The following is a 55290-nucleotide window of genomic DNA, read 5'->3' as shown; positions in this document are numbered from 1 at the left end:
TCAACATGCCGATCCTGTACAGCGGAAACTCACGCAAGACCGCCATTGAGCAGGAGCTGGGCGCGCAATTCCGCACGCTGGATCAGTTGCTGGCCGAGTCGGATTTCGTCTGCCTGGTCGTGCCGTTGAGCGAAAAGACCAAACACCTGATCAGCACCCGCGAACTGGGGCTGATGAAGAAGAGCGCGATTCTGGTGAACATCGCCCGTGGCCCGATCGTCGACGAACCGGCGCTGATCGAGGCGTTGCAAAACGGCACCATTCGCGGCGCGGGCCTGGACGTGTACGAAAAAGAGCCGCTGGCCGAGTCGCCGCTGTTCCAGCTGAGCAACGCCGTGACCCTGCCGCACATCGGCTCCGCGACCCACGAAACCCGTCAGGCCATGGCCGACCGTGCGTACCACAACCTGCGCGCTGCATTGTTGGGCGAGAAGCCGCAGGATCTGGTGAATCAGCAGGTGTGGAAGGGCTGAGATCTCTTCAAGTCAGTCCGGATTCAAACTGTGGGAGCGAATTCATTCACGATGACGTCGGTACATTCGCAGGTTCTCTAGCGTCTGTACCGGCCTCTCGCGGATAAATCCGCTCCCACAGTTTTTGCGTCACGCGAGTTTTGCACCCACCGGCGCCACCGCATTCGGCTTCCGGAACACCAGCACGTTGCCGATCATCACCAGCACCAGCCCCATCAATGCGGGCAGGGTCCACTGGTAGCCTTCGGCAAACGCCGAGACGTTCAGCGCCACCACCGGGAACAGCACCGTGCAATACGCGGCGCGCTCAGGGCCCATGCGGCCGACCAACGTCAGGTACGCGGTGAAGCCGATCACCGACCCCGGGATCACCAGGTACAACAGCGAGCCGACGTACCGCGCGTTCCACTCAAAGGCGAACGGCGTGCCGCTGATCACGCAATACGCGCAAAGCATCGCCGCGCCGTACAACATCCCGTAGGCGTTGGTGGTCAACGGGCGCAGACCCGCTTTCTGTTGCAGGCTCGACAGCATGTTGCCCGCCGAGAAGCACAGCGTGCCGAGCAAGGCCAGACCCAGACCGATCAGGGTTTCGCGGCTGGCGCTGTGGCCTGACAGCTCTGGCCAGAACAGGCAACCCAGCCCCACCAACCCCAGCGCGCCACCGGTCAGCACGTTGCGGGCGACTTTCTGCTTGAAGAAGATGCGAGCGTTGAGGGCGTTCCATAGCGTCGCCGTGGAGAACACCACCGCCACCAGCCCGGTGGGAACCCAGCGACTCGCCGTGTAGAAGCACATGAAGTTCACACAGAACAGGCAGACGCCTTGGGCCAGACAAATCAACTGCCCGCGACGATTGACCTTCTGCAAGGTGCGACTGGCCAGCAGCATGACGAACAGAATCAGCGCCGCGAGGCCGAAGCGATAGACGATCGACACCGGAATCGCCACCTCGCCCAGTTGCAGTTTCAGGGCAATCCAGGTCGTGCCCCAGATCAAAACGGTCAGCAGATACAGCGAGATGTTCATGACAGGCTCCTCAATGAGCCTTCAGTCTGGGCCAGCGCGGCTGACATGATTTGCAAAATCTTGCGCATTTGATCGCTGGCCCGGTGGCAGCACCGCGTCTACGGAGTAGGATGCGAGGCACAGAACATCAGCCTTGCGCCGAACCCATGTCGTCACTCGATCAAATCCAGGTGTTTCAATCGCTCAACAGCTCGCCCCACGCGCAGCTGGAGCAGAGCGCATCCCTGGGCGATGGCGTTGTGGCAGCTTTGTGGAACAACCGGCATGACGCTCAGGATTATCACGGGCCGAGTCATCACACATTGTCTTGCTACATCGGGGGTGGCACCGAAACCTACCGCCGCGACCGCCCCGACCTGAAAGGCGCACCGGACAAGATTTGCGTGCTCCCCGCCGGGCACCAGTCTTCGTGGGTGGTGAACGGCGACATTCGCCTGGCGCACCTCTACATCAGCCCTGAACAGTTCGCGCTCAACTGCCTGACCCTGCTGGACCGTGAGCCTCGGGAAATGGTGCTGCAAGAAAACACCTTCATCGACGATCCGCAGCAGGCGCAGCGGTTTCATCGCCTGATTCGCCTGAACTGGAACGAGCCCGGCGAGCGCTTGCAGACCAGCACCCTGGCCCACGAGCTGCTCGATCACATGATGTTGAATCAGGTGGGCTTGCGCGACGGCCTGCGCCTGAAAGGCGGGCTGGCGCCCCATGTGCGCCGGCGGCTGGTGGAGTTCATCGAGACGAACCTTGCTGAGCCCTTGAGTCTTGGGCAACTGGCGGCGATGTGTGCGCTGTCGGAATACCACTTCGCCCGCATGTTCCGCGAAAGCTTTGGCTTTCCACCCCATCAATACCTGCTGGCCCGCCGCATGAACCGCGCCCGTCAGCTCTTGCGCACGACACGCCTGCCCTTTGGCGACATTGCGCTGGATTGCGGTTTTGCCAGCGCCAGTCATTTCAGCAACACATTCAAACAGGCCATGGGCGCGACACCGCGGGCGTATCGATTGGCGTTTCAATCCTGAAATGGGCACGTACCGGCTCTGCCCGGCAACTCAAACCACCGGACACACCGCTTAGGCAGGATGTGCTGTCGCTCCGCAACAGATCGTAGGCGAGCCAACTCCCACGGCCTTCGGCCAGAATCAAAAGCATGACCCGCCCCTATCCGCGTCTGCCGAAGGCGTGGGAGCTGGCTTGCCTGCGATCTGTTGCGCAGCAACAGTAAAACCGGACACCTCGGTTGTATCAGGCGCATCGCATACTCAGGCCTTGACCAACGATCAAAACTCCAGCGTCGTCGCCATGATCACTTGCCGCGAATCACCCATCGACACGAAATACCGGCTCACCGCCGAGCTGTAATACGTGCGATCAAAGAGGTTTTTCACGTTGAGCTGAAACCTCACTTTCTGCCCGTCCAGCTTCGTTTCATAAGTGGCGAAGGCCTCGGCGACGGTGTAACCCGGCAGGTTGAAATCGTTGTCGGGATTGCCCGCGCGTTCGCCGACGTAATGGGCGCCCGCCCCCACTCTCAAACGGTCTCCTCCGATCAGACTGCCGACGTCGTACACCGCCGACAGCGAGCCGCTGTGCCTCGGCACGTTCTGCAACCGATTGCCCTTCAACGTCGGGTCTTCCACCACCCACGCGTCGGTGAACGCATAACCGCCGATCACGCTCCATCGCTCCGACAGTTGCCCGCTCAGGTCCAGCTCGGCCCCCCGCGAGCGCACTTCGCCTGCGGTGGAGTACACGGTATTGGTGGTCAGCGAATCGAAATTGGCCACCAGCACGTTGCGCTTGCGGATGTCGAACAATGCGAGCGTCCCGCTGATGCGATCGTCCACGTCCCATTTGGCGCCCAGTTCCCACGCCCTGGATTGCTCCGGCAAAGTCGCCGAATCCAGCACCGTGCCCCCTGCCAATGGGGCAATGCTGGCGTTGGGTTTGAACGATTCGGTGTAACTGCCGTAGAACGACAGCGCGTCGGTGTAGCGGTACACCAACCCGGCGCGGGGCACCCATTTTTCGCCGTTGAGGTCGGTGTTGCGGGTGAACAGCGTGCCCTTCCCGGCCTGCTGGTCGAACAGTTGATAGCGTGCCCCCGCAACGAGAATCCACTGATCGGTCAGGTGCACCGAATCCTGAGCGAACAGCGAGTCGCTGCGCAGGATGTCCACCTGATTACTGTCCGGGACGCTGACCTGCGTCCCTTCTGGCTCTTGCCCATACGCCGGATTCACATAGCTGAATGTCGTGCGGCTCTTTTGCCGGATCAGCTCGCCGCGATAAATCTTGCGGTACTCGTCGTCCGCGCCGAACAGCAGATCGTGCTGCAGGCCCGCGGTCTGGACGTCGCCGCTCAACGTCAGCGTCGTGAACCGATCTGTGCTCAACGCATCGCCGGTGCCATCCATCGAGCGGGTCAGCGTGCCGTTGTCCGGGTTCACGGCCGTCACCCGCACTTGGCTGGCGTCGTAGGTTTCCCGGTTGTAGCTGTAGCCGAGATGGCCCTTCCAGCTGTCGCCGAATTGATGATCGGCCTCGATGCGGTACAGGTCCGAGCGCCCTTCCATGCTGTTGAACGGCTCGTCCAGACGCCGCGTAGCGGGGATGTTCAGCGGGCGATTGGTGCGCGGATCGATGGCCGTGCCGCGGTCGAACGGCGAGAGAAATTCGCGATGCTCGTAGGCGGCCAGCAGTTGCGTGTTTTCGCCGTACCAGGCCAGCGAGGGCGCGACCAACGTTTCGCGATGCACACCGTAATTGCGCCAGTAATCCTCGTCTTCGTGATCGACGATCATGCGATAGGCCAGGCCCGGCTCACCGAGCGCCCCGGTGCTGTCCAGCGTGCCGCCGCTGCCATTCTTGCCTGCACCGAAGCTTGAACCGCGCGCAGTCAGTTCATGGTGCGACTGTAATTCCGGACGTTTACTGACCACGTTGATGACCCCGCCGGGGTCCTGAATCCCGTACAACAACGAGGCCGGTCCCTTCAGCACTTCGACCCGGTCGGCGGTGGCGTTGAGGCTGCGTCCCTGCACCACCGGCATGCCGTCGCGCAAAATCGAGCCGTCACGGTTGTCGCCGAAACCGCGTTTCATCAGGGTGTCCTGGGTGCTGCCGAGGGTGTTGCCCTGGGTCACGCCGCTGATGTTGGTCAATGCATCGTCGAGGTTGCGCGGGGCTTGGTCGCGCAGGACTTGAGTGGGCACGACGCTGATGGCTTGAGGGTTTTCCAGCTGCGGCGTCGAGGTGCGCGTCACCGATGGAATGGCGGGCGCTTGATAGCTTTCAGCGACATTGCGGCGCGAGTCGATCTGCGTCAGGCCCAGGGTGATTGCGCCGGAATGGGAGGCAGGTTCGAGGGTGAACGTGGTGTCGGTCGCACGGCGGAAATTCAGCCCGGAGTTGTTCAGCAACTGCCGCAATGCCTGTTCGGCGCTGAACGAGCCTTTCAGCGCCGGAGCTTCGATGCCGTAAGGCGTGTCCTGGGTGTAAATGACGCTTTGCCCGGTGACCCGACTGAAATCGCTGAGGGCCTGGGGCAAGGGTTTGGCAGGGATCGAAAAGTCATAGGCAGGCTCCGCCGCCTGAACGCATGAGGTCCAGACGGTGAGGATGGACAGGCCGAGCCAGACGTTCACCCCAATGTGCCTCCTGTTGATGTGCATGCTTTGTAGGGCACTGGCACTTTCTCCTGTGGGAGCGAATTCATTCGCGAAAAATAAGGCAGACCATAGAGATGGGTCGGCTGTACCACCGCATCGCGAATGAATTCGCTCCCACAGGGATACACCCCGGCTGCGGACTCACTCAACGAATCACGATCACCCGTCCAAACGCTTCGTATTGCTCGAACCCCACCACGGATTTCAATGCCGCCAATACCGCCACCGGGTCTTTGCTGGGGAAGCTGCCGCTGACCTTCCTTGTGCCAAGCGCGGCGTTCAGCACGACGATGCGGCCGGGGTAGTAGCGGCTCAGGTCGTTGATCACATCAGCAAGCGGGGTGCGGTAGTAATTGAGCCAGCCTTGTCGCCAGGCCAGCGGATTGTCGCTGTCGACAGTTCGAGGGTCGGTGGTGCGGGTCTGGTCGTAGCTGACTTGCTGCCCCGCCGTGAGAATCTGCTGCGGCAGGTCGGCGCCAGCCTTCACGCCCACGCGCCCGGACAACACCGTGACCTGCGCCCCATGAGGCTGCAAACGTACTTCAAACTGAGTGCCGAGCACGCGGGTTTCGCCGCGCCCGCCATCAACCACAAATGGCTCGCCGGTGTGCGTCACCTGAAAGAACGCCGCGCCGCGACGCAGCTGCACATGGCGTTCGCCCCTGACGAAATGCACGGCGATCGCGCTGTCAGCGTCCAGTGTCACCTGCGACTCATCGACCAGCGTCACAGTGCGGACCTGGCCTGGTGCCGACACGTAATCCGCGCCGACATCATCCAGCCAACGCTGCGGCTGCCACCCGAGCCCGACGCCGACCATCATCAGCAGACACGCCGCCATCGCCAGCCCGGCGCTCCATTGCGGCAACGAACGCCTGCGGGAAACCGGTGCGCCCATTGCCGCGAGCAAGGCTTGCAGGGCGACAGAGTCCTCTACGGCGAGCTTCGCCGCAGGCTCCTCGCTCATTTCCCACATCACTTGCGCCTGAGCGTACGCCTCGGCGTGAGCAGGATCGGCCTGCAACCACTGGCTGAAGCGCGCCTGATCCGCCGCACTCGGCGCGTCGTGCAGCAGGCTCAGCCAGCTCAACGCGGCATCGTGTTGTTCGGGGGTGATCATCAGAGTGGAATCCAGAGACGCTTTCATCGACGAGCGTCCTCGGACTTCGCACGCAGGGGAATGACCCGCGCACCGTCCTGATCCAGACTCGCTTTGCAGGCTTGCAAAGCGCGCATCATATGTTTTTCCACCGAGCTTTGCGAAAGCCCCACGGCCTTGGCGATCTCGCCGTATTTACGCCCGTGGATGCGGTTGAGCAGAAAGATCTGCCGCGTCTTCTCTGGCAGCCCGCGCAGAGCCGCTTCGATGTGACGCAGGTCGTTGCTGGCTTCCAGCGCCGCTTGAGGTTCGTCGGTGTGCAGCGTTGGCGCGTCAGGCATCAGCCCTTCATTGAGCCGTGCCCGGGCGCCTTCGTTGCGCAGATGATCAATGGCGATGTTGCCCGCGCAACGGAGCAAGTACGTGTTGAGTTCTTCGACCTGCACCAACGGCCGCCGCCAGAAGCGCAAAAACAAATCCTGCACCAGGTCCGCGGCCGTCGCCCGACAACCGACGCGTCGGTTCACCAGCGCCTCCATCTGTAGACGCTGGGACAGGAACACTTTAAGGAAATGCGCACGAGCGGCTTTGGGCGCGTCCGGATCACCATCGGGTGCGGACGCATCGGGCGTCGGTGGGATGAGGTCGATCATGTCGGGCTCAGGCCAGCAGTTGAAGGCAAGCGGCCACCGGAGCCAGCAACACTCCGATCCCCGCCAACGACAAGGCCAGCCTTGGCCAGTAAGACATCACGAAAATCAGTAAAAATGCGCTGCTCATCAACGCGGCGAACCATTGCACCAAGGCCTGGCCGATGCTGGTTGATACCAGCGCCACCCACAGCGACACCAGCAAAGCGCCCCAGCCGAACAGCTTCAATCCCTTGCTCCGGGTCTGAGACAGCACACCGCCGACGAGGTCCTCGTAATGACGGCTCATCGACAGGCACAGCGCCATGAAACCGAGGTAGCAGAGCAACGTCGCGAGAAGCATCAGTTGGCCTCCCGGACCGTGCGTGGTTCACGACCGGAAACCGCAGGGAGGGGCGTGTTCGCGATGACGGGTTTGGCGCCACGTCGGAATCTGTAGGCGCCCCACGCCAGAAAAATCCCCGCGACCAACGCCGTCAGGTCCAACGCGGCCAGGGTGATGTGTCCCTGTTTCAACGAGGCCAGCAGATAGCCGCCCGTTGTCGCCATGTCCAACAGCGGCAGGGCGCAATACAAGGCCGCCCCCAGTATCAGTTGCTCACGCCACGCACTGCGGCCGTCGCGAAAAAACACGCGCAAAAAAGCGTGCAACAGCGCGGCGCCCCAGACGTAAAAGAACACCTTCACTTCCCAGTCGCTGCGCCCGGCAAGGCTCACGGGGAGCAGTCGGTTTGCCCAGAAGAAACTCACCACCGCCAGCATCAGCCCCGACATGCTGGCGACATTCAGCATTTCCACGAGCCTCAGACCGAAGGGCATCACACTGGCCTTGGCGTGCTTGAGCTTGCGTTTGCCGAGCCAGATCACCAACCCAGAGCCAATCATGGCCGTGCCACCGATGCCCGCCAGGAAATACAGCCAGCGCAGCAACGGCCCCGCGAAATGCCCCATGTGCAGCCCATAAAGGCCGCCCGCCAACATCAGCGACGCCGCACTCATCGTGCTCTGGTTGATCAGCGCGCCGCTCACGCCATCGAACACCAGCGTGGTCGCGGGCTCATGGGGAATGTGATCGGCGACGTGACGGGTCAGCGTCACCGACGCGTTGGCGCTGCCCGGATTGTTCACCGTGATAATGCCGACGCGACTGCCGGGCCATTTGTCGGCGGCAATCTCGAACATCGGCGCAATGGCGGCCATCGGCGCCTTTTCGGTCGCTGCCGGGGTATTTTTGTAGGCCGGAAACAGGTCGTTGAAAAATGCCTGCGTGTCTTTGCCATAGGTCGTCAGAATGCTCACCGGCATGATCATCGTCATGAAAATCACCAGGCTGCTGTAGGTGATCATCAGGTGGAACGGCAGCACCAGCACCGCGACCGCGTTATGGCCGTCGAGCCAGGTGCGCTGGCCCTTGCGCGGACGAAAGGTGAAGAACTCCTTGAAGATTTTCTTGTGGGTGACGATGCCGCTGATCAGTGCGACGAACATCACCATCGCGGCCAGCGACGCCAGCCAGCGGCCCCACGGGTAAGGCATCTGCAACTGATAGTGGAAACGGTAGAAAAACTCGCCGCCCATGCTTTCGCGGGCCTGCACCGGCGCACCGCTCAGGGCGTCCAGGGATCGTTCCGTGTAGCGATCGTTGGAATCGCTCCAACTGACGCTCAGCTCCGGCGTGCGCTCGTCCGGTAAGGTAATGAACCAGCGTTTCGCACCCGCCGCATTAAGTTGCAGCCACGCCTGTGCGCGAGCGACGCCATCCGCCGCCGTCACCTCATGAGGCACGATTTCCGGCTGGGTCCACTGGGTGATTTCGTTCTTGAAGTAGGACAGCGTGCCGGTCAGGAAAATCGCGAACAGCAGCCAACCGAACAGCAACCCCGCCCAGGTGTGCAACCAGGCCATCGCCTGACGAAAGCCCTCTTTCACAACAGCCACCGCGCGCTGGCGTGCATCGCCCCTAGAACCGCACTCGGCAGCAGTAATCCCAACCAGGCGCGCCACGCCGAGCGACAGGCGAAACACCAGAGCACCGCGATCAGGTACACCAAAAATGAAAGGGTCATCGCCAGCACCACAGCCTCGGCGCGAGCCAGCGGTAGAAACTGCGCCAGACAAATGCTCGACAACGCCGTCACCAGGTAACCGCCGACCAAAGCCGCGACCACGCGAGAAGCCACCGCTAGCCGTCCTTTCAGCGATACCCCATCTGAACGGTTTTTTCTCGGCCTTTTTCCAGGCGCGGGCACAGTCACCGACATCGCCTCCATCACAGGGTCGCTGCAATGCATGGGTCGGGAATGGAGGGGGTCGTTGAAGCAATCGACATGAGCCGGATCATCCTGAAACCAAGCGACGCACAGGCCTGACACACCCGGCGCGCTTAAAAGAACGCAATATTAATGATAAATATTCTCATGTGCAAAGAACTCTAAAAAAAGGCGCTATTTTGATGGTTTTGACCGACAGCCAAAGCCTTGCTCTGAATCAACGTTCCACGTTATTTCGCGTCCGATGCCGACCTGTTCGTTGCTTGAACTGACTTATCATTCGGCGAATCCAACCGCTGCTCGTGAGGCCTTTTGCGGGCACGACCCGCGAAAACACGGGACGTTCCGCGCTCCTGACGCACTTTCCGCCCAACTGCAAAACCATTTCTGCGATGAAATATTTCTTTCGTTTTGGGGGTTGAATTGTTTTCCGTTCGGCGCCAACACTGTGAGTGAGGGCAGACGAAAATTCACCTTCGTCGAGACTCTCCCGAGCAAGCCAAAGTAAGGGAAGAACTATGCAAATCCAGGTCAACAGCGATAACCACATCGAAAGCAGCATCCGACTGGAGGAGTGGGTACGAACCACCGTTGAAAGCACGCTCGACCGCTACGAAGAAGACCTGACCCGTATCGAAGTCCATATCCGCGACGAGAACGGCGACAAACCCGGCCCGCATGACATCCGCTGCCAGATGGAAGCCCGGCCAAAAGGACACCAACCCATTTCCGTGACCCACAAGGCTGATTCTCTGGATCTGGCCGTGGACGGTGCCGCCGTGAAGCTCGATCACGCGCTGGAACACTTGTTCGGCAAGTTGCGCAGCAAGCGCGGAGGTGTGACGTCCATCGACAGTGCCCAAGGCAGCGATTCGGAAAACCCGGATGCCCTGCTGCAGGAAGAATTTCTGGAGAAAGATGAGGCCTTGCACGGTTAAACCGGCGGCTTAAAAAGAGGACACAAAGGGCGGGCCTGCGAAAACAGGCCCGCCCTTTTTTGTGCTCCGCTCAACACGTCCGACGAACTCAATCTGTGGGAGCGAATTCATTCGCGATTGGCCCGTACATCCGACAGATTCCTATCGGCTGTACCACTGCATCGCGAATGAATTCGCTCCCACAGGTCCTCGCCCAGCGACTGACAACACGCACACAAAGCAGGCGCCAGGCGCGCTAATGGTGCTTGTAGACAACCAGAGCAGCAGATGGCTATTACTTAAGTATTCATTCGAAACGGTAAACCCCTTCAAGGTTTGATCGCTGAAAGGACTCATGGACCGCCTGAAAGTGCCGTTCGTCCTGAATGGCCCGAACCCTGCAAGTATCCGAACGTCGAGCCTTTATCTCTGCAAGCCCCGCCCTTTCTGGCTCGACGGGCAGCTGACTCGCCAACCCAGACGTCGTTTTCAACCCACCGTTGATCCAGCGTCGAGAACTAAAGGGACTAACCCCAAGTCAACTTATGCAGATCGATAATCAGGTAGCAGCTCATGGACAATCCTTTTCAACAGATCACCGATGCATTTCACCCAGACTACCGGGTCAACCTGAGCATCCAGGGCCTCGACGGCACCATCATGCTGACACTCTCCAACGAGTCGGGCGTGGTCGCCAAACGCTTGATCAGCGCTGAACAGCGCAATTCGCCCAAGCGCCTGCGTCGCCTGATCGAGAGCGTGCAATTCGGCATCGCCATCGAACAAGGCCACAGCGCCATCAAGATTCTTGCCGCCATGACCGATGGCGACCTCAAGCAATTGACGCCACCGCCAGCGCGCAACAACTTCCTCACCCGGCCTCAATTGAACGTGGGCATCTGACACCATGACGCGAACCTGACGGAGGCGATTCCCTGTCGCCTCCCCCTTCGCAGCCTCTCACTTCATTCGACTGTCGCTTTGCGCGTCGCATCGTCCAGCGCCAGGATCGTGTGCGCATTGGTGACCGTTGTCGCCAGCGTATTGATCACACCAGACCGCAACGCCCCCAACGTCGCAGCCGCCTTGGTGTTTTCGCTGGCAATCGCCACCACATCGGGAATACGCGCCAGTTCCTGCACACTCAACCCGATGATCCGCCCCTGCATCGCCGTGATCGCGGGCTGGCCGTGAATGTCGATGAAGTCGTATCCCATCATGTCACCCACCGTGCCGGACAGCCTCGCCTGCGCGATTTCCTGGGGTGAAAACCAGCCCATGCGCACCATATTGCTGTTTTCGCTCATGTCGCCGATTCCGATCAACGCGATGTCGGCGCGACGGGCGCGGTCCAGGGTCGAGCGCACGGTGTCATTGCTGATCAACACGCTGCGCAATTCAGGGTTCGCCACCAGCGCGGGGGCGTAGAGGGTTTCGCTTTCCGCGCCGAAACGCAGCGCCAGGCGACGGCAGATGTGATCGGGGTTCATGTACTCCCCGGCTTTCAAAGAGCCGCCGATGGCACAAACGAACGTGCAATTTTTGCTGACCGGCAGAAAGACGTTGTCCGCTACCGCGCCGACATTGCGGCCCATGCCGACCGCTACGATCATGCCGTCGCTCAAGGTTTTGTTCAGGTAGTTGGCCACCAGGCTGGCCACCGCAGAGCGCTGGGTGTCCGGGTCGCTGTGATCGACAGCAATCAGCGCACGATCCAGCTTGAAGCGCTGCACGAGGGCCTGTTCCAGCTCGTTGTTCATGGTCGGGTGTTGCAGCACCCGGACTTCCACGATGCCTTCGTCACGCGCTCGCTTGAGCAGACGACTCACCTTCGCCCGCGACAGGTCGAAGCGCTTGGCAATGGCTTCCTGCGTGACGTTCTCGAGGTAATAGAGCATGGCGACGTCGGTCATCAGATCGATGTCGCTGACCCCGGCTTGAGTACTGTCACTCATGTGGACTGGCTTCCGTTTCAACTTCAAAGGCCCATTCTCGCTATACCTGGCTGCTGGCGTCCAGCCACGCCGCGTGCCTGCCGCAATTAATGGTTGTCACGCTCTATGGCCCTGATGCGCTCGACCTTCGCGCCAGAGCGCGCCGCTTCGAATTCCGACTGCAAAAACGAGCTGACCACGCTCTTGGCCAGCTCAGGCCCGATCACCCGGGCGCCGATGGACAGAATCTGCGCGTCGTTGCTTTTGCGGGCGCGTTCGGCGGAATAGGTGTCATGGGCCTGTGCCGCGCGAATACCGAACACCTTGTTGGCGGAAATCGCCATGCCGATGCCCGTCCCGCAGACCAACACGCCGAGCCGGTGATGACCTTCGTTGATGGCCGTGGCCACCGCCAGCGCAATGTCCGGATACAGCACCGGCTCCATCGAATGGGTGCCGAAGTCTTCGACCGGATACCCCAGCGACTGGATGTGCCGCTTCAACAGTTCCTTGAGCTCCAGCCCCGCTTCATCACAGCCGACGGCCACCGAAAAAGGTGTGTTCATGGCGTTTTCACTCCGTTGCCGAAAGAAACGCAGAATCGATCAAATGATCACTGCGTGAAAATATGCTCATTCATTTCGCAGCGAATCGACCTGACCTGTCAAGCGTCAAGACGCTTGAGCGGACAGAAAATTAAGCCAAACTAAAAGAGAAGGCTCTAGGACGGCGCAAAAAAGCCGCTTTCGGTCGAACTGAAATAAAACGAGTTGACTGATCAGAATTTCATTTGCTAAACATATGTTCACTTCGCAGCGCATTTGATCGCTGAATACTGCGAACCCTAATAAGAATTCACAGCACGAGGACACGCCAATGGCCCCGCCATTACTGCTCCAGGCTGAACAGGTCGCCAAGGCATACGCCGGGATTCCCGCGTTGCGTGACGGCCGACTTTCTCTGCGTGCCGGCAGCGTCCACGCCCTCTGCGGCGGCAACGGCGCAGGCAAATCGACTTTCCTTGGCATCCTGATGGGCATCACTCAGCGGGACAGCGGCGAGATTTCCCTCAACGGCCAGCCCGTGCAATTCAACCGCCCCAGCGATGCCTTGGCCGCCGGGATCGCGATGATCACTCAGGAACTCGAACCCATCCCGTTCATGACCGTGGCCGAAAACATCTGGCTGGGCCGCGAACCGCGTCACATGGGCTGCATCGTCGATTACAAAGCACTCAACCGGCGCACCCGTGCGTTGCTCGACGAGCTGGAATTCGACGTGGACGCCGAAAGCCCGATGCATCGCCTGAGCGTGGCGCAGATTCAGTTGGTGGAGATCGCCAAGGCGTTCAGCCATGACTGCCAGGTCATGATCATGGACGAGCCGACCTCGGCCATCGGCGAGCGCGAGGCAGAGACCTTGTTCAAGGCCATTCGCCGTCTTACCGCACGAGGCGCCGGGATCATTTACGTGTCTCATCGCCTCAGCGAACTGGCACAGATTGCAGACGAATACACGATCTTCCGCGACGGCGCTTTCGTCGAAAGCGGGCACATGGCCGACATCAACCGGGCGCATCTGGTGCGCGGCATCGTTGGCCAGGAGCTGCAAAGCATCGATCACAAGATCGGTCGCGAATGCCAGAACGAAACCTGCCTGAATGTCGAGGGCCTGAGCCGCGAGGGTGAGTTCCAGGACATCAGCCTGCACGTGCGCCCCGGCGAAATTCTCGGCATCTACGGGCTGATGGGGTCCGGTCGCAGCGAATTCCTCAACTGCATTTATGGCCTGACGCTGCCCGATTCCGGACGTGTAACCCTCCAGGGCAAACCGCTGCCGGTCGGCGTTCCGGCGTCGACCATTTCAGCGGGTATGTCGCTGGTGACCGAGGACCGCAAGGAAAGCGGGCTGGTGCTCAACGGCAGCGTCATGGCCAACATCGCGCTCTCCGCCTACAAAAGCCTGTCCAGTTGGTCGCTGATCAACGCGCGCAAGGAAAACGAGCTGGCGCAGAAAATGGTCAAGCGCCTGCACATCAAGACTGCCTCGCTGGACCTCCCCGTCGAGTCCATGAGCGGCGGCAATCAACAGAAGGTCGTGCTTGCCAAATGCCTGTCGACCCAGCCGATCTGCCTGCTGTGCGACGAACCCACCCGTGGCATCGATGAAGGCGCCAAGCAGGAGATCTATCACCTGCTCGACGAGTTCGTGCGCGCGGGCGGGGCCGCCATCGTGGTCTCGTCCGAAGCCCCGGAATTGCTGCATCTGAGTGATCGCATCGCGGTGTTCAAAGGTGGCCGTCTGGTCACCATCAGTACCGACACCGCACTGTCCCAGGAAGCCTTGCTGAGTCTCGCCTCATGAACACCAAAACCCTCTCCGCGCCACTGACCACCGCCGCGCCACGCCGTCGGCTGCGTCTGACCCTCGACCGCTTCGGCCTGCCGCTGGTGTTCATCCTGCTGTGCATCGTCATGACCTTCGCCAGCGAATATTTCATGACCTGGCGCAACTGGATGGACATCCTGCGCCAGACCTCGATCAACGGGATTCTCGCCGTGGGCATGACCTACGTGATCCTGACCAAGGGCATCGACCTGTCGGTGGGTTCGATCCTCGCCTTTGCCGGACTGTGCAGCGCGCTGGTCGCCACTCAGGGCTATGGCCTGCTGGCCGCCGTCAGCGCCGGGATGTTCGCCGGCGCCATGCTCGGCGTGGTCAACGGCTTCATGGTGGCCAACCTGTCGATTCCGCCCTTCGTCGCCACCCTCGGCATGCTGAGCATTGCGCGCGGGATGACCTTCATCCTCAACGACGGCAGCCCGGTCACTGACCTGCCCGACGCGTACCTCGCGCTGGGCATCGGCAAGTTCGGCCCCATCGGCATTCCCATCGTGATCTTCGCCGTGGTCGCGCTGATTTTCTGGATGGTCCTGCGTTACACCACCTATGGCCGCTATGTGTACGCGGTGGGCGGCAACGAGAAGAGTGCGCGCACGTCGGGGATTGGTGTACGGAAGGTGATGTTCTCGGTGTACGTGGTGTCCGGCCTGCTGGCAGGACTGGCAGGCGTGGTGCTGTCAGCCCGCACCACCTCGGCACTGCCTCAAGCGGGCATGTCCTACGAACTCGACGCCATCGCGGCCGTGGTCATCGGCGGCACCAGCCTTTCCGGTGGCACAGGCAGCATCGTCGGCACGCTGTTCGGCGCCCTGCTGATCGGGGTCATCAACAACGGCCTGAACCTGCTTGGCGTCTCGTCCTATTACCAGCAAGTCGCCAAGGGTCTGATCATCGTCCTCGCGGTGCTGATCGACGTCTGGCGCAAAAGAAAACGTTGAACCCTGACATCCACTGCAACAGAACGATTACAAAAATAAGGAGTTCTTTCATGAAAGCAGGCAAAACCTTACTCGCCGCACTGGCCCTTTCCGCCCTCGCCACTGGCATCGCCCAGGCGCAGACCTACAAGATCGGCGCCGCGGTCTACGGCCTCAAGGGCCAATTCATGCAGAACTGGGTCCGCGAAATCAAGGAACACCCGGCGGTCAAGGACGGCACCGTGCAGATCACGGTGTTCGACGGCAACTACGACGCGCTGACCCAGAACAACCAGATCGAAACCATGGTCACGCAGCATTACGACGCGATCATCTTCGTGCCCATCGACACCAAGGCCGGCGTCGGCGCCGTGGCGCGTGCTGAAGAGGCCGGGGTTCCCGTGATCGCCTCCAACACCAAAGTGGCGGGCGACAAAGTGCCCTACGTCGGCAATGACGACGTGGAAGGCGGTCGTCTGCAAGCCCAGGCGATGGTCGACAAGATCGGCGGCAAGGGCAACGTGGTGATCATTCAGGGGCCGATTGGCCAGTCCGCTCAGATCGATCGCGAAAAAGGTGAGATGGAAATCCTGAAGAAAAACCCGAACATCAAAGTGATCGAAATGAAGACCGCCAACTGGTCTCGGGCCGAATCCCTGACCCTCACCGAAGACTGGCTGAACGCTCACCCGAACGGCGGCATCTCGGGGATCATCGCGCAGAACGACGACATGGCCTTGGGCGCATTGCAAGCGGTGAAGTCCCGTGGCCTCTCGCCAACTGACGTGCCGATCACTTCAATCGACGGCATGCCCGATGCAATCCAGGCCGCGAAAAAAGGCGAAGTCACCACCTTCCTGCAAGACGCGCAGGCCCAATCCCAAGGCGCCCTCGACGTGGCCCTGAAAAAACTCATCGGCGCCGATTACAAGCCGCGCTCGGTGATCTGGGAGCGCTACGCCAAAGACGTGAAATGGGCCGATGGCAAGGATCAGCTGTACATCCTGCCGTGGGTGCCGGTGGTGCACAGCAACGCCGATGCGCTGTATCAGCAAGTCACTGCAGCCAAGTAATCCTTTTTCAATCACTGTGCGGGTCATCGCGACCCGCCTCTTCAGGAGCCAGGCCATGTCCGGATTCATCAACCGCGCGTTCGACTTCAAGGGGCGTTGTGCCGTGGTCACGGGGGGCGGCGCCGGAATCGGCCTGGCCTGCGCCACCTTGCTCGCCGAATGCGGCGCGCGGGTCGCCCTGCTCGACCGCGATCCCGCCGTTGAAGGCGTGGCGGCCGAACTCGGACCGGACCACATCGGCGTGGTGGCCGACCTGCGCCAGCTCGACCAGATTCAGAACGCGATCAACAGCGTCGCGACCCGCTTCGGTCGCATCGATTTCCTGATCAACAGCGCCGGTGTGGTTTTCCTCGACAAAGCGCTGAATGTGACCGAAGAGACGTGGGACAGCACCCTCGATATCAACCTCAAGGCCAGCTTTTTCGTCGCTCAAGCCTGCGCCCGTCACATGATCGATCAAGGCCAGGGACGCATCGTCAACCTGGCCTCGCAAGCCGCTGTCATTGGCCTCGACCAGCACGTCGCCTACTGCGCCAGCAAGGCCGCCGTGGTCGGCATGACCAAGGTGCTGGCCATGGAATGGGCGGCCCACGGCATCACCGTCAATGCCGTCTCCCCGACCATCGTCGAAACCGCGCTGGGCAAGAAAGCCTAGGCGGGTGAGCGCGGCGAGCAGGCCAAGAAGCAAATCCCGGTGGGCCGCTTCGCCCAGCCGGAAGAAGTCGCCGGGCTGGTCATGTACCTGCTCAGTGGCGCCGCGCAGATGGTCACCGGCGAGAACGTGGTGATCGACGGCGGCTACAGCATTCAGTGATTCGACTCTTTTTCTTTTTGTGAGGTTTTTTATGTCCGCCGTCATCGAGCGCAATCCCGCCACCACGTCCAGCGACCACCTCAACCCGGTCATTCCGCCGACCATGCAGGCGGTGGTTTGCTACGGACCGGAAGATTACCGACTCGAACAGGTCGCCGTTCCTACGCCTGGACCGGATGAAATCCTGACCAAAGTCGAGCTGTGCGGCATTTGCATGGGCGACATCAAGACCTACCGTGGCGCACCTTCGTTCTGGGGCGACGCCGAGCAACCGCGCTACGTCAAACCGCCGATGATCCCCGGTCACGAGTTCGTTTGCCGCGTCGTTGCCTTGGGCCCCGGCGCCGAGAAGCGTGGCGTGAAGGTCGGCGACCGGGTCATTTCCGAACAGATCGTGCCGTGCTGGGGCTGCCGCTTCTGCAACCACGGCCAATACTGGATGTGCCAGAAACACGATTTGTACGGTTTCCAGAACAACGTTCAGGGCGCCATGGCGCAGTACATGATCTTCACCAAGGAAGGCATCGTGCACAAAGTGCCGGACGACATCGCGCCGGACGAAGCGATCCTGATCGAACCTCTCGCCTGTTCGCTGCACGCCGCTGACCGCGCAAACGTCGGTCTGGATGACATCGTGGTGGTCGCCGGTGCAGGCACGCTGGGGCTGGGCATCATCGGGGCCGTTCGCCTGCGTAACCCCAAGCGCCTGATCGTGCTGGACATGAAACCCGAGCGCGCCGAACTCGCCCTGCGCATGGGCGCCGACGAGGTGTGGAACCCGGCACAGGAAGACGTCCTGCAAAAAATCCGCGACATCACCGAAGGCTACGGCTGCGACATCTATATAGAAGCGACCGGGCATCACAAGGCGGTCAATCAGGGCCTGGCAATGCTGCGCAAGCTGGGGCGCTTCGTCGAGTTCAGTGTGTTCAACGACGAAGCCACCGTGGACTGGTCGATCATCGGCGACCGCAAGGAGCTGGACGTGCTCGGCTCGCACCTGGGGCCGTACATGTACCCACGGGCCATCGACTTCATCGGTAATCGCAAGATTGACATGCGCGATGTGGTCACGCACAAATTCGCACTGGCCGATTTCAAAGAAGCCTTCGCGGTCATGGAGCGAGGTGATCGCTCTCTGAAAGTGGTGCTTGAGCCCTGATCGATACGCCGACTGAACAAGAAAAAGAACAAGGAAAACGCGTCATGAATCGAGTGATAAATGATGCGGATCTGGTGGTCGAGGACATGCTGCGCGGCATCCTCGTCGCCCATCCGCAATTGCGTCAGCACGAAAACAACCCACGGGTCATCACCAAGGCCAAGGCGTCCAGCGCGGGTCAGGTCGGAATCGTCACCGGTGGAGGCTCGGGCCATGAGCCCGCGTTTCTCGGCTATGTCGGTCCGGGACTGGTCGATGCCGTCGCCGTGGGCGAAATCTTCTCCTCCCCCACTGCCAAGAGTTTTTTCGACGCGTTTCGCGCTGCGGACCATGGCGCGGGCATTGCCTGCCTCTATGGCAATTACGCCGGCGACAACATGAACGTGAAGCTGGCGATGAAAATGGCTGCCAGCAAAGACCTCGAAGTGCGTACGGTCGTTGCCAATGACGACGTGGCGTCGGCCCCGCGCGAAGACATTGCCAAGCGTCGCGGTGTGGCGGGCGAAATCTTCATGTGGAAAATCGGGGGCGCCGCGGCTGCCCAAGGTTACGACCTGAGCGGCGTCATCCGCGTCGCGCAGAAAGCGGTGGATCACTGCCGCTCCATCGGTGTCGGCCTCACCCCCTGCACTATCGCTGCCGTGGGCAAACCGAACTTTCAGATTCCCGACGGGCAAATGGAGCTGGGCATCGGCCACCACGGCGAACCCGGTATCGAAGTCGTGCCCATCGAGCCTGCCGCCGCGATGGCCGAGCGCATGCTCAAGCCGATCCTCGCCGACCGTGATTTCCATCAGGACGACAGCGTTGTGGTCCTTGTTTCCGGTCTGGGTGCGACGCCGGTCATGGAGCTGTACATCTTTTACGCGGAGGTCGAGCGACTCCTGACCGAAAAGGGCCTGAAGGTGCATCGCTGTTATGTCGGCAATTACTTCACGTCGCTGGAAATGATGGGCGTCACCCTGACCCTGCTGGGTCTGGACGACGAACTGAAAACCCTGATCGATCAACCCTGCCAGTCCATCGGACTGACCCAGACGGAGTGAATCATGAGCCAGCATTTTTCCAGCGCTGAGGGCAGCGCCATCGTCGGCGATCTGGTCAGCGTGATCGTCGCCAACCGCGAATACCTCAGCGAAGTGGACGGCGCCATCGGCGACGGCGACCACGGCATCAACATGGCCAAAGGCTTCGCCCATTGCGGTCGGACCATCGAAGGCAGACAGCTAAGTCTGGCCGAAGCCCTGGACGAACTGACCCTGAGCCTGATGGAAGGCATCGGCGGCTCGATGGGGCCGCTCTACGGCAGCCTGTTCATCGGCATGGCCAACGAAGTGCGCGACAGCCAGACCATCGACGCGGCGCAATTCGCCAAATTGTTGCGCGGCGGTCTGACGTCATTGCAGGACATCACTGACGCAGGCGTGGGCGACAAGTGCCTGATGGACACACTGATTCCCGCCGTTGAAGCGGCAGAAAAGGCCGCCAGCGAAGGCGCATCCTTCGATGAACTGCTGGCGCAGGTAAAAGCGGCGGCGTCCAAAGGGCGTGATTCGACGAAGGACCTGATCGCCAAAATTGGCCGCGCCAGTCGTTTAGGCGAGCGTTCGCTGGGTGTGCTGGACGCGGGGGCGGTGTCGTGCTGCCTGATTTTGACGCGGCTGGCAGAGTCGGTGGAGCCGAGGCTGCAAGGCTAGCGTTCGAACTCACCTGGAGCCGCACGGCTTGTTGGCGTTAGCAACCTCAAGACGCTATCGCCCGGCGAGCCTTATTGCATGAGTGCCCGCCATATTAGCGGGCCCATAACATAGAGCCCCACGAACACTTTCCTCTCCCCGCGCCCCTTTGCGGCATCAAGCTCCGAATCCCGGATTGCACCTCAATACGTCAACCACTACCATTCTGGTGTTTCCAGCGCACAGCCGAAGCGCCGATAAACGACGAATCCCTGACAACTCGACAGCCTCAACACACACCATAAAAGCATGTACAACGAATGAAACGATGGTCTAGAAAAACGCGTGTTTTAGTCTTTGGCACTGGCGCAGGGGGCATCAACTGTTATCGACAACACAGTGGCCGTTACAACATCGTAGGTTTTCTGGACAACGACAAGCAGAAGCAGGGAAAACGCCTGTTTGGAACAAAGATATTCGCACCCGCCGAACTGCCTCATTTACGTTATGACAAAATACTGATCGCAAGCGATTACTACCTGGAAATACATGAACAGCTGGTGTCATCGCTGAACATTGATGACAACATCATCAACATTTTCCATGCGGGTGCCGCCATCCCGTGGTTCAAGCGCATCAAGCAAACATTTTTATTCGCCCTCTACGATCGACTGTGCAAGAAAAGAGATGTGCTCTCAGACGCTATTTTCCCATTCATTTTCGGAAAAGCATCGGGGATCAAGCGCATGAATCTCGCTTGGCTAGACACTTGCGAGGCCTATCGAGTGCACCGTTTCAGGGAGCCGATGCAGGGCTCTGTACAACCGCCCAGAGTACTCGGGGTTCATACACCGCCTAAACGCCTGTTGATTCCCGAGGTTTCCCTCTACCGGTTCAACAAAGCCACCGTGTACTCCACCTCACGATCCGTGCAACTGCCTGACGGCGTCCTGGTCGTGGAACGTGTGACCACAACCGCTACGCCCACCGCAGATTATTGTGCGGGGCCTGTGATCTATCACGGTGAACACCTGGCGCTGGTTCGCCCGAGTGAGTCAGCCGAACACATTCCCAAAGGCATTATCATCAACGGGGTTAACGAGCTTAACTACTACCATTGGGTGGCTGAAACCCTGACCCAATTACAGTTCATCCGTGAATTACCTCAGCCGTTTTCAAACTACCCATTGCTGATCTCGGAACGCAGTCAGAAAATACCCGCGATACGGTTCATGCTGGATGGCCTTACCGAAGGGCATGACATCGTTTTCCTGAAATCGATGACCGCTTACAACGTAGACGATCTGTTAATGATCAGCGCCGCTGTCAATCTCGTCCCCAACTACAGAGGCCCCGTTGTAGGGTGTGCGGAGAACAGCTTCGCCAGGCCAGAGTCCATCCATTTTCTACGCCAGACCATCACCCATCTCACGAGCAGCCACCCGCCCAGGAAAATGCCGACTCGCATTTTGCTGGCCCGTAAGGATTACCTGCGCAAATACAATCAACGGGAATTGATCACGCTACTTGAGCCCTATGGCTTCGAGCCCGTCTACATGGACGACCTTGACATCGCCGATCAGATTTCTGTGATCGCTAACGCCGAATTGATCATGGGCCCTACAGGTGCTGCGTGGACTAACTTGATATTTGCATCGCCAGGCACCCGCGCGTTGTGCTGGATGCCGATGGAGTTTGGCGAGACGGCCTGCTTTTCCAATATCGCAGACATCAACGGCGTCGAGATGGATTACATCCTGTACCCCGCAGGCACTTCAAATTCACGGGCGCTCTACTTTCACGACTACACCCTCGATTTGAAACCCATCCATGAGTGGGTCGCTTCAAAGACAAGCAACCCTGTCTGATCATCCGAACGTGGTCGGCTCGCCAAAGTCCGCCGACCTCGACTACACAATCTTGCTCGCAAGATGCTCTCGGGCCGCCGCCACGGCATCGGGCGTGATCTCGAAGAAAATATCCACATCATCTTCGCCAGTGCGATAGGCGCCCATTTTTTCATGGAAGGAAATGACCTTGGTATTTCCTTTTCTGACATCGAAGTGACATTTGTTAAAGCCGAGGTGCTCAAAACCGAACGTGTACACCAGAAACGCGCTTTCCAAGGCGGAATAACGGGTTTTGTTTTCGTTGAGTATCCAGCTTCCCCAACAGAAAGAATCCTCTCTCATATCGTAGACCCTGACGGTGCCACAAGGCGTCCCGTCGAGCCTTTCGATGATGAAGTAATACTGAGCGCCTTTGGCTTCATCCTCTTTGTAGTGGGATATCCATTTCTTTTGAGCGGCGACGTCGGCAACGACGGCAGATAAAAACGTGTTGTATCGCGGGTCCAGACGTAACGTGAGAATAAACGCCGCGTCCGATTCCTCTATCAGTCGAAGCCGGATTGATTTCGAAGACAACTCCATTTATCGCCTCTGCTGTATTTCGTTGTGCACCTGATGCCCGAAAGCCTACCTTGACCTCCAGCGCCTGCACAACCCGCCAGGAAGCCCGTCGGACGCGTTAAATCTCGTCACTCGGCTTTTTCTTTCACCGAGGGAAACCGGGCAGAAGCGTACCGAACCACCAGAATGGACACCGAAAGGAGCACCACCCCGCCCGTCAAATAAAGAATGCCTTCATCGGGCGATTTGTGATGCGACACATCACTGATCAGCAAACGAATCAATGCCGTTACACCGATGTAAAGCAGGAACCTGAGCGGCATGTGGTTGGTGCGAAAGTAGATGCCGCTCATCGCCAACAATTCAAGGTAGATGAACAGCAGAAGAATGTCGTCGACGCTAATCGTATCTTGATGAAGCATTTCAATAAACGCGGTGATGCCCGCGTAGACAGTAATTGCACCAATCCCGAACAGCGCAAGGTAATGAAATAACTCCACCCCAAGATTGCCCAGGCTGTTCGCCCCGGCATGAAGCCTGATGCGCATCCGATCTGCCCATTTCATGCGTTTACTCCCTATCGCTCGCCAAACCGGCAAAAATGTTCAAGCACTGCTACGACCCACACTCAATCCCTGACGAACCTTGGGATTGCCGTGCATTAAAGGGGCCATCGGCTATGGTTGTGAACGCGACCGGTTGTCGCAAGGCAGCGGGTAGGCGCTAGAAATGCGCGTGAATTGCCACTATCCAGATCGTAACGATTGCCTTATGCTGCGCACTGTATAAATAAACAGTAATTGCGATGAGCTTACCGTTGGCCATTGATGCCGCCGAGCGCGGGGCCAACCTCACCACACTGGACATGACGACGAGGCCAAAATGGCTGTTGAAACCCTTTACCGCAGTACCCGCGATTTGGAGACTACGTTCGTGGACCGCAAACTCGCCGATGCGCATGATCAAATGCTTGAGCTGGCCGAGCTCCTTACCGACGTGCTGATGAAAAACGTACCGGGCTTGTCAGAGAAGCATGCCGAAGACGCGAGCATTTACATGGCGAAAAACCGCGCCGTGTTCGCGGCGGCGTTCAAGAACAACGCCACCGCGCTGAACGAGCTCTCAAGTCCTGGCGAAGCCGACAGCGAAAGCTGATTCGTTCACACTCGAAACGACAGCCAGCGTGTTCATCACTCCGGCTGTTCGAGCGCCTCGACCAGCGCCTTGAAAAACCTCGCCGCCTCGCCTCCCGTTACGGCTCTATGATCAAAGGTCAGTGACAGGGGCAGGATCGGATGAATGACGACTTCGCCGTTCATGGCCACCGGTTCTTCCCGAATGCCCCCCGCGCCGATGATCGCCACTTGTGGCGGTACGACCACCGGGTTGGCGTAGCGCCCGAACAAGGTGCCGAAGTTGGACAAGGTGATCGTGGCGCCCATCATTTCCCGAGGTGGAATCGAGCGGGCTTCCACGTCGGCGCGCAGACGATTCATGCCCTCTTTCAAATCGACGGACTCGCGATTGCCGACATCGCGGAGCACCGGCACGAATAAGCCATCCGGCGTGTCGACAGCAATCCCGAGATCAAGATTGTCATGGTGCTTGATCGATAGCGATTTGCCGTCGAACCAGCTATTGAGAACGGGCTCGACCTTGCACGCCGCTGCTATCGCCTTGCCGATACGAATCAGCGGATCGCGCGCCGCGCCCCATTGATGCAAGTCCGCATCGCCGAAGATCGTGACGGGCGCCACTTCCGCGTGGGACTTGGCCATGTTCAGCGCCATGCTCCTGCGTACGCCTCGCAGCTTCTCGCCGCCAAACTTGTCGCGCTCGGCCTGAGAAGCACCTTCCACATCCGCGCGGGTGATCAAGCCATCACTGCCCGAACCGCTCAGCGCGTTGAGATCGACACCCCGTTGACGCGCCAATTGTCGAACGGCGGGTGTGGCGCGAGTCGACAGATGCTCGCGGGTCGAGGGCGCCGCGCCGACAAAGAACTGATCATCCTGACTGTTGCCGCCCCCTTCGAGACGCCCGACGACCGTGCCCGCATCGCCCTCGCCTTCGAACGCCATCAGCGGTTCACCCACGTGCAAGATGTCGCCATCGCCGCCGTACACTTTCGCCACCACGCCATCGTAGGGGGCAGGAATATCAACGATGGCCTTGGCGGTTTCCACCGACACCATCCGTTGGTCAGCCTGCACCGTATCGCCCGCCTTGACGTGCCATTCGACGATTTCCGCTTCCTGCAAGCCTTCGCCCAGGTCGGGCAGTTTGAAATATTTCATCGCAAGCCTCCTCGGCCATCAGGCGAAAGTCAGGGCGCTGTCACACGCGTGAAGAATGTCTTCGACGCTGGGGATGTAGAGCTGCTCCAGCCGGTACAGCGGCGGCGGGATGTCCGGCGCAGTGACCCGCTGAATCGGCGCCTGCAGATCCAGAAACACCCGTTCATAAAGGCTCGCCGCGATGTCCCCGCCCAGCCCACCGGAACGCGGTGCTTCGTGAACGATCACGCAGCGGCCGGTCTTGCGCACCGAGGCTTCCAGGGTGTCGAGGTCGAGCGGTTTGACGCAGGCGACGTCAATCACCTCGGCTGATACGCCCTTTTCGGCCAGCGCGCTCGCGGCCTGCAACGTTTCGTGAACACTGGCGCCCCAACTGATGAGGGTGATGTCGCTGCCTTCACGCAAGGTGAAACAGGTGTCCAGCGGCAGGCGTCTCCCGTCGTCGACGAGGGGTTGCGGGTTCATGCGATAGAGGCGCGTCGGTTCGAGAAAGATCACCGGGTCCGGGTCGTCGATGGCCGCGAGCAACAATCCATAGGCCCGCGCAGGGGATGACGGAATGACCACGCGCAACCCCGGCACATGAGCGAAGATCGCTTCGGTGCTTTCGCTGTGGTGTTCCGGTGCGCGAATACCCGCGCCCATGGGCGAACGCAACACCATCGGGCAGCTCAGGCGACCCCGTGTGCGATTGCGCATGCGGGAGGCGTGTGACACCAGATGTTCCATAGCGGCATAGATGAAGCCGAGGAATTGAATTTCCACGACCGGTTTCAGCCCTTGTGCCGCCATGCCAACGACCAGGCCGCCGAGCATGGTTTCCGCAAGCGGCGAATCGATTACGCGCTTGAAGCCGAACGTGTCTCGCAGCCCTTGTGTGGCGCGAAACACCCCACCGTTGACGCCGACGTCTTCGCCCAGCACCACGACGTTTTCGTCCTCGCCCATGGCTCGGTGCATCGCCAGATTAACGGCTTCCAGCAGGCTGACTTTCTTGTCTGCCGGGAGTTTGTCTGAAGACTGATCATTGGCCATGATCGGCACCTCCATTACGACGGGCCACGCGTTCGAGGAACCACTCGCACTGATCCGCCAGCGGCACCGGCCATTTCGCGTAAACGTGATCAATCACGGATTCGGGAGCCTGATTGCCGGCGCTTTCGAAGTTGTCCACGGAGCGCTGCACCAGCCCTTGGCATTCGGTGATGAGCGCCTGTTCGCGGCCTTCATCCCACACGTCCTGACTGGCCATGAACGATTGCAGGCGTTTGATCGGCTCTTCCTGCCATGCCTGTTTTACTTCATCGGCCGGCCGGTAGCGCGTAGCGTCGTCGGCGGTGGTGTGGTCGCCCAGCCGATAACTCAGGCACTCCAGCAGAACCGGGCCTTTGCCCTTGCGCGCCCGTTCCAGCGCAATCTGCATGCGGTCATACACCGCGAGAATGTCATTGCCGTCGACCTGCTCACCCTGAAATCCCGCGCCAATGGCCTTCTGCGCCAAGGTTGGCGCGCCACACTGAATGCGCCGGGGCACCGAAATGGCCCATTGGTTGTTGTTGATCACGAACACCACCGGCAACTGCCACGCGCCCGCGACGTTCAAAGCTTCAAGGAAATCGCCTTTGCTGGTAGCGCCGTCGCCGCAGGTGGTCACGGCCACCCTGTGTTCGCCACGAATTTTGAACGCACTGGCTACCCCGCACGCGTGCAACGCTTGAGTCGCAATGGGCACGCAAAGCGGGAAGTCTTGGGCGACAGCAGGCTCTGCGTAATCGCTGCCACGCTCGTCACCGCCCCAATACAGCAGAATTTCTTCCATGCGCACGCCGCGCATCAGCTGCACGGCCGTGTCCCGGTAATAGGGAATCAGCACGTCTTCCGGCTTCATCAGGCTGCCAATGGCGACGCCGATAGCCTCTTGACCGAGCGTCGGGGCGTAAGTGCCGATGCGCCCGGTGCGCTGTAATGCGACGGCTTTCTGGTCAAAAAGCCGGGTCAGAACCATGTGTTTGTAGAGGCGGGTGAGGAGGTTGAAGTCATCGGCCCAAGGGGGAAGCTCTCCGGTCAGGCGACCGTCGGGGGACAGATAACGGGTGTACGCAAGATCGATCTTGTTATGGGACATTGCACACTCCTGGCACGCGCGGCATGCAGCACAGCGCGCGCGTGGTGGTCTCAACTCGCCACTTGTGATGGCGAGCCTTGATTGAGCGATGCCGGTAAGGCGTCTACTCAAGGTTCAACAGGCGCTCTGCCAATGCATCGGCCACCCGCGCGGGTGAGCGCTTCTCGGCCTGGGCATGGGCAAATACTTCAGTCAGCCGTGTTCCTATCTGGGACAGATGTGCGGTGATGGTGCTGTGGTTTTCTCCCTGATGTTGCAGCGCGACGTAGATAAGGCCGCCGGAATTGATCACGTAATCGGGCGCGTAGAGGATGCCTCGGGATTCGAGCTGGTCGGCGATGGCCGCGCAGCTGAGTTGGTTGTTGGCGCCCCCGGCCACCGCGGCGCAACGCAGTTTGGTGACGCTGTGGCTGTTCAGCACACCGCCCAGGCCGCAGGGCGCGAGAATGTCGCAAGGCGTGCTAAGCAGCGCTTCGATGGCAATCGGCTTGGCGCCCATTTGCTCCATCGCCAACTGCACCTTTCCGCTGTCCAGATCAGCGACCAGCAGCTCGGCACCCGCCGCGTGGAGCTGCTCGGCCAACGCCCATCCCACGTGCCCCAGCCCCTGAATCGCGACGCGCAGCCCTTCCAGATTGTCGCTTCCCAACCGGGCCATGGCCGTGGTGCGAATGCCTGCATACAAGCCCAACGCCGTGTAAGCCGTGGGGTCGCCGGATTTCGTAGTCGTGGTGACGTGCTGGGTGTATTGCGCGATGCAGTCCATGTCTTCTTTGGACGTGCCGCTGTCGATGGCCGTGATGTAGCGGCCGTCCAGGGTCTGGACGAATCGGCCAAAGGCCTCGAACAGCGCGGCGCGGTCCGGCACATGAGCGGGCCGCAAAATGACCGCCGTTCCGCCGCCCAGCGACAGGCCCGCGAGCACTGACTTGTAGCTCATGTTCCTCGCCAATTGAATGGCGTCTTCGATGGCGCTGTCTTCATTTGGATAGGACAGGTAGCGACAGCCACCGAGGGCCGGGCCCTTGCGGCTGCTGTGAATCGCCACCACGGCTTTAAGGCAGGTCTGTGGATCGACGACCATGTGCAGCGATTGAATGTGTGAATTTTGCATGAGAGCGAACATCGGCAGTGCTCCCGTTTTTTTGTACTGCGAGTATAGGCGTTCGCTGAAAAAACGGCGGCAGCGATGGGAACATCCTGACAACTTGCCGACCTGAAGCCGCCAATCGGTCTTGGGCACTGGACGAAACCCCACACGGGGGGCTAAAACGAAGCTTCCTGGAACAGCATTTCAGACGCCTGGTCCGGTCGGAGAAGTCGATGAATCCACGCCAAAAATGCCTCGATTGCTTCCACAGCGTGCCACCTGCAACGTTCGAAGCAGCGCTGTGGATCGGTGTCGAACACGATGCGCTGGTCGATCCTCGGCAGGTTTTCGAATGGATCGATCAACTTCAGCGCCAGGTCAGCGCCACTCTGCCGATGCTGCCTGCCACTGAACTGGCGCAACCGCTTCTGCGCCATATGACGGCTATCGGATTTCAACAGGATGATGTCGCCCAACCCAAGCCGCAGGTTGCCTTGCTGGACAAGATTGTCGAGCGTCGCCGAGGCCAGCCGCTGGGGCTGGCGATGATTGCGCTGGAACTCGCGCGCCGTCTGGAAATCCCTCTTGAGGGCGTCAACTTTCCCGGTCACTTCTTGCTGCGTGTGCCGGGCGCTGACCATACCCTCGACCCTTGCGGCGGCCGCAGGCTCTATCCCAAGGATTGCCGCGAACTGCTGCTGCGCCAGTTCGGGCCGGACATGCCGCTCAAGGCCGAACACATGCGTACCGCCACACCCCAGGCCATGCTGCAGCGCCTGTCACGCAACCTGCGCCACCTGCATCACATCAATGACGATGCAATCGCTTCCCTGAAAGATGCCAACCGGGTGTTTGAACTGGGACAGGCCAACACCAGCGATTACCTCGCACGCGCCAGCCTGTACCAGGCGCTGGAGTGCCCGCAGGCCGAGCGTTACGACCTGGAACACGCGCTATTGTTGAGCGAAGACCCTGTTCAACGGATCAGGCTCACTCAAAGATTAGTGACTCTGCCGTCCCGCGGAGGTATTCATTGACGGCCTCCTGAAATTTGCCCTTGCCTTCCAACGTGTTCCACACCCAGACTCCTGTTGGAAGGGCTGCCCCTTTGGCCGCCAGCTGCGACGCATTGAACAACTGCAATCTTGCGCCTCCTGCTGTGGCCAGACCCAGTATGCCCTCCAGCAAGAGCGGGAGTGCCGCGGCCCGGTCGCCTGAAAGGTAGGCATCGAGCCCTTGGTAGATCGTCACCGCACTGGTGAAAAATCCCCAGCCGATGCTGACTATCGGAAAGGGTATCGAGAGCATGGTGCCCAACCACTGAATAATCGTCCAGGCTGTTGAAAACCGCGCTTCGGCATGGCTTTCGGTCTGGGCATCGACATCCGCGATCATGCGTTCGAGCATGTCTCCGTACATCCGCTCCGCATCGGCGATGCGATTTTCGATGCGATTCACGATACGGATGAAATCTTCATCGAACTTGCCGCCCCGCTCAAGCTCATCGAAGTAACTGCCGACTTGGGGCTGCCCCTGATAAGCGGCCCGGCTGTAGTAATAATTCTGCATCTGCGACGACGCCAACAACTGGGCATAGTCACTCAACGCTCTGAAGTGGACACCGTCAGGCGAGCTTGGGGTGTAAAGCAGATTGAAGTCAGGATCGGTCTTGCCGAAATCCCGGAAGATATAGACACCTTCGATGATTTGTCCGGCGATGGTGAACGCTGACACACCGGTCGTGGGGGAGGTGGTTGTCGCGTCGCGATCGAACCCGATGATCGCACGCCTTAACCAGCTGTACTGGCCTTCGCTGAGTTCGCCTCGCATGAACTCTCTCAACGCACCGCGTGACATTTCATATTGGATACGCTTGGCCATCAACCGTTTTCGACGAGCGTAAAGCGGACTTTGACGGCCAAGGAATTCCCGCTCCATGAAATTCATGTATTTCGCGCCCAGATCGAATTCCCGGATCTGTTTATCCATGAAGTGAAATACCGTGACCGGGAGCATGGTCACGTTCAGCCCGGTCGACGAGTACAGATGAACCTGAGGTCGATGACTCAGAATGTCCTCACTGCCGTCCATCACAAGCTGGGTCAACTGATGCAGCTCGGTATGCTCACCGAATTCGGGGGCGTTGTTGTAGGGCTCGCCAAGGCCGAGATACAAGGTGTCAGGGTCGACGTTTCGGGTGTAGCCATTTTCACGGAGGAAGGCGTTCAGCACTGAGGTCGTGTGCGCATGAGCATAGCGTCTGTAATCGATCAACCCATCGCTGATGCGTATGAACTCGGCATTTAGCGCCTCGATTCGAGCCTCCATGAGGGCTTGAATCGAAGGACTCGCAAAAGAGGTCTGGCTGTCCAGCAGCGGCGCAGCGCCTTCTGCCGCCTGCAAGGTCCGGGACACCTTTTGGCCAATCAGATCGGCCAGATTCTGCTCGAACGTACTGCCCGTACAACGCACGAAGAGACAACTGTTCAGCCCCCATAGCGAAGGCTTCAGGTGCACGTTGTTAATCACGGCAGCGTGGCCGCTTTCCGTCGGGCCGGTCAATTGGGCATGGACAAAGGAACGCCCCGCCTCGGTTGCCAGCCACTCGCCAACTTTGAAACACAATTGCCGCCACGATCCGAACTCGAAGAAGTCCTGCCCCCGCGGTGCGCCTGGAGCATACAACACGTAGTGCTCATCAGAGCCGGCCTTATCCTGAAAAACAATGAAGTCATTGAAGCGCGTATGAGTTTCCAACAGATAAAGGCTACCGATGCTGTAGGTCGATCCCTCCTTTCGCCCGTCGCCGCGAATCATGTTCAACAGCTCATGGCTGCGATCCTGAATCAGGTGACCTTGCAGGGACGCCGAGAACGCGCTCAAGGCTATAGCGCTGTCGCGATGTTTTACCAGTTGCCGGATGTTATCGGCATCTTCATAAGCCTGCCGCAACGCTGTCCCGTAGCGATGGTGAAGATTCAGATCCGAGAGAAGCATGCGAACGAAGGCTTCCGAGAACTCAGCGTGAAGATGATTGATGGCCGGCGCAAAACTCATCGGCCCACTCGTGTCAGGCAATCCTGACGTCGCAAACTCCAATAACGTCTTTTCGTATTTAACGGAAAGTCTGTCGCCGTCGCCCGATGGGATGGAGTCTTCAAGGGTCAGGGTGACGGCGTTGGGATCAATCGAGCACCCGAGGCGATTCTGCATCGCACTCGTTAGCTCGTTGAACGCGAAGACAGTGATCGACTCCACCCCGGCGAGTCTTTGCGCCAAGTCGTGCTTGAGCGTCCGATGGCGCCGCTCAAGCTCCAGCAGATGACGCTTGTCGGCCGGCTGAGCGAACTTGCGCCACTCAGGTGCCGAGAGGTCGTCTGCCCTGACCGACAAAAGATTGAATCGGTGCCCCATTGCCTCGTCCAAATGGCTGCACAACTGGGCGGCGTCGACGCGCTCGTGCCAGATAGCGGCATCCGGCGTCGATTGCTCCAGCAGGTAAGCGAAGTCCTGCGCTTGCTTCGTCTGCACGAATCGCAGGTGATCCTCCAGCAGCGCACTGGCCAACGGCTCAAATATCCAGGCATCGGCAGTAACGCTTTGACTCAGAGCCAGCCGCGCTTGGTCGGACAGCGGCAGTGCACTGACCAGATGCGGGTCACGAGTGTCGAGCGATAATCGGCTGCTCAACGTTTCACGCAGACTGTCCATGGACTTGAAAGCTTCAACCCCCTTGCAAGGCATCACGAGAAACACCGGCGCTGATGGCTCATCGGCCTGCTCGTTCGACCCGCTGACGACATAAACGGGCAGCAGCGCGGCAGGCCCGGCGTCTTGCAGATCGAGCGACACCCCATAGACCCCGGCGACAGTGCCGTCGACGACAACACTCGACAAACGACTGCGATCCGATGCCAACATGGCCTGGCACGCGACGCGCAGATCGAATTCGTGCTTCAACGCTTCCCGGTGCAAGCTCATCAACGCATCACCGACTGACTCAATGCGTTCGAACATGCCGGGAAAGTGGATCATCTTTCCCCAATGGTCGCGCAGGTAAGCCCCGTAGTCGACGAATGCAGTGGGTGCCAGGCCCTCCAGAACCTGCCACATGTGCTGGTTCTGCTCCACGGTCAACGCGTACATTTCATCGACCGTGGCATGGCGGGTGTAAAAACCGCCTTCGGTTATCGCGTCAACCGATGTTCCCGCACGCAACGTTTCTATCAGAAGGTCAGTCATGCTGGTGGAGGCAATCGCATCGTCTCCAGAGCGGTTGCAGAAGATTGCATCAGGGTTGGACACGGCCAGATCAGTACCCGCACGGACCTGACTAATGCCCTCGCGCAGTCGCTCAGACACCCATTCGCGTAGCGTATGGCTAGGCGTGAGTACCTGCTGACAGCCCGAACTGGCTGTGGACAACGCCGTCAGGTGTTGAGTGATCTGATCGAAGGTCTGAGAAGTCGCGGGCTCGACTTTGGGTTCAAGAACAGCATTCATGGGTACAGCTCCAAGGTAGGTCGCTTACCCCCACTCGGCATCCAGCCGAACGAGAAAACAGGTAATCGGCGAAAGTGAGCGCTTATGAAACGACCTCACACGTCCTGGGTAGCGGTACATATTTATATGCAGCGGCTGCACCCCATGACAGCCTGCGTAGGAATCATCGGACCAGCTGCCAGGAAAAATCACATTGTTGCCGCTTGGGTAAAACTGCATGTCGTAAACGCCGATGTTTAAGCCACCGAGAAACACCTATCATTCACTCACTTCGCGGTCACCCTCGTCGCGAACTGGAAATCCCTCTTATTTCGTCTGACGGTGTTTTCACCTCAGGCCTCTCAATGGATTTCCTGACGTAGATTTTCAAGCTCCTGGATCTGACGTCATATTTAGCCGCTGCGTTTGCAGCGGCTTTTTTTTGGGATGTCTATTTACGGTAGCGACGGCACTTCGTATGCAGCAGCGGTGGGCGCTCCATGGGATTCGGGTGCGATCAGAAATGCCTTACGGGATTATTAGCAGCAGTCCTACAAGATCATATGTTTAAAGGTAGTTATCGGCAGGATGTGGATTCCACGTTTACGGGCCGATGTTGAGCGCTTTTAAATAAATGAGGTTTGATCATGAATAATAAAAAAATAGCAGTTTTTATACTGGCATTGAGTCTGACTCATCTTGCAAGCACCGCCACGGCAGCACCGTCTTCTCAAGCATTTCCCTGCTTCAGGTACAGCAACCAGATGTCACCAGGCGTAGCACAGCCCGGCGAGTACAAAGTGGTTCACAGCTATACCGTCAATTGCGGAACAACACTTCACAACATCACGTTGAGAACTCAACAGGGGTCACTGCAGCCTGTGACAGTGGAACAGCTCCAAGGCGGTGGCTGGGTCACTGTTGCAAGAGATGCACACGACCCGTCTGCCAAATGGGGCGGTGGCAGCTTTCGGGTGATTCTCGATAATCGTAATGGCACAACACCTATCGCTTATCGCGGCAGTTTCTCTGTGCCGCTGTAAGGGGCGCCGGAGCGGTGACCGACTCACCGCTCCGGCTTCATGATCTCGGTCATGTTCGGATGTTAACCAAAGACCTTTCGCGAGGCGTATTGGCATGTTCCTCAAGCGCGAGCGTGACCGACATGACCGTTTTCAGCTTGGTCAGCGTATCTCTGGCAAACCCGTGTCCCTCCGATATGTGCTTATTGAGAAACCCGAGTTGACGCTCAAAGTAGTCATACATATCCACTTTCTTATCGAGGCTTATTTCATTTCCCTGCGCATCAAAATCCAGATCAATGCCCGAAAGCCACCCCGACGTGCCGTAATCAATGATGCCCATGTCCACCAGTACATTGCCAATTTCACGCAATTGTCGGTTGGTCGTATTCCTGGGATCAAAACCTGACAGGTCCAGGTTGAAGCCCTTCAATTTCTCTTTATTGGAGATGCTTTCGTCAGCCCAGTACTGTCTGACTTTTTGCTTGACACTTTCTTCCTGCTCCGAAGCCCCTGATTGAGTCCGGAACCGGTTATCTGGAAGCACGGCATAAGTACTGAGCCGGCGATTTATTTCGGAAAAATTCTGAAGCATTTTCGACCTCCACGATAGGAACGATTACGTTCGTCCTATCGGGGGCGCCGTCCCAGGCTTGAGGCAAAAAACCTGAAGACGGAATCATTGCCTCGTAAAGAGACCCTTCCTACAAACAAGCCAATAATGGCCCTACAAAATTGACCCGTTCCACTCCGCTGAAACGGTCACGCCCAGCCTCGACTTCAACCCGCAAACCTCTGCAGATTCGCCATCATTTCCTTCAGCGCTTCAACGTTGTCGCCAGGATGCGTGGCGTCGGTGAAGTCGTTGATGGTGGTCCATTGCGCGGCGACATCCTCTGGCGAAAACCCTGCCCTTGGGTCGAACCCGGCGCCGATGCTGCGTTCCCAGCGGACCTTGCCTATCCAGCCGCCTCCGACTTCATATAACCCGGCGCTCTCTTGGCAATGTTCACTGCCCAGGTACACCACCAATGGGCTGACGAGTTCAGGCTTGAGAAGCTCGAAGACGCTGGCCGGGATCAGCCCTTCGGTCATTCTCGTGCCGCCGGTCGGTGCGATGGCGTTGACCAGAATGTTGTTCTTGCGCCCTTCCAGCGCCAGTGTGCGGGTCAGGCCGTAGAGGCCGAGCTTGGCCATGCCGTAATTGGATTGGCCGAAATTGCCGTAGATCCCGGACGTGGACGAGGTGAAGATGACCCGCCCGTAGTTCTGCGCGCGCAGATGGGGCCAGGCGGCATGGGTCACCTTGTAGGCGCCTTCGACGTGGACCCGGTAAACCAGCTCCCAATCAGCGTCTTCCATTTTGGCGAAACTCTTGTCGCGCAGAATCCCCGCGTTGTTCACCACGACGTCTACGCGACCGAACGCATCCAGCGCGTTTTGGACGATCTTGTCGCCATCGGTCACAGAATCATGATTGGCCATTGCCTGGCCGCCCGCTTCGCGAATTTCCGCCACGACGCGGTCGGCTGCCGACGCATTGGCGCCTTCACCATGGGCCGAACCGCCCAGGTCATTCACCACCACGCGCGCCCCGTGACGGGCGAACAGCAAGGCGTGAGCCCGCCCCAGCCCGCCGCCGGCACCCGTGACGATGACCACTTTGTCTTCGAAACGTATGGACTCACTCATGCCGCACTCCCCAATGATGAGGCACGCACTCGATTCCGTGAGGTCCGCGCCAATCAGCTGGTGCGTTCGAGGGCGTGCTAAACAGTCATGGAGTGTCAACCAGTCGCTGGCGGGTCACAATCAATACGAGCCGTTCTGAATGGTGCTCGATAACACAAAGGGATGATTGGCAGGCTTACTGTTCTGGATCGCCAGCGGCACGACAATTGGAGGTCTGAAGTCAGCGGCTGAAGCGCGAAACGCCTCGTAGCAGCTCAAGACACGTGCGGGAGCCTCCGTCTGGGGGTAGCGGCCCACATCCGGCAGCAAGATGGTGTCCGGGTCGGGAATCAGCTCACGATAGCGCTCCACCATATGGCGCCCTGAAATCGGGTCGGCGGCGCCGTTGATGAAGCGCATTGGCACTTGATTGCGCTGCATCGCCTGCACCCAGCGGTCGCGCAGCTCTACGCGTTCGGGGAGGTAATTGATCAGGCGATACAGCATGTGATGGCCTCGGCCAGCTGAAATCAGGCTCCAGAAATCATCCAGTTCGCTTTCACTGGGGCGGGTGTCGGGCCCGAATGTCCGACTGAAGTCATGGTCCAGGCTGTTGCGGTCGAACAGGCGCCCCACCACCCAGCCCAATCGGCCAAGCAGCATTTTCTGCACCCGGCACGGTCGATACGCCTCCGGAAACAGGCCGCCGTTGAGAAACGCGCAGCTGCCCATGTCAAACCGCCCCTCGGCATGCCGCGCCAAGAGTTCCTGGGCGACGCTGTCACCGTAGTCATGGGCGAGGATGTGCACCGGCTGGCTCACCTCCAGATGGCCGAGCAACGCCTGCTGAAGATCCGCTTGCTCAATAAGGCTGTACACATGATCCCGAGGTTTGGCGGAGTCGCCGAATCCCAGCATGTCGCAGGCGATGACCCGGTAGCGGCGGGCCAGCGGCTGCCACAAGTAGTGCCAATCCCAACTTGCCGTAGGAAAACCGTGGATCAGCAGTAAGGGTTCGCCCTGCCCGGCCGCCCAATAGCGAATGCGATGGCCGCGAAACACGAAGTCATGGCCTCGTCTGCGCCAGACGCTGAGGGGGATTTCCGAGAGACACATTACTGCGCGTATCCCGGAGAACATTGATCGAGTTTGCGCAACAAGGCAGGCCAGGCCAATTTGCCACCCATGCCCTCGGCGCTGCGCGTTACGCCGGCGACCATCGCCTTCGCGCCTGCGAGAATCTGTCCGTCGATAGGGATCAGTTCGGCCCCGCCACCTTGGGCGAGCACCTGAATCTCACAGGCCCGCTGAAAGGTGAACATCATTAGAAAGGTGTCCGCGATGCTGGAGGCGCAGGTCAAAAGCCCATGATTGTTGAGCATCAGGAAGTTGGAGGGCCCCAGGTCTGCCTGCAAACGGGCCTTCTCTTCATGGTTCAGCGCAACGCCTTCATACCCGTGATAGGCCAGGCTCGACAGCACAAACAGCGATTGCTGGCTGATCGGCAACACGCCTTGTCTCTGCGCGGACACCGCAACACCTGCCGCCGTGTGGGTGTGCATGACGCACATCACGTCATGACGGACTTCATGCACCGCGCTGTGGATGGTGTAGCCCGCCGGGTTGATGTCGTAGGGGCTGTCCATGAGTTTCTTGCCCGACTGATCGACCTTGACCAGGCTGGACGCCGTCATCTCGTGAAACATCATCCCGTAGGGGTTGATCAGAAAATCTTCGGTGCCGGGCACCTTGGCCGAGATGTGAGTAAAAATCAGATCATCCCAACCGTGAAGGGCCACCAGCCGGTAGCACGCGGCAAGGTCTACGCGAGCCTGCCACTCTTCGGGGCTGACCCGCTCTTTGACGCTGGGGTGGATGTGGCTCACGCCATCGGCGGCTACTTGGGCGACTTTCACGATCGGCGTTCCTCGGCGGTTATTCTGCTCTAATGGATCAGCAGTCTAGTCAGACCGGGAACAAGCGGTACTTGCCTTCGCAGCCACGTTAGTGGCCCGGCGAGTCAGAGGCGCTGCGATGGCTCTAGCGCAAAGCTTTCAGAGCATCCAAACCAGCAAGGGCGCCGCGAAGAGATTGAGAATGCCGGTGAGCACCATGACCAGTCCAGCCACGGAGCCTTCTTCTCCCCCCACCTCCCGAGCGCGACTCACGCCAGCACCATGCGCGCCCACGCCAAACAGCGCGCCACGGGCCAATGAAGTGCGCAGCGGCAGCCATTTGAGTAGCACGCCACCCAATGCCGCGCCGAAGACACCGGTGCACATCACAAATACAGCGGTCAGTTCCGGTACGCCACCCAAGTCATGTGCGAGGGGCATCGCAAATGGCGTGGTGATCGAGCGAGGAACCAACGACATCACCACCGAGGTGTCCAGAGCCATCACCCTGGAAAGCCCGAACGAACTGGCAATCGAGGCGGCACTTCCCGCCAACATGCCAATTAGCAAGGCGGGCCAGTGCCGGGCGAGCAACGCACGCTGCTGCCAGATCGGCACGGCGAAAGCCACGGTGACCGGGCCGAGCACCAGCATCAGCCAGTGGGTGTTGGCGGAATATTCGGCGTAGCCCGTGTGCATGGGCGCAGCAATGGCCATTAGAACCGTAGGAACAAGGATCAGCGGCGACAGCAAATACCGACCGGTCCGACGGTACAACCAGCGACTGCTGACATACGCGGTCACCGTGATCAGCAGCCAGAAGATCGGCATTGGCTCAAAAGTCATGCCCCGCCCTCCGCAGTTCGGTCCTTCAGGCGACAGACCATTTCGACGGTGCAGGCCGTGACCAGCATGACCATCAACGTACTGCACCCAATCACCAGCATGATGCGCCAGCCTTCGTGACGGACCAGCGCGCCATAGTCCAGCAGGCTCATCAACGGAGGAATGAAGAACAGCAACATCTCGGCCAGCAACAGGCCCGCACCGGTTTGCAAGGTAGCGGGGTTGAGTACGCCGCTGGCGAACACCACCAGCAACAGCCCGAGGCCGACAACCCCACCTGGGATAGGGAGGTTAAGCCACAACACAATCTCGCAACCCACTTGGTAAGTCGCGATTAAGGCGACAAGTTCGCCCACCAGCCGTGCGAGTCGAGACAATCGTTTCATGGTCATTCAGCCCTCTGAGGGCTCCAGTCTAACGATTGACTTAACATCCCAAAAACGAATTGTGAGACTTTTAGCGATTCCAATATGGAATCGCATCATTCACACTGTCGGCATATCTCATCCCGGCAGACAGTATTCAACGTGGAATTCAAACAGCTTCGCAGCTTTATTGAGGTGGTGCGGGAAGGCGGTTTCACCCAAGCCGCTCGCACACTGTTCATCAGTCAGTCAGCGGTGAGTAAACAGGTTGCACAACTGGAAGAAAGCCTGGGGGTCAGCCTGCTGGATCGCCAAGGGTCACAGGTCAACCTGACCGCCGCCGGTAAGGTCGTGCTGCACCGGGCTGAAGAGATGCTCATCCTGCGTAACGGTCTGCTGCGAGAGCTGGACGACCTCAGCAATCTGGCACGCGGTGAGTTGCGCCTCGGCCTGCCGATGCTGGGCAGTGACACGCTGTTCGCCAAAGCTTTCGCCGAATACCGGCGGCTTTACCCCAACGTCACCATTCATTTGCTCGAAGACGGCAGTCGCGCCATCGAGCGGGCTGTGATGACGGGCGATCTGGAAATCGGCGCGAGCCTGACCCCCGATGACCCGATGTTCGCATCACAACCGTTCTGCGACGAGCCGATGGATGCCCTGCTCCCGATCGACCACCCACTGGCGCACCTGAAGGAAGTGGAACTGAGCCAGCTCGCTGACACACCCTTTCTGTTGTATCAACGTAGCTTCGTGCTTAACGATCGACTGCTGCAGGCGTGCAAGCAAGTGGGCTTCACCCCCAAAGAAGGCGGGCGCAGCGGACAGGCAGATTTCCTCGTCGCGCTGGTCGCGGCAGGGCAAGGCGTCGTGCTGCTGCCGCAGGTCGTCGCGCGGGCGCTGGTGCGGCCGGGTGTCGCTCACCTCACCTTGAAAGCGCCTGAAAGCTTGCGCTGGGACATCGCCTTCATTTGGCGTGAAGGCGCATACCTGTCCAAAGCCGCTCAGGCGTGGCTGGCGCTGATGCGCAAGTAAGCCGCAACGCTTCGGCGCCCGTCCGACCGGTCAGGCGCCGAGCTTTTCGAGGAACTCCGCGAGCCACGGCTCGGCGTCGCTTTCCGGGGTCACGGTTTCGCTGGCGTCCAGCCGCAGCATGTCCTGCACTTCGCGAATACCCACTTCCATGAACAGTTCGCGCAACTGTTCGCCACCGCCGCAGAACGTGTCGCCATAGCTTGCGTCGCCCAGACCAATGACGCCGCCAGGCAGGCCGCGCCATGCAGCGGGCAGCACGTCACGGATCTGCGAGTACAGCGGCTGAATGTTGTCAGGGAGTTCACCCAGGCCGGTGGTGGATGTCACGGCCAGAAACGCTTCGGGGGCAAATGCCTGAAGATCGGCCAACGTCGCGCGCGGGTTGAAGAAGACTTCGTGGCCGGACTTTTGGATAATTTGCTGGGCGTGTCGGGCGACTTCTTCGGCAGAGCCATACACCGAGCCCGAAACAATGGCGACTTTCATTGTGTGATCCTGTGACTGATTGAAATCGTGCGGCATTATGCCCCAGTCGAGCGCAATGTCTTAGAATGCGGCCTTTGCGCAATCGCACGGAGGCTGTTGATGATCAACGCAAAGCTGATGCAATTGGCGATCGACGCCTCGATCGACGGGATCGTGATCGCCGAGCATGAGGGCGACGACAACATCCTTATATATGCCAACAAAGCGTTCGAACGGCTGACCGGATTCAGCGCCGATGAGGTGCTCTATCAGGATTGCCGCCTGTTGCAGGGCGACGACCGCGATCAGTTCGCGCGCCGGTCCATCCGCGAAGCCCTGAAAAATGGGCAACCCTGCCGTCAGATTTTGCGCAATTACCGCAAGGACGGCAGCGCATTCTGGAACGAACTCTCGATCACGCCCGTCTTCAACGATGCTGAAAAACTTTTGTATTTCATTGGCATACAGAAGGACGTGACCGACCACGTGCAAACGCAACAAAAAGTTGTCGAATTGCAGGCAGAACTGGCGCAAGCTCGCTTGGAAATAGCGGCGCTAAAGCGGTAATACCTTGTAACTGACGAACGGCAGCAACCAAAAAGCGAATTTAATGTCTGCTTTTTCAATAACCGGTTAATCGAGCTTGACCATGCAGCGCGACAACATTCTCACGCAGGATGAGTTGGACTTCATCCAAAACATGCAGCACAACCCCAAGCTGAACCTGCGCGACAAGTCCCGTAGCCTGGTGGTCAACGGCGGTGTCCAGATTCAGGACCTGCTGACGCGCCTCGCCGCTCATGAGCAAGTGACAATTCGAGCCCAGTTCGACAACCAGCAGATGACCTTTCCGCTGCATCTGGTTGAAGACGAATTCCACGCACTGCACTTGGAGTTGGGCGCCCCCAGCATTTTTGAAGAAGGCCCGCGCATCCGTCCGTGGCGTTTGAGTTTGCCTGAGCCCATGGCGCTGGAAACCGAGAAAGGCGCGCTGACGGCCCTGTGGGTGCACGAGATTTCTTTTAAAGGCATCCTGCTGGAAATCCGCAAACAGACCAAGCCGCCCAAGTATTTTTCCGCCTGGTTTACCCCGGCCGGCCTTGCCCCCATCGCCCTGCGCGGCACCTTTGAGCGCCTGACTGAACAGGGCCTCGCCGCGTACCGCTTGAGCCAGAACAGCAAGGAAGACACCGAGCGCCTGCGGCAGTACATCCTTCAGGAACACCGCAAGATTCATCCTTCAATGCATTTGTAGCAGCGGCGAGTTTTGAGCGGCAAGCTGCAAAATTGACCGTGCCGCCCCACTTGCCGCTTAAGGCTCAAAACTCGCGGCGGCTCTCAAGTATCGAGACGCCCCGACAGAAACTGCTGCAAGCGTTGTTGCATCACGCCTGCGTCACTACTCAGACACCCTACGATCGAACCCTGCAAACTGGCCTGCGCCATGTCAGCGGTTTTGCCCGCCAGCAGCAGCGGGCAGGCAAGCCCCAGCGCAAGCCTTTCCAGCTTTCTGCTGAAGTCGGCCGAGGGCAGTTGATCAGAGAACAACACCAACGCGTCAGGTTTGATCTTGCCGCAAACGAGCCCGAGTTCTTCCAGCGGCTGCCCCGGCGCCAGCACACTGATCGATGTACGCTCAGAGGTCATCAGCAAAGCGGCAACCCACAGTTCCAGCTCCCTGCATCCACCTGGCATGGCGACCACCAGAACCCGATAATCGGCGTCTGCTCGCGCAGAAGTGAGCCGCTGGAGTGCGTGCCCTCGCAGGAAGTGGTCGAAGAACAGCCATTCGCTGAGAGGGCCAAACGCGTCATGACGAGCGACGAGGTCGTACCAGACCGGCATCAGAATCTGCTCGAAGACCACTGAAACCGGGTAGGCGAAAAGGACCTGATCGTAGATCTGATCCAGCCAGCGTTCGTCGAAATTTTCGGTGGCTTGACGCAGTCGCCCTTGCCACGCCTCTTTCCCCGCGCTGTCGACGACACTCAGCGGCCCTCGCGCCTTGGCATTCAGATCGCGGGTATCGGCAAGGATTTTTCCAACCTTACTGATGGCCACTCCGCGCTCGGTCCACATGAGAATGCTGCGAACCGTCGCCACATCCGCGTGGGTATAAAGCCGATGTCCGCCGTCGGTACGGATGGGTGTGATCAAGCCATGACGGCGTTCCCATGCGCGAAGCGTGACCGAGTTGACACCGGTCAGGCGCGACAACTCGCGAATGGGCAACAGCTCCTCATCGTTTTCAGATGACGCACTGCGCAACTGAGTCATGAAAGTGTCCGTCTTGAAGTTATTTAGAAACAGGATTGTACATCTGCCGGGATTCAATCAAGGAAAACTGATCCGCAAAGACTTGTGGCTTTGTCCACGGAATCAGGAATAATCCTTGCTTGCATTTCGTAATGAAATTGACGCGACGCCACCACCCCGGCGTTGCGCCATGTGATTTCCCTACCCGGGAAGCTCACTCGTCTATCGGAGATACACAATGTCTACCTCACCCGTCACGCTGATGGTCGCCCGCCGCGTTGCCCATGGCCGCTATGAGGAACTCATTACCTGGCTGCACGAAGGCGAGCACCTCGCCACTGACTTTCCCGGCTACCTGGGCTCGGGCGTCCTCGCGCCGCCTCCGGGAGACGACGAATTCCAGATCATTTTCCGCTTTGCCGATGAAGCCACCATGCACGCGTGGGAGCATTCTGCGTCTCGACGCTCCTGGTTGGTGCGTGGCAGCGGGCTTTTCGCCAAGAATTCCGTGCACCGTGTGCGCGGGCTGGACGGCTGGTTCGGCACCGTCGGACATCGTCCGCCGCGCTGGAAACAGGCCATCGCCATTTGGTTGGCGTTCTTTCCCGTCTCATTGATCTTCAACTACGTGTTGGGGCCCTTGCTGAGTGAGCTGGCGTTGCTGCCGCGGATCATGATCAGCACGCTCCTTCTCACGCCATTGATGGTGTTCTGGTTCATTCCGTTGTCGACGCATCTGTTGTCAGGGTGGTTGCAGAGCAACAGTCAGACGCCATCAGTGTCTGCCGAATCGGCGTCTACTCGCTGATCCCATATCGTCCCGACCTCCAGCGCCGAACCCACAGTTGTACACCACTGACCATTGGGTTAACTTTGCCCCAGACGTTCGATCTCTGATGGCGCAATGAAAGCAACCGGCGCCCGCAATCCGGAGCCGATACGCCAATGACCATCCGGTTTCCTCTTCCCTGATAACCCACGAGCTGCCATGGCCTCCTCCCCCGCCCCTGTCCTGATCACTGGCGCCAGCCAGCGCATCGGCCTGCACTGCGCCGAACGGCTGCTGGGCGAAGGTCAGCCGGTGATTATCAGTTATCGCACCGAACGCCCTGGCGTCGAGCGACTGGAGGCACTGGGCGCCCTCGCGATTCAGGCAGACTTTTCGTCGCAGGACAGCGTGATGGCCTTCATCGCGCAATTGAAAGAACACACCCCACGCTTGCGCGCGATCATCCACAACGCCTCCGAGTGGCTGGCGGAAACCGAGGGCGATGAAGGCGATGTGTTCATGCGCATGTTCAACGTGCACATGCTCGCGCCCTACCTGATCAACCTGCATTGCGCCGAGTTGCTACAGCGCTCGGAGATCGCCGACATCGTTCACATCGGAGACGACGTCACGCGCAAGGGCAGCAGCAAGCACATTGCCTACTGCGCGAGCAAGGCAGGCATGGACAACCTGACGCTGTCGTTCGCTGCCCGCTATGCCCCCTCTATAAAGGTCAACGGCATCGCTCCGGCCATGCTGATGTTTCAACCCGACGACGACGCGGCGTACCGCGCACGCGCGCTGGCCAAATCGGCGCTGGGCATTGAGCCCGGCCCTGAAGTGATCTACCAGAGCCTGCGCTATCTGCTGGATAACCCGTATGTCACCGGCACCACATTGACCGTAAACGGCGGACGGCACGTCAAGTAAGCCGCCCCGAGGACCCCTTTGATGACCCTGTCACTGCCAGAGCACTACCGTGAAATCCTTGTCGGCCTGGGCGAAGACCCGGAGCGCGAGGGTTTGCTGGACACCCCCAAGCGTGCAGCGAAGGCCATGCAGTACCTGTGTCATGGATACGATCAGACGCTGGAAGAGATCGTCAACGGCGCGCTCTTCGCGTCGGACAACGACGAGATGGTCATCGTGAAAGACATCGAGCTGTATTCGCTGTGCGAACACCACCTGCTGCCGTTCATTGGCAAGGCCCATGTGGCCTACATCCCCACCGGCAAAGTCCTGGGGCTGTCGAAGATCGCCCGCATCGTTGACATGTTCGCCCGGCGTCTGCAAATCCAGGAAAACCTGACCCGCCAGATCGCCGACGCCATTCAGGGCGTGACCCATGCGGCAGGCGTCGCGGTGGTCATCGAGGCGAAGCACATGTGCATGATGATGCGCGGTGTCGAAAAGCAGAACTCGACCATGAACACCTCGGTGATGCTCGGCGCCTTTCGCGAATCCAACACGACACGGATGGAATTCCTGCAACTGATCGGACGGAGCAAGTAGTCCATGGCAAGACTCGAACCAGGCACCGCACGCATCCGGGTCAAGGACCTGTGCCTGCGAACCTTTATCGGCATCAACGAAGATGAAATCCTCAACAAGCAGGACGTCCTCATCAACCTGACGATCCTGTACGCCGCCCAGGAAGCGGTGCGCGACAACGACATCGATCACGCGCTGAATTACCGGACCATCACCAAGGCAATCATTCATCACGTCGAGAGCAATCGTTTCGCGCTGCTGGAGCGGTTGACCCAGGAAGTGCTGGACCTGGTGATGAGCCACGAGGCCGTGCAATACGCCGAAGTCGAAGTCGACAAACCCCACGCGCTGCGCTTCGCCGAGTCGGTGTCGATTACGCTGGCCGCCGAGCGCTGAAAATCGTTGCCAGACACCGCCGGTCTGATTGCCAAACGATAACCTTCTGTGGGAGCCGGCTTGCCGGCGAAAGCGGCGGTTCAGTTCAATCCATAGTGACTGATATATCGCGTTCGCCAGCAAGCCGGCTCCCACAGGTCACGCGTCCGGTTGACGAGAACCATTGCCCGCCCTGCCCCACACTCTTATCATCCGCCCCATCTTCAACTCCCACAGAGTCCATCATGACCGAGCAACAACGCCTGGAACTCGAAGCCGCCGCCTTCCGTCGTCTGGTCGCGCACCTGGACAGCCGCAAGGACGTGCAGAACATCGATCTGATGAACCTCTCCGGTTTCTGCCGCAACTGCCTGTCCAAGTGGTACAAGGCCGCCGCCGACGAGAAGCAGATCGACATCAGCCTCGATGACGCCCGCGAAGTGGTGTACGGCATGCCGTACGGCGAGTGGAAATCCCTCTACCAGAAAGAAGCCAGCGCCGATCAGCAAGCGGCGTTCGCCAAGGAAAAGAAACATGACTGACCTGAACACCCTGCGCGCCAGCCTGAAATCCGGCGAACACGCGTTCGCCGATACGCTGGCGTTCGTCGCCGCGCACTACGACTACCAGCCACAGGCGTTCAGCAACGGCCCGGTCGAGAACGCGGCGGGTCAGAACGAAGGCTCGTGCAAGACGCTGGGTCTGGCGCTGCTGGAAGGCCTGAGCGACGAAGAAGCCCTGTTGGCGTTCGGCGAGCACTATCGCTCGGTGGTGGCGACGCCTGAAGGCAGCGACCACGGCAATATCCGGGCGCTGATCACCCACGGTCTGGCAGGCGTGAAGTTCAGCGCTCAGCCGTTGACGCGTAAAGCCTGATCGCTACTGCGCCGCGGTATGGCGGCGCACGCTGGCCCTGTAGGAGTGAATTCATTCGCGATTGGCCGGTACATCCGATACAGATGTGTCGCCTGAAACACCGATCGCGAATGAATTCGCTCCTACAGTGCAGACACAAAAAAACCGGCCCAATGAGCCGGTTTTTTCGTTTTGGAACAGCCGATCAGAACGAAGCGTTCGCCAGACCATCCAGATACCGCTCGACGTCCAGTGCCGCCATGCAGCCTGCACCCGCCGAGGTAATCGCCTGACGGTAGACGTGGTCAGCCACGTCACCTGCCGCGAACACGCCCTCGACGCTGGTCGCAGTCGCATTACCTTCGCGACCACCATGAACAACCATGTAGCCGTCTTTCAGCGCCAATTGGCCTTCGAACAGCGAGGTGTTCGGGGTGTGGCCGATGGCGATGAACACGCCGTCAACTTTCAACTCCGCGCTGCTGCCGTCGTTGTTCTTCAGTCGCGCACCGGTCACGCCCATGTTGTCGCCCAGCACTTCATCCAGCGTGGCATTCAGCTTAAGCTCGATCTTGCCCTCAGCGACACGCGCATGCAGCTTGTCGATCAGGATCTTCTCGGCGCGGAACGTATCGCGACGGTGAACCAGCGTAACCTTGCTGGCGATGTTGGCCAGGTACAGCGCTTCTTCAACAGCCGTGTTGCCGCCGCCGATCACAGCGACAGGCTTGTTACGGTAGAAGAAACCGTCACAGGTCGCACAGGCGGAAACACCTTTGCCCATGAACGCTTCTTCGGACGGCAGGCCCAGGTAACGGGCGCTGGCGCCAGTGGCGATGATCAGCGCGTCGCAGGTATAAGTCCCGCTGTCGCCTTTCAGGCTGAACGGTTTACCCGCCAGATCAACAGCATTGATGTGGTCGAAAATAATCTCGGTTTCGAAACGCTCGGCGTGTTCACGCATGCGGTCCATCAGCACCGGGCCGGTCAGGCCATGGGGGTCACCCGGCCAATTGTCGACTTCGGTGGTGGTCGTCAGTTGACCACCCGCCTGCATGCCGGTGATCAGCAGAGGCTTGAGGTTGGCACGGGCCGCATAGACCGCAGCGCTGTAACCGGCTGGGCCGGAGCCGAGAATAATCACTCGGGAATGACGTACATCAGACATGACACACTCCTATTGACCGGCCATTACGTGTGGTCGGAGTCACTGTGGTCTAAACCGGCGGACCGGTTGAATAAAACGGATCGGTGAGCCACTTGGAGAAGATTCGCCCACCCATCCTGAAATCATGACGCTGCGACCGAAGCCGCAGCGACGGTATTACAAGCTCTTGGCGTTCTCAGCCAGGTAATCGGCAACGCCCGAAGCGTCAGCCTTCATGCCTTTCTGGCCTGGACGCCAGCCAGCCGGGCAGACTTCGCCGTGCTGTTCGGTGAACTGCAGTGCTTCAACCAGACGGACCATTTCGTCAACGTCACGGCCCAGTGGCAAGTTGTTGACCACCTGGTGCTGAACCACACCATTCTGGTCGATCAGGAACGAACCGCGCAGCGCAACGCCGTCGTCGTGTTCGATGCCGTAAGCGCGAGTGATGTCGTGCTTGATGTCAGCAACCATAGTGAATTGGACTTGGCCGATGCCGCCCTTTTCAACCGGGGTGTTGCGCCATGCAGCGTGGGTGAAGTGCGAGTCGATGGAAACACCGACCACTTCAACGTCCAAGTCGCGGAATTTAGCGACACGGTTGTCGTGCGCAATGATTTCCGACGGGCACACGAACGTGAAGTCCAGTGGCCAGAAGAACAGCACGACGTATTTGCCGCGCAGCGAAGACAGTTTGAAGTCTTCGACGATCGAACCGTCGCCCAGAACGGCGGCAGCAGTGAAATCCGGGGCCTGTTTGTTAACCAGAACGCTCATTAAGACTCCTGAGAGGTTCAAAGTGAAAGGAAGAGGTCTGAAAGATGCCCGCAAGCTTATCGGGGCGGGGAAGATTAAGGAAATATCGTTTCACAATCCAGCTCATAGGCCGTACCTATCCCGATAATCGATGGCCTGTGTATCGTCGATAGACTCTGCCTTCGCCAGATTGTTTCGGCGAATGTCGCCATACCGATCCTGCTTCCGCCGCTGGGGGAAAGCCGGTAAGGTCGGCGCGTTTTCAATGTTTGGAGGCTTGTATGCCTGCACCCGCCCTGTCTGGCCCGCAATACCTGCGCGAGGGCCTGAAACTGGTCCTCAGCCCCGGTTTGCGGCTGTTCGTCTTGCTGCCCCTGACCATCAATCTGGTGCTGTTCAGCGCACTGATCTATTTCGCCGGTCACGAATTCAGCCTATGGGTCGATTCGTTCATGCCGACGCTGCCCAGCTGGCTGAGCTTCCTCAATTACATCCTCTGGCCGCTGTTCGTGGTGTTGGTCGTGCTGATGGTGTTTTTCACCTTCACCATGATCGCCAACGTCATCGCTGCGCCATTCAACGGCTTTTTGTCAGAAAAAGTCGAAGTGGTCCTGCGCGGCACCGATGATTTCCCTACGTTCAGTTGGGGCGAGCTAATCGAAATGGTCCCCCGCACGCTCAGCCGCGAGATGCGCAAGCTGGGCTACTTCCTGCCCCGTGCCATCGGGCTTTTCATCCTGTCCTGGATTCCCGTCGTCAACATCGTCGCCGCGCCACTCTGGCTGATGTTCGGCGTGTGGATGATGGCCATCCAGTACATCGATTACCCTGCCGACAACCACAAAATGAGCTGGCAAGACATGCTCGCCTGGCTGCGCGCCAAGCGCTGGCAGAGCATGAGCTTCGGCGGAATCGTGTATCTGGTGCTGCTGATTCCGGTGGTTAACATTTTGATGATGCCCGCTGCCGTGGCGGGAGCGACGTTGTTCTGGGTCCGAGAGCGGGGGGCGGAGACGCTGGCGGAGCGGATTCGCTGATTGCATAAGAAGGCCTCATACGAGGCCTTTGTTTTTTGCGCTAGAAGGAGACTGCATTCATCGAGGCCACTACCATCATGTTAACGCCCCAGTAGATGACGCCAATGACCATCCACACGCAGTTCCATGGGGTGAAATCCTTGTTTTGACTCCCTTGGGCGTCACCATTGGCCAAATTCATGAACGACTGAACCCGACGCAAAATCAGGCACTGGAGTAGCATCGGAATAGTCGACGCGGCAACCATGGGAATAAAGCCCACACCTGTGAACGGCTGACCGCTCAAACTCGTGACGAGGCCGATGATGAACCCCACGGTATGGGGGACAAGTGCCAAAAGAATCATTGCAGCCGCAGACACTGCCCAATAAGGCATCCCGCCTTTGTTCTCCTCTTTCAGTACAGCATCCACTTTGTAAAACAACGAAGGCATGTAGAACATCCCGAACACTGTTCTAGGCAGCGGCCATAGCGAACGCCCCGAATGCACCTTGTAAAGCGACCAGTGCTTGAAGCACCAATAGAGGCCATACAGCCCTGATGTGACGACCAACATCACCGTCAATTTGTCGAGCGACACGGTGAAAAACGGCTGGCTGCTTTTCGGTGTGGCGGTCAGATCAGCCTTCGGCGGCGTATAAAAAACCTCAGACATCTCGGTCCCTCGATGAATTGGAGATGCGCATCCTAATGGCGAAAACCGACCTTTAATCACACCCCCAAAAATCAGGACCGATCCTACAAACGTCTTCCATACGTCCCACAGCCACCTTGTTCAACCATGGTGACGCCCACTCCGGGCGCGTTCATCAATGGGAGTTCAAGCGCATGGAAACCAGCCGTCTCAATCCCGCGAATCACACCCAACCGTCGCTGCTGCCGCAAAAAGCGAAACGTGATCCCAACGCACCCGCGTTCATGCAAGCATTGGCCGATGCAGTGAAAACAACCACCTCCAACACCTCACCTGCTGAACCGGCCACACTCGCCCGCCCCGTGAAACCACGCTCTCATCTGAATCTGGTCAGCCTCAATCCCGTTCAAACCCACTACACCCCCGAGGCCGCTGCACTGGAAAAGATCGGGTCATCGCGGATCGTGCCGTTCACAGTGGGAGATCATTGATATCTTTTGAACCGCATCGCACATTCAGACCCAAGAGGAAGCTATATGTTGATCAACAACAGCGAAGCATTTTCTGTATTGTCTCGACCGGCCAACACGCACCAAGTCGCTACTACGTCTAGCGACCTCTTCAGTGATACATTAAAAAATACACTTCCATCACGAACCGCACGCGACATGACTCACTCTGCGGATCTAATTCGTGAACGGAACTATATGCTGGAAAAAGCAAAAACCAGTCCCTCGGAAGCGGCAACGCTGGCTTTCGGATACACGCACAACTCCTTATCTTCAGCTTTGTTAGATCTTTCAGACCGACCAAACATACGATATGCCGCTACGGGAGAGCTTGTCACTCCACTCACAGAGCAGTATTTCAGCCACATGAGTCAAACCATGCAGCAACATTGCAACAATCTCTACCGACAAGAAGTTTCCAAAGGAACACCTGCGGAAGAAATTTTACAGAAAATCTTCAACTTTCATGACTCAATGCCTGCGCGTTTCAAAGGCATGCTTGGACTATGACGAAAGCCTGCACGCCGTTCAGCGGCGTGCAGGCGGTCTGATAAATTACCAATCCACGGTTAGCCTGCCTTGCAGTCCTCCAACGGGAACACGTCCAGGGTCCGATAACTTGAGCTCGAAAAGGAAAGGCTGCGACGGATGGCGCGTTCTTAAAACAAAGGCCTTTCGGAAATTTCGCACAGCGCCATAGGACTGTAAGACCCTCTTGTCAGAAAATAGAACTCATTGATCTAGCTCGGCGATTATTTGAACAGTTAGAGCAAATTGGGCATGTCACAAATCCATCACCCAACCGCCACACAAGCGCAACGCCAGCGTCTGAAACTGGCGGTTATGAGTAAGTCTTTGCATATCACGTTGATCACTGAAACGTACGCACCTGAAATCAATGGCGTGGCCACCACGCTGAGCCGGTTGTGCGACGGCTTGCGGCTGCGTGGGCATCGTGTGGAAGTGATTCGTCCCAGGCAGAACGAGGACGAGTTGCGGGCGGCGGGTGATGATTTGATGCTGTGTCGCGGCTGGCCGATTCCGGGGTATCCGGGGTTGCAGTGGGGTCAGTCGTCGATGCACAAGCTGCTGCGGCGCTGGCAGCGAAGTCGGCCGGATGTGCTCTACATCGCGACTGAAGGGCCGTTGGGGCTGTCTGCCTTGAGAGCAGCGCGCCGATTGCGGATTGGGATTGTTAGCGGCTTTCACACCAATTTTCAGCAATACACGCGGGAGTACGGGATGGGCTTTATTACCCGCCTGCTGACCTCGTACCTGCGCTGGTTTCATAATCGTTCGAACGCCACCCTGGTGCCCAGCGCCAGCCAGAAGACAGAGCTGGAACGGCGCGGCTTCGAGCGGTTGGAGCTGCTGTCGAGGGGCGTGGATTGCCAATTGTTTCATCCATCCCGACGTTCGAACGTGCTGCGTGAGACCTGGGGCCTGGAGCCTGGTGACACCGCCGTTTTGCACGTAGGACGGCTCGCTCCGGAGAAAAATCTGGGGCTGCTCAACACCGCGTTCGACGGTCTGGTCAGCGCTTATCCCGACAAAAAGCTCAAGCTGGTGATCGTCGGTGACGGGCCGGTCCGCGCAACGCTGCAACAGCAGCAGCCGGACGCGATCTTCTGCGGCACCCAACGAGGTGAGGCGCTGGCGGCTCACTATGCGTCGGGGGATCTGTTTCTGTTTCCGAGCATGACCGAGACATTCGGCAATGTCGTTCTTGAAGCGCTGGCCTCAGGGCTCGGCGTGGTGGCGTACGACGAAGCGGCGGCGGCCCAGCACATTCGACACGGCCACAACGGCGCAGTCGCGATGCCAGGCGATGCAGAGGGCTTTATTGACGCTGCACGCTGGATGCTTGAGGACGACGAGACCCTGCGCAGGGTTCGTCTGAATGCTCGACAACATGCCAGCCGTCAGGGGTGGGCGGGGGTGATCGAGGCGTTCGAGCAGTATTTGCGGGTGGCCAGTGAGCGGCGGGATGGAGTCGCTTTAGGGGTCTAGCACCCCGAGAGCGCATTCATTCGCGAGTGATCGGACATTCAACACATCCGTGTCGTCTGTACCGACGTCTCGCGAATTCGTTCGCTCCCACCGAAAAACACACCTGCGCAGGCGGTAATTTACTCCAGCTTGCCCAATGCGTCCCGGCTGAACGGCAGGATGTCTTCCTCGCGACCCTCGCGCACTTTCACCGCCCAATCCGGATCGACCAGAAGCGCACGGCCCACGGCCACCAGGTCAAATTCCTCATCACCCAAACGCTTGAGCAGATTTTCCAGGCTGGCGGGTTGCGCGACTTTGTCGGTGTTGACCATGAATTGCAGGAACTCGCCGTCCAGCCCGACGCTGCCGACGGTGATGGTCGGTTTGCCCGTCAATTTGCGAGTCCAGCCTGCCAGGTTCAGGTCAGAACCTTCGAATTCCGGCTCCCAGAAACGGCGCGTCGAGCAGTGGAAAATGTCCACGCCCGCGTCAGACAGCGGCTTGAGGAAAGCCCCCAACGCTTCCGGGGTCTGCACCAGACGCGCGGTGTAGTCCTGCTGTTTCCACTGGGAGTAACGAAAGATGATCGGGAAATCAGGGCCGACGGCGGCGCGCACGGCCTGAATCAGTTCGATGGCGAAACGCGAGCGCTGGGCCAGGTCCCCGCCGTACTCGTCGGTGCGCTGGTTGGTGCCTTCCCAGAAGAACTGGTCGACGATGTAACCGTGAGCACCGTGAATTTCCACGCCGTCCATGCCAATGTTCTTGGCGTCTTTCGCCGCTTGAGCGAAGGCGGCGATAACGTCAACGATGTCCTGTTTGCTCATGCCATGGACGACGACGTTGCCATCCTTGAGTTTTTCAGTCGGGCCGTACGCAGGAACGGTGCCATCCGGTTCGGTGCCCAAGCGACGCACGGCGCCCACGTGCCACAGCTGGGGAACGATCTTGCCGCCCTCTGCGTGAACCGCATCAACCACTTTTTTCCAGCCTGCCAACGCCGCTTCGCCGAAGAATTGCGGGACGTTCGGGTAGCCGTTGGACGCCTTGTGACCGACGGTTGTGCCTTCAGTGATGATCAAGCCCACGCCCGCCGCGGCGCGGCGACGGTAGTACTCGATGACCTTGGAATTTGGCACGCCACCCGGCGAAAACGAACGGGTCATCGGTGCCATAACGACCCGCGTAGGCAATTCCAGGCTGCCCAAGTAAAAAGGTTTAAACAAGGCTTTGACTGGCATGCGCACGTCCTCGGCTCAGGAAATATTATGAAGGTCATACAGAATGAGCCGACCGAGCCGGGATGACTAGCACTATTGATTTGGGTGATTAAGATTTAGAAGTCGCGAAAAGACGCCTAGGGGTCGGCGTATGCACATGCCTTCCGTACGCCAGGAGACCTCTGTGGGAGCGAATTTATTCGCGAATGTAGGTCAGGCGACGCCGATGCAGCGATCGCACCGGCCTTTCGCGAATGAATTCGCTCCCACAGACCTGAGGCAGCGTTCAAGAAGCGAGAAGGAGCGAATCACGCTGGCAAACAATCAATGCAGCGCTTTTTCAATCGCTTGTATCACCGCCGGATCATCCGGCGTGGTACGTGGCGAAAAACGCGCCAGCACGCGGCCGTCTTGCCCGACGAGAAACTTTTCGAAGTTCCAGGTGATATCCCCCGGAAACTCTGCACCTTCACCTGCCAGCATCTGATACAGGCGGTGACGGTGCGGCCCGTTGACTTCCAGCTTGTCACCCAGAGGGAAGGTGACGCCGTAGTTCAGCGAGCAGAATTCTTGAATCTCTTCCTGAGAACCTGGCTCTTGCCCCGCGAACTGGTTGCAAGGCAAACCCAGAACGCTGAAACCGCGGTCCTTGTATTTCTGATAGAGATTTTCGAGTGCGGCGTATTGTGGCGTGAGGCCACACTTGGAGGCCACGTTGACCACCAGAACCACTTTGCCCTTCAGGGGCGCGAGAGGCAGTTCCTGGCCATCCAGAGCTTTTAATTTCAGGTCGTGAAATATACTCATGACGAAACTCCCCTGCTCACCAAACAAACACCATCGGCCGAAAAAGGCGCCCTGTCAGGCCGCGAAACCAAGACGGTTTTCGCAAAAGCCCGCGAGGACGCCTGGCCAGCTATTTGAGCTTAGCAGGACAAATCAGTGGTGATGGCCACCTTCGCCATGCACGTGACCGTGGGCGATTTCTTCCTGACTGGCGTCACGGATGGCAACGATCTTAACCTGGAAATTAAGGCGCTGACCGGCCAGCGGGTGGTTACCGTCGACAGTAACATCGTCGCCGTCCAGATCACGAATGGTGACGATCTGCATTTGGCCGTCCGGCGCGGAAGCGTGGAATTGCATGCCCACTTCCAGTTCGTCGACGCCTTCGAACATGCTGCGGTTCAGGGTGCTGACCAGTTCAGCCGAGTATTCGCCGTAAGCGTCTTCAGGCTCGATGGCGACTTTCAGCTCGTCACCGACGTCCTTGCCTTCCAGTGCCTTTTCCAGACCCGGAATGATGTTACCTGCGCCTTGCAGGTAAACCAGCGGCGCGCCGCCGGCAGAACTGTCGATGACCTCACCAGCGTCATTGGTCAGGGTATAGTCAATGGAGACAGCCTTGTTGGCGGCGATCGGCATGGGGCAAGACCTTTTGCAAATAGAGATATGAGCGAGCAAGTCTAACCAAGCCCTCGCGCGAAAGCGAACGCAACTCAGACGGACGGCCCCGATTGCACGACCCTGCGATGCCTCAGAACGACACCACGATTATCGGGTTTCATCAGGACGAGGATGGCCATTGGGTCGCCGACCTCGCCTGCGGTCACACCCAGCACCTGCGGCATCAACCACCGTGGCAATCCCGCGCCTGGGTGCTCGATGCGCAGGCGCGACAGGAAAAAACAGGTCAATCCTTTCACTGCGGCTGGTGCGCGCAGGGGGCAGATGACGATAACCTTGTGCCCCGTTGAGACGCTGCGACTGAACAGCGTCCTGTTTGACTTAGGTCCCTGATTCTGACGAATCAAGACCCTTGCACGCTCACCTTCGAGAAGCCCGCATGCAGACTTTTTTTATTGCGCCCACAGACTTTGGTGTGGGTTTGACGTCCATCAGCCTTGGGCTGGTGCGCACCCTGGAGCGCGCCGGACTCAAGGTCGGCTTTTTCAAACCCATCGCTCAGCCCCACCCCGGTGACCTCGGCCCGGAGCGGTCGACCGAACTGATCGCCCGCACTCACGGCCTCAAGCCGCCCAAGCCCCTCGCCCTCGGCCATGTCGAACGCATGCTCGGCGAAGGTCAACTGGATGAGTTGCTCGAAGAAATCATCAATCTCTATCAGGAAGCCTCCATCGGCCGCGACGTGTTGATCGTCGAAGGCATGGTGCCGACCCGCAGCGCCAGCTACGCTGCGCGGGTCAATCTGCACATGGCCAAGGCGCTGGACGCGGAAGTGATTCTGGTGTCCGCGCCGGAAAACGAAGTGCTGACGGAGCTTTCCGGCCGCGTCGAGTTGCAGGCGCAGATGTTCGGCGGTCCGAAAGACCCGAAAGTGCTGGGCGTGATCCTCAACAAAGTGCGCACTGACGAAAGCATGGAAGCCTTCTCGGCGCGACTCAAGGAACACTCGCCCCTGTTGCGCAGCGGCGATTTCCGCCTGCTGGGTTGCAT

At 59.1% G+C, this 55290-nt stretch carries 58 protein-coding genes and 2 pseudogenes (2 of these 60 cut by a window edge); 30 read left to right on the top strand and 30 right to left on the bottom strand.

The window, feature by feature from the left end:
- On the top strand, window positions 1-473 hold the final stretch of the coding sequence (locus ACIQAL_RS24015) for a 2-hydroxyacid dehydrogenase (RefSeq protein WP_401150026.1). It extends 502 nt beyond the left edge of the window; the window shows 473 of its 975 coding nt (coding positions 503-975); its start codon lies off the left edge, out of view; the stop codon is at window positions 471-473.
- Between the two features lie 129 nt (window positions 474-602).
- Here the strand turns inward: ACIQAL_RS24015 and ACIQAL_RS24010 are convergent, their stop codons facing one another.
- Window positions 603-1502, bottom strand: coding sequence for a DMT family transporter (locus ACIQAL_RS24010; RefSeq protein WP_401150024.1), 900 nt, complete (start codon window positions 1500-1502; stop codon window positions 603-605).
- 146 nt (window positions 1503-1648) lie between these two features.
- On the opposite strand from ACIQAL_RS24010, the gene ACIQAL_RS24005 reads away from it, so the two are divergent.
- On the top strand, window positions 1649-2524 hold the full coding sequence (locus ACIQAL_RS24005) for a helix-turn-helix domain-containing protein (protein ID WP_401150022.1): 876 nt from the start codon (window positions 1649-1651) through the stop codon (window positions 2522-2524).
- Window positions 2525-2782: 258 nt separating this feature from the next.
- Here ACIQAL_RS24005 and ACIQAL_RS24000 read toward each other — a convergent pair whose 3' ends face one another.
- From ACIQAL_RS24000 to ACIQAL_RS23975, 6 genes are all read right to left on the bottom strand, one after another.
- Window positions 2783-5176: a TonB-dependent siderophore receptor gene (locus ACIQAL_RS24000; protein ID WP_401150020.1), complete on the bottom strand. Its 2394-nt coding sequence runs from the start codon at window positions 5174-5176 to the stop codon at window positions 2783-2785.
- A gap of 142 nt (window positions 5177-5318) precedes the next feature.
- Window positions 5319-6320, bottom strand: a complete 1002-nt coding sequence (locus ACIQAL_RS23995) for a FecR family protein (RefSeq protein WP_401150018.1) — start codon at window positions 6318-6320, stop codon at window positions 5319-5321.
- Window positions 6317-6925 carry an RNA polymerase sigma factor gene (locus ACIQAL_RS23990; protein WP_401150016.1) on the bottom strand — a complete coding sequence of 203 codons (609 nt, stop codon included), beginning with the start codon at window positions 6923-6925 and terminating at the stop codon, window positions 6317-6319. Before ACIQAL_RS23990 ends, ACIQAL_RS23995 begins: the two co-directional genes overlap by 4 nt.
- 7 nt (window positions 6926-6932) lie before the next feature.
- The gene (locus tag ACIQAL_RS23985) at window positions 6933-7265 is read right to left on the bottom strand and encodes a DUF3325 domain-containing protein (RefSeq protein WP_401150014.1); all 333 of its coding nucleotides are present in this window, start codon (window positions 7263-7265) and stop codon (window positions 6933-6935) included.
- Window positions 7265-8851 (bottom strand): PepSY-associated TM helix domain-containing protein, encoded by a 1587-nt coding sequence (locus tag ACIQAL_RS23980; protein ID WP_401150012.1) that lies wholly within the window; start codon window positions 8849-8851, stop codon window positions 7265-7267. Before ACIQAL_RS23980 ends, ACIQAL_RS23985 begins: the two co-directional genes overlap by 1 nt.
- A complete protein-coding gene (locus ACIQAL_RS23975) occupies window positions 8848-9192 on the bottom strand; it encodes a DUF3649 domain-containing protein (RefSeq protein ID WP_401150010.1) in 345 nt (114 codons plus the stop codon). Before ACIQAL_RS23975 ends, ACIQAL_RS23980 begins: the two co-directional genes overlap by 4 nt.
- 518 nt (window positions 9193-9710) lie before the next feature.
- Here ACIQAL_RS23975 and ACIQAL_RS23970 point away from each other — a divergent pair.
- Window positions 9711-10130: an HPF/RaiA family ribosome-associated protein gene (locus ACIQAL_RS23970; protein ID WP_341962142.1), complete on the top strand. Its 420-nt coding sequence runs from the start codon at window positions 9711-9713 to the stop codon at window positions 10128-10130.
- Between the two features lie 552 nt (window positions 10131-10682).
- Window positions 10683-11012 (top strand): DUF3509 domain-containing protein, encoded by a 330-nt coding sequence (locus ACIQAL_RS23965; protein WP_401150008.1) that lies wholly within the window; start codon window positions 10683-10685, stop codon window positions 11010-11012.
- A gap of 62 nt (window positions 11013-11074) precedes the next feature.
- Here the strand turns inward: ACIQAL_RS23965 and ACIQAL_RS23960 are convergent, their stop codons facing one another.
- Both ACIQAL_RS23960 and rpiB read right to left on the bottom strand, forming a co-directional pair.
- Window positions 11075-12064 carry a sugar-binding transcriptional regulator gene (locus ACIQAL_RS23960; protein ID WP_401150006.1) on the bottom strand — a complete coding sequence of 330 codons (990 nt, stop codon included), beginning with the start codon at window positions 12062-12064 and terminating at the stop codon, window positions 11075-11077.
- Between the two features lie 86 nt (window positions 12065-12150).
- Complete coding sequence (gene rpiB / locus ACIQAL_RS23955; RefSeq protein ID WP_401150004.1) at window positions 12151-12609, bottom strand: ribose 5-phosphate isomerase B; 459 nt, start codon at window positions 12607-12609, stop codon at window positions 12151-12153.
- A 310-nt stretch (window positions 12610-12919) separates the two neighbouring features.
- Between rpiB and ACIQAL_RS23950 the strand changes: the two genes are divergently transcribed.
- The 8 genes and pseudogenes from ACIQAL_RS23950 (at window position 12920) to ACIQAL_RS23915 (ending at window position 21956) form a co-directional block, all read left to right on the top strand.
- Window positions 12920-14407, top strand: a complete 1488-nt coding sequence (locus ACIQAL_RS23950; protein ID WP_401150002.1) for a sugar ABC transporter ATP-binding protein — start codon at window positions 12920-12922, stop codon at window positions 14405-14407.
- On the top strand, window positions 14404-15384 hold the full coding sequence (locus ACIQAL_RS23945; RefSeq protein WP_401150000.1) for an ABC transporter permease: 981 nt from the start codon (window positions 14404-14406) through the stop codon (window positions 15382-15384). The genes ACIQAL_RS23950 and ACIQAL_RS23945 overlap by 4 nt, the downstream gene beginning before the upstream one ends.
- A 50-nt stretch (window positions 15385-15434) precedes the next feature.
- Window positions 15435-16436 (top strand): substrate-binding domain-containing protein, encoded by a 1002-nt coding sequence (locus tag ACIQAL_RS23940; RefSeq protein ID WP_401149998.1) that lies wholly within the window; start codon window positions 15435-15437, stop codon window positions 16434-16436.
- 55 nt (window positions 16437-16491) lie between these two features.
- Window positions 16492-17250: pseudogene (locus tag ACIQAL_RS23935) on the top strand (SDR family oxidoreductase).
- Window positions 17251-17281: 31 nt separating this feature from the next.
- Window positions 17282-18412, top strand: a complete 1131-nt coding sequence (locus ACIQAL_RS23930; protein ID WP_401149997.1) for an alcohol dehydrogenase catalytic domain-containing protein — start codon at window positions 17282-17284, stop codon at window positions 18410-18412.
- Between the two features lie 44 nt (window positions 18413-18456).
- Window positions 18457-19458, top strand: a complete 1002-nt coding sequence (locus ACIQAL_RS23925) for a dihydroxyacetone kinase subunit DhaK (RefSeq protein ID WP_401149996.1) — start codon at window positions 18457-18459, stop codon at window positions 19456-19458.
- A 3-nt stretch (window positions 19459-19461) separates the two neighbouring features.
- On the top strand, window positions 19462-20109 hold the full coding sequence (gene dhaL, locus ACIQAL_RS23920) for a dihydroxyacetone kinase subunit DhaL (RefSeq protein WP_401149994.1): 648 nt from the start codon (window positions 19462-19464) through the stop codon (window positions 20107-20109).
- 299 nt (window positions 20110-20408) lie between these two features.
- A complete protein-coding gene (locus tag ACIQAL_RS23915) occupies window positions 20409-21956 on the top strand; it encodes a glycosyltransferase family 61 protein (RefSeq protein ID WP_401149993.1) in 1548 nt (515 codons plus the stop codon).
- Between the two features lie 42 nt (window positions 21957-21998).
- On the opposite strand, the gene ACIQAL_RS23910 is transcribed toward ACIQAL_RS23915, so the two are convergent.
- Window positions 21999-22520: a GNAT family N-acetyltransferase gene (locus ACIQAL_RS23910; RefSeq protein ID WP_401149992.1), complete on the bottom strand. Its 522-nt coding sequence runs from the start codon at window positions 22518-22520 to the stop codon at window positions 21999-22001.
- Window positions 22521-22627: 107 nt separating this feature from the next.
- On the bottom strand, window positions 22628-23065 hold the full coding sequence (locus ACIQAL_RS23905) for a phosphate-starvation-inducible protein PsiE (protein WP_166597176.1): 438 nt from the start codon (window positions 23063-23065) through the stop codon (window positions 22628-22630).
- 316 nt (window positions 23066-23381) lie between these two features.
- On the opposite strand from ACIQAL_RS23905, the gene ACIQAL_RS23900 reads away from it, so the two are divergent.
- The gene (locus tag ACIQAL_RS23900) at window positions 23382-23654 is read left to right on the top strand and encodes a YebG family protein (RefSeq protein ID WP_166597177.1); all 273 of its coding nucleotides are present in this window, start codon (window positions 23382-23384) and stop codon (window positions 23652-23654) included.
- Window positions 23655-23689: 35 nt separating this feature from the next.
- Here the strand turns inward: ACIQAL_RS23900 and ACIQAL_RS23895 are convergent, their stop codons facing one another.
- The 4 genes from ACIQAL_RS23895 to ACIQAL_RS23880 form a co-directional block, all read right to left on the bottom strand.
- Window positions 23690-24796 carry a dihydrolipoamide acetyltransferase family protein gene (locus ACIQAL_RS23895; protein WP_401149991.1) on the bottom strand — a complete coding sequence of 369 codons (1107 nt, stop codon included), beginning with the start codon at window positions 24794-24796 and terminating at the stop codon, window positions 23690-23692.
- A gap of 18 nt (window positions 24797-24814) precedes the next feature.
- Window positions 24815-25831 carry an alpha-ketoacid dehydrogenase subunit beta gene (locus ACIQAL_RS23890; protein ID WP_401149988.1) on the bottom strand — a complete coding sequence of 339 codons (1017 nt, stop codon included), beginning with the start codon at window positions 25829-25831 and terminating at the stop codon, window positions 24815-24817.
- A complete protein-coding gene (gene pdhA / locus ACIQAL_RS23885) occupies window positions 25821-26921 on the bottom strand; it encodes a pyruvate dehydrogenase (acetyl-transferring) E1 component subunit alpha (protein WP_401149986.1) in 1101 nt (366 codons plus the stop codon). Before pdhA ends, ACIQAL_RS23890 begins: the two co-directional genes overlap by 11 nt.
- Before the next feature lie 103 nt (window positions 26922-27024).
- A complete protein-coding gene (locus ACIQAL_RS23880) occupies window positions 27025-28047 on the bottom strand; it encodes a Glu/Leu/Phe/Val dehydrogenase dimerization domain-containing protein (RefSeq protein WP_401149984.1) in 1023 nt (340 codons plus the stop codon).
- Between the two features lie 197 nt (window positions 28048-28244).
- Between ACIQAL_RS23880 and ACIQAL_RS23875 the strand changes: the two genes are divergently transcribed.
- Entirely contained in the window at window positions 28245-29048 is an 804-nt protein-coding gene (locus ACIQAL_RS23875; RefSeq protein ID WP_401149982.1) for a SirB1 family protein, read from the top strand.
- Here ACIQAL_RS23875 and ACIQAL_RS23870 read toward each other — a convergent pair.
- A complete protein-coding gene (locus tag ACIQAL_RS23870) occupies window positions 29002-32514 on the bottom strand; it encodes a dermonecrotic toxin domain-containing protein (protein ID WP_401149980.1) in 3513 nt (1170 codons plus the stop codon). The two genes, ACIQAL_RS23875 and ACIQAL_RS23870, sit on opposite strands and share 47 nt — an antisense overlap.
- A 626-nt stretch (window positions 32515-33140) precedes the next feature.
- Here ACIQAL_RS23870 and ACIQAL_RS23865 point away from each other — a divergent pair.
- A complete protein-coding gene (locus ACIQAL_RS23865; protein WP_401149978.1) occupies window positions 33141-33536 on the top strand; it encodes a hypothetical protein in 396 nt (131 codons plus the stop codon).
- 49 nt (window positions 33537-33585) lie between these two features.
- On the opposite strand, the gene ACIQAL_RS23860 is transcribed toward ACIQAL_RS23865, so the two are convergent.
- The 6 genes from ACIQAL_RS23860 to ACIQAL_RS23835 form a co-directional block, all read right to left on the bottom strand.
- Entirely contained in the window at window positions 33586-34110 is a 525-nt protein-coding gene (locus tag ACIQAL_RS23860; RefSeq protein ID WP_401149976.1) for a hypothetical protein, read from the bottom strand.
- 185 nt (window positions 34111-34295) lie between these two features.
- Window positions 34296-35207 carry an SDR family oxidoreductase gene (locus ACIQAL_RS23855; protein ID WP_401149974.1) on the bottom strand — a complete coding sequence of 304 codons (912 nt, stop codon included), beginning with the start codon at window positions 35205-35207 and terminating at the stop codon, window positions 34296-34298.
- Window positions 35208-35327: 120 nt separating this feature from the next.
- Entirely contained in the window at window positions 35328-36302 is a 975-nt protein-coding gene (locus ACIQAL_RS23850) for an alpha/beta fold hydrolase (RefSeq protein ID WP_401149972.1), read from the bottom strand.
- Window positions 36302-37072, bottom strand: a complete 771-nt coding sequence (locus tag ACIQAL_RS23845) for a class II aldolase/adducin family protein (protein WP_401150147.1) — start codon at window positions 37070-37072, stop codon at window positions 36302-36304. The genes ACIQAL_RS23850 and ACIQAL_RS23845 overlap by 1 nt, the downstream gene beginning before the upstream one ends.
- A 168-nt stretch (window positions 37073-37240) precedes the next feature.
- Complete coding sequence (locus ACIQAL_RS23840; protein ID WP_401149970.1) at window positions 37241-37927, bottom strand: LrgB family protein; 687 nt, start codon at window positions 37925-37927, stop codon at window positions 37241-37243.
- On the bottom strand, window positions 37924-38313 hold the full coding sequence (locus ACIQAL_RS23835) for a CidA/LrgA family protein (protein ID WP_401149968.1): 390 nt from the start codon (window positions 38311-38313) through the stop codon (window positions 37924-37926). Before ACIQAL_RS23835 ends, ACIQAL_RS23840 begins: the two co-directional genes overlap by 4 nt.
- A 141-nt stretch (window positions 38314-38454) precedes the next feature.
- Between ACIQAL_RS23835 and ACIQAL_RS23830 the strand changes: the two genes are divergently transcribed.
- The gene (locus ACIQAL_RS23830; RefSeq protein ID WP_401149966.1) at window positions 38455-39327 is read left to right on the top strand and encodes a LysR family transcriptional regulator; all 873 of its coding nucleotides are present in this window, start codon (window positions 38455-38457) and stop codon (window positions 39325-39327) included.
- Window positions 39328-39357: 30 nt separating this feature from the next.
- On the opposite strand, the gene ACIQAL_RS23825 is transcribed toward ACIQAL_RS23830, so the two are convergent.
- Window positions 39358-39813, bottom strand: coding sequence for a flavodoxin (locus ACIQAL_RS23825; RefSeq protein ID WP_401149965.1), 456 nt, complete (start codon window positions 39811-39813; stop codon window positions 39358-39360).
- A gap of 99 nt (window positions 39814-39912) precedes the next feature.
- On the opposite strand from ACIQAL_RS23825, the gene ACIQAL_RS23820 reads away from it, so the two are divergent.
- Complete coding sequence (locus ACIQAL_RS23820) at window positions 39913-40359, top strand: PAS domain-containing protein (RefSeq protein WP_401150145.1); 447 nt, start codon at window positions 39913-39915, stop codon at window positions 40357-40359.
- Between the two features lie 82 nt (window positions 40360-40441).
- Complete coding sequence (locus tag ACIQAL_RS23815) at window positions 40442-41047, top strand: hypothetical protein (protein ID WP_401149964.1); 606 nt, start codon at window positions 40442-40444, stop codon at window positions 41045-41047.
- Window positions 41048-41130: 83 nt separating this feature from the next.
- Here the strand turns inward: ACIQAL_RS23815 and ACIQAL_RS23810 are convergent, their stop codons facing one another.
- On the bottom strand, window positions 41131-42069 hold the full coding sequence (locus tag ACIQAL_RS23810) for a MerR family transcriptional regulator (RefSeq protein ID WP_401149962.1): 939 nt from the start codon (window positions 42067-42069) through the stop codon (window positions 41131-41133).
- A gap of 217 nt (window positions 42070-42286) precedes the next feature.
- On the opposite strand from ACIQAL_RS23810, the gene ACIQAL_RS23805 reads away from it, so the two are divergent.
- The 6 genes from ACIQAL_RS23805 (at window position 42287) to ACIQAL_RS23780 (ending at window position 45559) form a co-directional block, all read left to right on the top strand.
- Window positions 42287-42856, top strand: coding sequence for an antibiotic biosynthesis monooxygenase (locus ACIQAL_RS23805; protein WP_401149960.1), 570 nt, complete (start codon window positions 42287-42289; stop codon window positions 42854-42856).
- A 180-nt stretch (window positions 42857-43036) separates the two neighbouring features.
- The gene (folM, locus tag ACIQAL_RS23800; protein WP_401149958.1) at window positions 43037-43747 is read left to right on the top strand and encodes a dihydromonapterin reductase; all 711 of its coding nucleotides are present in this window, start codon (window positions 43037-43039) and stop codon (window positions 43745-43747) included.
- A gap of 21 nt (window positions 43748-43768) precedes the next feature.
- Complete coding sequence (folE, locus tag ACIQAL_RS23795) at window positions 43769-44329, top strand: GTP cyclohydrolase I FolE (protein ID WP_401149956.1); 561 nt, start codon at window positions 43769-43771, stop codon at window positions 44327-44329.
- Window positions 44330-44332: 3 nt separating this feature from the next.
- Entirely contained in the window at window positions 44333-44704 is a 372-nt protein-coding gene (folX, locus tag ACIQAL_RS23790; RefSeq protein WP_166597197.1) for a dihydroneopterin triphosphate 2'-epimerase, read from the top strand.
- Between the two features lie 224 nt (window positions 44705-44928).
- Window positions 44929-45225 carry a DUF1244 domain-containing protein gene (locus ACIQAL_RS23785; protein WP_401149954.1) on the top strand — a complete coding sequence of 99 codons (297 nt, stop codon included), beginning with the start codon at window positions 44929-44931 and terminating at the stop codon, window positions 45223-45225.
- Entirely contained in the window at window positions 45218-45559 is a 342-nt protein-coding gene (locus ACIQAL_RS23780; protein ID WP_166597199.1) for a HopJ type III effector protein, read from the top strand. The genes ACIQAL_RS23785 and ACIQAL_RS23780 overlap by 8 nt, the downstream gene beginning before the upstream one ends.
- Before the next feature lie 184 nt (window positions 45560-45743).
- Here the strand turns inward: ACIQAL_RS23780 and trxB are convergent, their stop codons facing one another.
- Both trxB and ACIQAL_RS23770 read right to left on the bottom strand, forming a co-directional pair.
- Window positions 45744-46706: a thioredoxin-disulfide reductase gene (trxB, locus tag ACIQAL_RS23775; RefSeq protein WP_166597200.1), complete on the bottom strand. Its 963-nt coding sequence runs from the start codon at window positions 46704-46706 to the stop codon at window positions 45744-45746.
- 156 nt (window positions 46707-46862) lie between these two features.
- On the bottom strand, window positions 46863-47462 hold the full coding sequence (locus tag ACIQAL_RS23770; RefSeq protein ID WP_401149951.1) for a peroxiredoxin: 600 nt from the start codon (window positions 47460-47462) through the stop codon (window positions 46863-46865).
- A gap of 260 nt (window positions 47463-47722) precedes the next feature.
- Between ACIQAL_RS23770 and cysZ the strand changes: the two genes are divergently transcribed.
- Entirely contained in the window at window positions 47723-48478 is a 756-nt protein-coding gene (gene cysZ / locus ACIQAL_RS23765) for a sulfate transporter CysZ (RefSeq protein ID WP_401149949.1), read from the top strand.
- Between the two features lie 40 nt (window positions 48479-48518).
- Here cysZ and ACIQAL_RS23760 read toward each other — a convergent pair whose 3' ends face one another.
- Window positions 48519-49133 (bottom strand): hypothetical protein, encoded by a 615-nt coding sequence (locus ACIQAL_RS23760; protein ID WP_401149947.1) that lies wholly within the window; start codon window positions 49131-49133, stop codon window positions 48519-48521.
- Between the two features lie 173 nt (window positions 49134-49306).
- Here ACIQAL_RS23760 and ACIQAL_RS23755 point away from each other — a divergent pair, with 173 nt between their 5' ends.
- The 3 genes from ACIQAL_RS23755 (at window position 49307) to ACIQAL_RS23745 (ending at window position 51631) form a co-directional block, all read left to right on the top strand.
- Complete coding sequence (locus ACIQAL_RS23755; protein WP_401149946.1) at window positions 49307-49603, top strand: hypothetical protein; 297 nt, start codon at window positions 49307-49309, stop codon at window positions 49601-49603.
- A gap of 45 nt (window positions 49604-49648) precedes the next feature.
- Window positions 49649-50131, top strand: a complete 483-nt coding sequence (locus ACIQAL_RS23750; RefSeq protein WP_401149944.1) for a hypothetical protein — start codon at window positions 49649-49651, stop codon at window positions 50129-50131.
- Window positions 50132-50464: 333 nt separating this feature from the next.
- Entirely contained in the window at window positions 50465-51631 is a 1167-nt protein-coding gene (locus ACIQAL_RS23745) for a glycosyltransferase family 4 protein (RefSeq protein WP_401149942.1), read from the top strand.
- 119 nt (window positions 51632-51750) lie between these two features.
- Here the strand turns inward: ACIQAL_RS23745 and ACIQAL_RS23740 are convergent, their stop codons facing one another.
- The 3 genes from ACIQAL_RS23740 to ACIQAL_RS23730 all read right to left on the bottom strand — a co-directional run bounded on the left by ACIQAL_RS23740 (window position 51751) and on the right by ACIQAL_RS23730 (window position 54258).
- Window positions 51751-52860, bottom strand: coding sequence for an NADH:flavin oxidoreductase (locus tag ACIQAL_RS23740; RefSeq protein WP_401149941.1), 1110 nt, complete (start codon window positions 52858-52860; stop codon window positions 51751-51753).
- A gap of 297 nt (window positions 52861-53157) precedes the next feature.
- Window positions 53158-53640: a glutathione peroxidase gene (locus ACIQAL_RS23735; RefSeq protein WP_341964467.1), complete on the bottom strand. Its 483-nt coding sequence runs from the start codon at window positions 53638-53640 to the stop codon at window positions 53158-53160.
- A 132-nt stretch (window positions 53641-53772) separates the two neighbouring features.
- Window positions 53773-54258 carry a peptidylprolyl isomerase gene (locus tag ACIQAL_RS23730; protein WP_166597207.1) on the bottom strand — a complete coding sequence of 162 codons (486 nt, stop codon included), beginning with the start codon at window positions 54256-54258 and terminating at the stop codon, window positions 53773-53775.
- On the opposite strand from ACIQAL_RS23730, the pseudogene ACIQAL_RS23725 reads away from it, so the two are divergent.
- Window positions 54257-54590 (top strand): annotated as a pseudogene (locus ACIQAL_RS23725) (DUF3565 domain-containing protein). The gene ACIQAL_RS23730 and the pseudogene ACIQAL_RS23725 sit on opposite strands and share 2 nt — an antisense overlap.
- 89 nt (window positions 54591-54679) lie before the next feature.
- Window positions 54680-55290 carry the start of a phosphate acetyltransferase gene (gene pta, locus ACIQAL_RS23720; protein ID WP_401149939.1) on the top strand. Its footprint extends 1483 nt past the window's final position, so 611 of the gene's 2094 nt are visible here — the first part of the coding sequence; it begins with the start codon at window positions 54680-54682; its stop codon lies off the right edge, out of view.

The organism is Pseudomonas sp. NPDC088368 (genome assembly GCF_044753445.1).
In the GTDB taxonomy this organism is placed as follows: Bacteria; Pseudomonadota; Gammaproteobacteria; order Pseudomonadales; family Pseudomonadaceae; genus Aquipseudomonas; species Aquipseudomonas bambusae.
Note: the sequence above shows the minus strand (reverse complement) of the source record. Positions and strands in the feature narration are given on the sequence as shown.

What these genes read in the sequence shown, in the direction of transcription:
- ACIQAL_RS23960 (WP_401150006.1), bottom strand. Translation starts at nt 12,064, where the DNA reads ATGAGTGACAGTACTCAAGCCGGGGTCAGCGACATCGATCTGATGACC.
- cysZ (WP_401149949.1), top strand. Translation starts at nt 47,723, where the DNA reads ATGCCTGCACCCGCCCTGTCTGGCCCGCAATACCTGCGCGAGGGCCTG.
- ACIQAL_RS23895 (WP_401149991.1), bottom strand. Translation starts at nt 24,796, where the DNA reads ATGAAATATTTCAAACTGCCCGACCTGGGCGAAGGCTTGCAGGAAGCG.
- ACIQAL_RS23965 (WP_401150008.1), top strand. Translation starts at nt 10,683, where the DNA reads ATGGACAATCCTTTTCAACAGATCACCGATGCATTTCACCCAGACTAC.
- ACIQAL_RS23995 (WP_401150018.1), bottom strand. Translation starts at nt 6,320, where the DNA reads ATGAAAGCGTCTCTGGATTCCACTCTGATGATCACCCCCGAACAACAC.
- ACIQAL_RS23855 (WP_401149974.1), bottom strand. Translation starts at nt 35,207, where the DNA reads ATGAGTGAGTCCATACGTTTCGAAGACAAAGTGGTCATCGTCACGGGT.
- ACIQAL_RS23760 (WP_401149947.1), bottom strand. Translation starts at nt 49,133, where the DNA reads ATGTCTGAGGTTTTTTATACGCCGCCGAAGGCTGATCTGACCGCCACA.
- ACIQAL_RS23825 (WP_401149965.1), bottom strand. Translation starts at nt 39,813, where the DNA reads ATGAAAGTCGCCATTGTTTCGGGCTCGGTGTATGGCTCTGCCGAAGAA.
- dhaL (WP_401149994.1), top strand. Translation starts at nt 19,462, where the DNA reads ATGAGCCAGCATTTTTCCAGCGCTGAGGGCAGCGCCATCGTCGGCGAT.
- ACIQAL_RS23865 (WP_401149978.1), top strand. Translation starts at nt 33,141, where the DNA reads ATGAATAATAAAAAAATAGCAGTTTTTATACTGGCATTGAGTCTGACT.
- ACIQAL_RS23815 (WP_401149964.1), top strand. Translation starts at nt 40,442, where the DNA reads ATGCAGCGCGACAACATTCTCACGCAGGATGAGTTGGACTTCATCCAA.
- ACIQAL_RS23755 (WP_401149946.1), top strand. Translation starts at nt 49,307, where the DNA reads ATGGAAACCAGCCGTCTCAATCCCGCGAATCACACCCAACCGTCGCTG.
- ACIQAL_RS23915 (WP_401149993.1), top strand. Translation starts at nt 20,409, where the DNA reads ATGAAACGATGGTCTAGAAAAACGCGTGTTTTAGTCTTTGGCACTGGC.
- ACIQAL_RS23730 (WP_166597207.1), bottom strand. Translation starts at nt 54,258, where the DNA reads ATGCCGATCGCCGCCAACAAGGCTGTCTCCATTGACTATACCCTGACC.
- ACIQAL_RS23860 (WP_401149976.1), bottom strand. Translation starts at nt 34,110, where the DNA reads ATGCTTCAGAATTTTTCCGAAATAAATCGCCGGCTCAGTACTTATGCC.
- ACIQAL_RS23750 (WP_401149944.1), top strand. Translation starts at nt 49,649, where the DNA reads ATGTTGATCAACAACAGCGAAGCATTTTCTGTATTGTCTCGACCGGCC.
- rpiB (WP_401150004.1), bottom strand. Translation starts at nt 12,609, where the DNA reads ATGAACACACCTTTTTCGGTGGCCGTCGGCTGTGATGAAGCGGGGCTG.
- ACIQAL_RS24005 (WP_401150022.1), top strand. Translation starts at nt 1,649, where the DNA reads ATGTCGTCACTCGATCAAATCCAGGTGTTTCAATCGCTCAACAGCTCG.
- ACIQAL_RS23820 (WP_401150145.1), top strand. Translation starts at nt 39,913, where the DNA reads ATGATCAACGCAAAGCTGATGCAATTGGCGATCGACGCCTCGATCGAC.
- ACIQAL_RS23785 (WP_401149954.1), top strand. Translation starts at nt 44,929, where the DNA reads ATGACCGAGCAACAACGCCTGGAACTCGAAGCCGCCGCCTTCCGTCGT.
- ACIQAL_RS23940 (WP_401149998.1), top strand. Translation starts at nt 15,435, where the DNA reads ATGAAAGCAGGCAAAACCTTACTCGCCGCACTGGCCCTTTCCGCCCTC.
- pdhA (WP_401149986.1), bottom strand. Translation starts at nt 26,921, where the DNA reads ATGTCCCATAACAAGATCGATCTTGCGTACACCCGTTATCTGTCCCCC.
- ACIQAL_RS23925 (WP_401149996.1), top strand. Translation starts at nt 18,457, where the DNA reads ATGAATCGAGTGATAAATGATGCGGATCTGGTGGTCGAGGACATGCTG.
- ACIQAL_RS23835 (WP_401149968.1), bottom strand. Translation starts at nt 38,313, where the DNA reads ATGAAACGATTGTCTCGACTCGCACGGCTGGTGGGCGAACTTGTCGCC.
- ACIQAL_RS23910 (WP_401149992.1), bottom strand. Translation starts at nt 22,520, where the DNA reads ATGGAGTTGTCTTCGAAATCAATCCGGCTTCGACTGATAGAGGAATCG.
- ACIQAL_RS23745 (WP_401149942.1), top strand. Translation starts at nt 50,465, where the DNA reads ATGAGTAAGTCTTTGCATATCACGTTGATCACTGAAACGTACGCACCT.
- ACIQAL_RS23970 (WP_341962142.1), top strand. Translation starts at nt 9,711, where the DNA reads ATGCAAATCCAGGTCAACAGCGATAACCACATCGAAAGCAGCATCCGA.
- ACIQAL_RS24010 (WP_401150024.1), bottom strand. Translation starts at nt 1,502, where the DNA reads ATGAACATCTCGCTGTATCTGCTGACCGTTTTGATCTGGGGCACGACC.
- ACIQAL_RS23780 (WP_166597199.1), top strand. Translation starts at nt 45,218, where the DNA reads ATGACTGACCTGAACACCCTGCGCGCCAGCCTGAAATCCGGCGAACAC.
- ACIQAL_RS23810 (WP_401149962.1), bottom strand. Translation starts at nt 42,069, where the DNA reads ATGACTCAGTTGCGCAGTGCGTCATCTGAAAACGATGAGGAGCTGTTG.
- ACIQAL_RS23770 (WP_401149951.1), bottom strand. Translation starts at nt 47,462, where the DNA reads ATGAGCGTTCTGGTTAACAAACAGGCCCCGGATTTCACTGCTGCCGCC.
- ACIQAL_RS23870 (WP_401149980.1), bottom strand. Translation starts at nt 32,514, where the DNA reads ATGAATGCTGTTCTTGAACCCAAAGTCGAGCCCGCGACTTCTCAGACC.
- ACIQAL_RS23950 (WP_401150002.1), top strand. Translation starts at nt 12,920, where the DNA reads ATGGCCCCGCCATTACTGCTCCAGGCTGAACAGGTCGCCAAGGCATAC.
- ACIQAL_RS23985 (WP_401150014.1), bottom strand. Translation starts at nt 7,265, where the DNA reads ATGCTTCTCGCGACGTTGCTCTGCTACCTCGGTTTCATGGCGCTGTGC.
- ACIQAL_RS23975 (WP_401150010.1), bottom strand. Translation starts at nt 9,192, where the DNA reads ATGGAGGCGATGTCGGTGACTGTGCCCGCGCCTGGAAAAAGGCCGAGA.
- ACIQAL_RS23875 (WP_401149982.1), top strand. Translation starts at nt 28,245, where the DNA reads ATGAATCCACGCCAAAAATGCCTCGATTGCTTCCACAGCGTGCCACCT.
- ACIQAL_RS23930 (WP_401149997.1), top strand. Translation starts at nt 17,282, where the DNA reads ATGTCCGCCGTCATCGAGCGCAATCCCGCCACCACGTCCAGCGACCAC.
- ACIQAL_RS24000 (WP_401150020.1), bottom strand. Translation starts at nt 5,176, where the DNA reads ATGCACATCAACAGGAGGCACATTGGGGTGAACGTCTGGCTCGGCCTG.
- ACIQAL_RS23735 (WP_341964467.1), bottom strand. Translation starts at nt 53,640, where the DNA reads ATGAGTATATTTCACGACCTGAAATTAAAAGCTCTGGATGGCCAGGAA.
- ACIQAL_RS23990 (WP_401150016.1), bottom strand. Translation starts at nt 6,925, where the DNA reads ATGATCGACCTCATCCCACCGACGCCCGATGCGTCCGCACCCGATGGT.
- ACIQAL_RS23880 (WP_401149984.1), bottom strand. Translation starts at nt 28,047, where the DNA reads ATGTTCGCTCTCATGCAAAATTCACACATTCAATCGCTGCACATGGTC.
- folM (WP_401149958.1), top strand. Translation starts at nt 43,037, where the DNA reads ATGGCCTCCTCCCCCGCCCCTGTCCTGATCACTGGCGCCAGCCAGCGC.
- ACIQAL_RS23805 (WP_401149960.1), top strand. Translation starts at nt 42,287, where the DNA reads ATGTCTACCTCACCCGTCACGCTGATGGTCGCCCGCCGCGTTGCCCAT.
- trxB (WP_166597200.1), bottom strand. Translation starts at nt 46,706, where the DNA reads ATGTCTGATGTACGTCATTCCCGAGTGATTATTCTCGGCTCCGGCCCA.
- folE (WP_401149956.1), top strand. Translation starts at nt 43,769, where the DNA reads ATGACCCTGTCACTGCCAGAGCACTACCGTGAAATCCTTGTCGGCCTG.
- folX (WP_166597197.1), top strand. Translation starts at nt 44,333, where the DNA reads ATGGCAAGACTCGAACCAGGCACCGCACGCATCCGGGTCAAGGACCTG.
- ACIQAL_RS23945 (WP_401150000.1), top strand. Translation starts at nt 14,404, where the DNA reads ATGAACACCAAAACCCTCTCCGCGCCACTGACCACCGCCGCGCCACGC.
- ACIQAL_RS23905 (WP_166597176.1), bottom strand. Translation starts at nt 23,065, where the DNA reads ATGAAATGGGCAGATCGGATGCGCATCAGGCTTCATGCCGGGGCGAAC.
- ACIQAL_RS23890 (WP_401149988.1), bottom strand. Translation starts at nt 25,831, where the DNA reads ATGGCCAATGATCAGTCTTCAGACAAACTCCCGGCAGACAAGAAAGTC.
- ACIQAL_RS23840 (WP_401149970.1), bottom strand. Translation starts at nt 37,927, where the DNA reads ATGACTTTTGAGCCAATGCCGATCTTCTGGCTGCTGATCACGGTGACC.
- ACIQAL_RS23900 (WP_166597177.1), top strand. Translation starts at nt 23,382, where the DNA reads ATGGCTGTTGAAACCCTTTACCGCAGTACCCGCGATTTGGAGACTACG.
- ACIQAL_RS23850 (WP_401149972.1), bottom strand. Translation starts at nt 36,302, where the DNA reads ATGTGTCTCTCGGAAATCCCCCTCAGCGTCTGGCGCAGACGAGGCCAT.